The sequence below is a fragment of the Pseudomonas sp. 43(2021) genome (genome assembly GCF_017490805.1).
Classification (GTDB): Bacteria; Pseudomonadota; Gammaproteobacteria; order Pseudomonadales; family Pseudomonadaceae; genus Aquipseudomonas.
Map to the genome: position 1 here is coordinate 174343 of NZ_JAFGYJ010000008.1, position 48745 is coordinate 223087.

Here is a 48745-nt window from a genome sequence, read left to right on the forward strand (position 1 = left end):
GCGGGCACAGGCTCCACCATCACCGTGGACGCATGCACCGGCACCAGCGGATCCCGCAGCCAACGCTCCACCAACGGCCACACCTGCACCTGCGCGGCCTTGCTCACCAGCATGTCGACATGCCCGAAAGCCTCGAACCCTTCCTCGCGCCCCAGCCGCAGAAATTGCTTGCGCTCGCCGCCCAACTGCTCGAACAGCTTGCGGCAGGCCCACACCGGGTCCTGGAAATCCCCCGCGCCAGCCACGGCCAGCAGCGGCACATCCACCTCGGCCAGCCCCGCCCACCAGTCGCTCTGCTTGTCGCCAAAACGTCCGAACAGGCCATGCCAGCGCATGCTCTCCAGCGCCAGGCCAATCGGCTCGTCCTCCGGCCCACGCTTGAAGCGCGGCCCGGAAATCTGCCCCCAGCGCTTGAGCAGCAGCTTCGCCCCCCACGTCAGTGGCGGTACCTTCAACGGCCAGTACACGCGGCTGATCTGGGTACCGAACAGCGCCACGCTGGCCACCTGCTCGGCAGCCAGAAAGCCACCGCCCAGCGCTGCCACCAAGGTCGTACCCCCCAAGGAGTGGCCGACCCAGTGCGGCGCCTGCCCCGACTGCTCGCGCACGAAAGCCGCAATCAGCGGCAGGTCATCACGGGCATAGGCAGCAACGCTGTTGTGCTTCCAGTCATGGTTGCGCGGCGACAGGCCATGGCCGCGCATTTCCGGGATCCACACATCGAAGCCGGCGCGGGCGAGATAGGCCCCCAGGCCAACCCCTTTGGGCGAATACCAGAAGCGGCGGTTGGAGAAGCTGCCGTGCAGGAGAACGACCGGCACGCCCTGGACCTGGTCCTGATCGGCCAGCCCCAGACGGGTGACAGCCAGCTCGACGCTGGGGTCAGGGCTGTTGCCGGCCTTGATCCGGTACACGTCTTCGCTGAGGTCGCCGCGGCGTTCGGCACTGAGCAGGGCCACGGGGAATAGAGTGCTGCTGCTTTGCATAAGGTTGCTTGGTGCACAAAAAAGGGCGGGATCCATTGCTGGAGCTCGCCCTGGAAAAAACCAGGCGGGGGTGCGCCAGACGCACCCCCGCGTTTTACTGCATCAGACCGCGCCTTGGCCTTCAGCCAGGTAGAACCAGGTTTCAAGTACCGAGTCCGGGTTCAGCGACACGCTGTCGATGCCCTGCTCCATCAGCCACTTGGCCAGGTCCGGGTGGTCCGACGGGCCCTGGCCGCAGATACCGATGTACTTGCCAGCCTTGTTGCACGCGGCAATGGCGTTGGCCAGCAGCTTCTTCACCGCCGGGTTACGCTCGTCGAACAGGTGGGCGATGATGCCCGAGTCACGGTCCAGGCCCAGGGTCAGCTGGGTCAGGTCGTTGGAGCCGATCGAGAAGCCGTCGAAGTATTCCAGGAACTCTTCGGCGAGGATGGCGTTGGACGGCAGCTCGCACATCATGATCACGCGCAGGCCGTTGTCGCCACGAGCCAGGCCGTTTTCGGCGAGCAGGTCTACGACCTGGCTGGCTTCGCCCAGGGTACGCACGAACGGCACCATGATCTCGACGTTGGTCAGGCCCATCTCGTTGCGCACGCGCTTCAGGGCACGGCACTCGAGCTCGAAGCAGTCACGGAACGATTCGCTGATGTAACGCGAAGCGCCACGGAAGCCCAGCATCGGGTTTTCTTCTTCCGGCTCGTACAGCTTGCCGCCGATCAGGTTGGCGTACTCGTTGGACTTGAAGTCCGACAGGCGCACGATGACCTTTTTCGGGTAGAAGGCCGCTGCCAGGGTGCTGATGCCCTCGACCAGCTTCTCGACATAGAAGCCGACCGGGTCGTTGTAGCCGGCAATACGCTTGTCGACGCTGTCTTTCAGGTCGGCTGGCAGGCCGGCGTAGTTCAACAGTGCCTTGGGGTGCACGCCGATCATGCGGTTGATGATGAACTCCAGGCGCGCCAGGCCGACACCGGCGTTGGGCAGCTGGGCGAAATCGAAGGCGCGGTCCGGGTTGCCGACGTTCATCATGATCTTGAACGGCAGGTCGGGCATGGCATCGACCGAGTTCTGCTTGACGTCGAAGCCCAGCTCGCCCTCGAAGATGAAGCCGGTGTCGCCTTCGGCACAGGACACGGTCACACCCTGGCCATCTTTCAGCACCTGGGTGGCGTTGCCGCAGCCGACCACGGCCGGAATACCCAGCTCACGGGCGATGATCGCCGCGTGGCAGGTACGCCCGCCACGGTTGGTGACGATGGCGCTGGCGCGCTTCATCACCGGTTCCCAGTCCGGGTCGGTCATGTCGGAGACCAGCACGTCGCCAGGCTGGACCTTGTCCATTTCCGATACGTCGTTGATCACGCGGACCTTGCCGGCACCGATGCGCTGGCCAATGGCACGGCCTTCGACCAGTACGGTGCCCTTCTCTTTCAGCAGATAGCGTTCCATGACGTTGGCGCTGGAGCGGCTCTTCACCGTCTCAGGGCGCGCCTGGACGATGTACAGCTTGCCGTCATCACCGTCCTTGGCCCATTCGATGTCCATCGGGCGTTGGTAGTGCTGCTCGATGATCATGGCCTGCTTGGCCAGCTCGCTGACCTCGGCATCGGTCAGGCAGAAGCGCGCGCGCTCGGCGCGGTCCACTTCGACGGTCTTGACCGAACGGCCGGCCTTGGCTTCTTCGCCGTAGACCATCTTGATCGCCTTGCTGCCCAGGTTGCGGCGCAGGATGGCCGGGCGGCCGGCCTGCAGGGTGTTCTTGTGCACGTAGAATTCGTCAGGGTTGACCGCACCCTGCACCACGGTTTCGCCCAGGCCGTAGGCGCCGGTGATGAACACCACGTCGCGGAAGCCCGACTCGGTGTCGAGGGTGAACATGACACCGGCAGTGCCGGTTTCGGAACGGACCATGCGCTGCACGCCGGCGGACAGGGCCACCAGCTTGTGGTCGAAGCCCTGGTGCACGCGGTAGGCGATGGCACGGTCGTTGAACAGCGAGGCAAACACTTCCTTGGCCGCGCGGATCACGTTGTCGACGCCACGGATGTTGAGGAAGGTTTCCTGCTGGCCGGCGAACGAGGCGTCCGGCAGGTCTTCGGCGGTGGCCGAGGAACGCACGGCAACCGCCATGTTGTCGTTGCCGGCAGCCATTTCGGCGAAGGCCGTACGGATTTCCGAATCCAGACGTGCCGGGAAGTCGGCTTCCATGACCCACTGGCGAATCTGCGCGCCGGTCTTGGTCAGGGCGTTGATATCATCCACGTCGAGTGCGTCGAGTGCGGCATGGATACGGTCGTTGAGACCACTCTGTTCGAGAAAATCGCGGTACGCCTGCGCCGTAGTGGCAAAGCCGCCCGGCACCGATACACCAGCACCTGCGAGGTTGCTGATCATCTCGCCCAGGGATGCGTTCTTGCCCCCCACATGCTCCACATCATGGACGCCGAGCTTTTCGAGGGAAACTACGTACTCTACCAAGGTGATCTCTCCACTGACTGTATTGGAAAAGCTCAAGGGCGCCCGCCTGCCTTCGTTGACTTGGCCGGACGCTTGTGGCCTGTACCTGGAAAATAAGTGAGAATGCCGACAGCCGCATTCGGCAAACCGAACTTATCATATCCAAGAAACGTCATCAGCTTAAGGCCCAGATCGCAAATGAAACGAACCGCGTTCTTCATCTCCGACGGCACCGGCATCACCGCCGAAACCCTGGGCCAGAGTCTGCTCGCTCAATTCGAGAGCATTCCATTCAGTAAATTCACCCGTCCCTACATCGATTCGCCGGAAAAGGCGCGGACCATGGTCCAGCAAATCAACGCTGCGGCCGAGCGTGATGGTGTACGCCCGATCATCTTCGACACCATCGTCAATCAGGACATCCGTGAGATCCTGGCTACTTCGAATGGCTTCATGATCGACATCTTTTCTTCGTTTTTGTCCCCGCTGGAACAGGAATTGACCGCCCATTCGTCGTATTCGGTCGGCAAGTCGCACTCCATTGGCGGCAATTCCAACTACATGGAACGCATCGAGGCGGTGAATTTCGCCCTCGACAACGACGATGGCGCGCGCACCCACTATTACGACAAGGCCGACCTGATCCTGGTCGGTGTATCGCGCTGCGGCAAGACCCCCACCTGCCTGTACATGGCCATGCAATTCGGCATCCGCGCCGCCAACTACCCGCTGACCGAAGACGACATGGAGCGCCTGCAGCTGCCGGCGGTGCTGAAAAAGCACCACAACAAGCTGTTCGGCCTGACCATCGACCCTGACCGCCTCACCGCCATCCGCCACGAACGCAAGCCCAACAGCCGCTATTCCAGCTTTGCCCAGTGCGAGTTCGAAGTGCGCGAGGTGGAAAGCCTGTTCCGCCGGGAGAACATTCCCAACATCAATTCCACGCATTTTTCGGTGGAAGAGATTTCGGCGAAGATCCTGGTGGAGAAAGGGGTGGAGCGCAGGTTCAAGTAAGCCTGTACCGGCCTCTTCGCGGGCACGCCCGCTCCCACAGGGACCTCACTACACTCAAGCCTTGTGATACCCCTGTGGGAGCGGGTTTACCCGCGAAAGGGCCAGCACAGGAATACAAAAAAAGCCCCGGCATCGCTGCCGGGGCTTTGTTTTACTCACCTTGGGCTCAGGACGGCACCACCGTTGCCTGCCCGCTCATGGCCAGGTCGACCAGCTCGCGGTTGGCCACCGCGTACATCGCATAGTCGGTGCCGGTGGCATTGCGCAGGTCGTCCAGCATGGCGCGCCAGCGCTCCACCATCACCCGGTGCTGCTCGGCCCACAGCGCCACACGGGCGTCCATGTCTTCCGGTGCATCGGCCATCTGCAGTACCGAGATGGTGATCGCCCGCTGCTGCAGGTCGATGTCGTCGCGGAACGCCTCGCGGGCCAGTGCCTGCCAGTTGTTTTCCACCGGCAGGTTGCTGATTTCCTGCAGGTACCAGGTCAGGTCCAGCGCGCTGCCCACGGCGAAGAACGCCTTGGCCACCTGTGCCGGGTCATGGCCGGTAACGTCCGAAGCCTCGATGATCGGCAACAGGGTGTACAGGTGGGTAGTGCCGGCCACCATGCGCGCCAGCAACTCCGGTACACCAGCCTCGACGAAGCCCTGGTAGCGCACCATCCAGCGCTCGCGGGTCGGGCCTTCGAGCAACTCGTCGAGCTTGAGCCCCAGTTGCGCGATCTTCGGCCCGAAGTGCGCGGTGTCACGCCCGGCGTCCTGCTCGTTGCGGCGGCTGCGCAGGAACCAGCGGGTGGCACGGCGGCCCAGGCGCATCAGCTCGTCCATCAGGGTCAGCTGGATCTCCGCCGGTACCTGGTAGTCCAGTGCCTCGATCTGGCGGAACCAGTGCGGCAGGTGGAAGATGTCGCGCACGATCACATAGGCCCCGGCCACGTTGGCCGGGCTCATGCCGGTCGACTCTTTCAGGCGCTGGACGAAGGTGATGCCCATGTTGTTGACCAGGTCGTTGGCGATCTGGGTGCTGACGATTTCGCGTTTCAGGCGGTGGCGGCGCATGGACTCGGCGAACTTGCTGACCAGCGACGGCGGGAAGGCGGTTTCCATGTCGCGGGTCAGGTAGTCGTCGTCCGGCACCAGCGACTTGAGCAGCTGTTCCTTGAGGTCGATCTTGCTGTACGAGATCAGCACCGACAGCTCGGCGCGGGTCAGGCCCTGGCCGGCGGCCAGGCGTTCGGCCAGCTGCTCTTCGGATGGCAGGAACTCGATGGCGCGGTCCAGCTTGCCACGGGCTTCCAGGTCGGCCATCAGGCGCTTGTACTCGGCAATCCGCTCGCGGGCGCGGCGGGCAGCCAGCGACAGCGCCTGGGTCTGCTTGTAGTTGTTGCCCAGCACCAGGCCGGCCACTTCGTCGGTCATGCTGCCCAGCAGCTGGTTGCGCTGCTTCTCGGTCATGTCGCCACCCTGCACCACTTCGTTGAGCAGGATCTTGATGTTGACCTCGTGGTCGGAGCAGTCCACGCCGCCGGCGTTGTCGATGAAGTCGGTGTTGGTGGCGCCGCCGTGCAGGCCGAACTCGACCCGGCCGAGCTGGGTCATGCCCAGGTTGCCGCCCTCGCCCACCACCTTGCAGCGCAGTTCGTTGCCATTGACACGCAGCGCGTCGTTGGCCTTGTCGCCAACATCGGCGTGGCTCTCGGTGCTGGCCTTGACGTAGGTACCGATGCCACCGTTCCACAGCAGGTCTACCGGTGCCTTGAGCAGCGCGTTGAGCAGCTCGGTCGGGGTCAGGCGATCGGCATCAATGGCGAAGCGCTCTTTCATCTGCGGGCTGATGGCGATGCTCTTGGCACTGCGCGGGAAGATACCGCCGCCTTCGGACATGATGCTGGTGTCGTAGTCGCTCCAGGCCGAACGCGGCAGGTCGAACAGGCGCTTGCGCTCGGCAAAGCTGGAGGCAGGCTCCGGGTTCGGGTCGATGAAGATGTGCAGGTGGTTGAACGCGGCCACCAGTTGCAGCTTGTCGGACATCAGCAGGCCGTTGCCGAACACGTCGCCGGCCATGTCGCCGACGCCAATGACGGTGATCGGGTCTTCCTGCACGTTGATGCCGCGCTCGCGGAAGTGGCGCTGCACGCCCACCCAGGCGCCGCGTGCGGTAATGCCCATCTTCTTGTGGTCGTAACCGGCCGAGCCACCCGAGGCGAAGGCGTCGCCCAGCCAGAAGCCGTAGTCGATGGCGATGCCGTTGGCGATGTCGGAGAACGTCGCGGTGCCTTTGTCGGCCGCCACCACCAGGTACGGGTCGTCATCGTCATGCCGCACCACGTTGGCCGGCGGCACCACGCCACCGTCCTTGAGGTTGTCGGTGATGTCCAGCAGGCCGGAAATGAAGATGCGGTAGCACGCCACGCCTTCGGCGGCGATCTCGTCACGGCTGCCGCCCAGCGGCAGGCGGCGCGGCAGGAAGCCGCCCTTGGCGCCGACCGGCACGATTACCGAGTTCTTCACCTGCTGGGCTTTTACCAGGCCCAGCACCTCGGTGCGGAAGTCTTCCTCACGGTCGGACCAGCGCAGGCCACCACGGGCGACGTTGCCAAAGCGCAGGTGCACGCCCTCGACCCGTGGCGAGTAGACGAATATCTCGAACTTGGGCACTGGTTTAGGCAGTTCGGGGATCAGCTTGGGGTTGAACTTGAAGCTGAAGTACGACTTGTTGTGGCCGTTGGCGTCCGGCTGGTAGAAGTTGGTGCGCAGGGTGGCCTTGATCAGGTCCAGGTAGCGGCGCAGGATGCGGTCTTCGTTCAGCACCTGCACGTCATCCAGCGCGGTCAGGATGGCTTGCTCCAGACGCAGTTGCTTGTCATCCAGGTCGTCCTGGGTGAGCTTGCGCGCCAGGTAGAAGCGGGTCTTGAACAACCGGGTCAGCTCGCGGGCGATGTCGGTGTGGTTGTTCAGGGTGCTGGCGATGTAGCCCAGGTCGAAGCCCAGGCGGATCTGCTTCAGGTACCGGGCGTAGGCACGCAGCAGTGCCACGTCGCGCCATGGCAGGCCGGCGGTCAGCACCAGGCGGTTGAAGGCGTCGTTCTCGGCATCGCCACGGACGATGTGGATGAAGGCGTCCTGCAGGATGTCATTGAGCTGCTGGATGTCCAGGCTCAGGCCTTCGCTGTAGGTGAAGGCGAAGTCGTGGATCCAGTAGCCGCGGCCACTGGCATGACGCAGGCGGTACGGGAACTCGCCGAGCACGCGCAGGCCAAGGTTTTCCAGGATCGGCAGCACGTCGGACAGCGCCAGCGGAGTGTCGGCGTGGTACAGCTTGCAGTGCAGGATGCGCTCGCCGGCCTGGGTCAGCGGCTGGTAGAAGCTCATCGCCAGCGGCTTGCTTTCCGACAGGTTCAGCACGTGCTGCAGGTCGACCACCGCCGAGTGCGCGGCGAAGCGCTCGCGGTAACCGGCCGGGAAACCTTTGGGGAAGTCGGCGAGGATGTTGGTGCCCTGGGCTTCGCCGAAGTTCTCGATCACCAGCGCCGAGTAGTCGTCATTCCACGAGCGGCAGGCCTGGATCACTTCGCGTTCCAGTTGCTGCGGGTCGATGTCGATGCGGTTTTTCGGGTCTACCCGCAGAATCAGCTGCACACGGGCCAGCACCGATTCGGAGAAGAAGGTCCAGAACTCGCAGTCGCTGGCCTTCAGGCGCTCCATCAGCACCTGCTGGATCTTCTGCCGCACTTCGGTGGAGTAGATTTCCCGCGGTACATAGGCCAGGCAGTAGCAGAAGCGGCCGTACGGGTCCTTGCGCAGGAACACGCGGATCTTGTTGCGCTCCTGGATCTGCACGATCGACATGACCGTGCTGAACAGCTCGTCGACCGGGGTCTGGAACAGGTCGTCGCGCGGCAGCACTTCCAGCACCTGGGCCAGTTCCTTGCCCAGGTGGGCCTTGGGATCGAAGCCTGAGCGGCGCTCGACTTCGGTGACCTTCTCACGGATATAAGGGATGGCATGCACGCTTTCGCCGTACACCGACGAGGTGTACAGGCCCATGAAGCGATGCTCCTTGATCACCTTGCCGTCGGCATCCAGCTGGCGGATCGACACGTAGTCCGGGTACGCCGGGCGGTGTACGCGGCTGGGCAGCGCGGCCTTGGCGAACGACAGCAGCAGCGGCTCGTTGAGGTAGGCCACGGCGTAGTCTTCGATGCGCAGCTCGTCGCTGGTCAGGCCCACGCGCAGGCGGCGCGGCAGGCCGAGGAACGACTGCTCGTCGTAGACCATCTGGCCGCCGTCGGCGTCGCCCTTGACGGTGAATTCTTCATAGCCCAGGAAGGTGAAGTGGTTGTCCAGCAGCCACTCGAGAAACGCCTTGACCTCGCCCTTTTCGTGTTGCGCCGGGCCAAAGGCGGTCTGCTCCACCTCCGCCACCACTTCACGCAGCTTGGCCTTCATCGGTTCGAAGTCGGCAACCACCACCCGCACCTCGGCCAGCACCTGCTCGATCTCGCGGGCCAGTACCGTCAGCTCGGCGGCGTTGGCGCAACGATCGATCTCCAGGTACATCAGCGACTCATGGCGTACGCCCTCGCCCTGGGTGCCCTTGGGCAGCAGTTCCAGCAGCTCGCCCTTGGTGCCGCGGCGTACGCTGAGCACGGTGGTCTGCAGGGTGTGGATGCTGTAGCCGCGGCGGTTGAGCTCGGTACGCACCGAGTCGACCAGGAACGGCAGGTCGTGGTGCAGCACTTCGACCACGGTGTGGGTCGATTGCCAGCCATTGCGTTCGTAATCGGGGTTGTACACCCGCACTTGCGGGTATTCGGGGTCGAAACGCTCGATGATGCGCCAGGCTGACAGGGTGCAGCCGGCCAGGTCGGAAAGCCTGCGTTGGGTGAGTTCGTCCAGAGAGATGATGCCGAAGAACTGCTCGGCGAACAGCGCGACTTGTGGCAGGGACTGTTCGCTGATGTGCTGCGCCAGGGCCGCTTGCAGTTGGTGCTGGAAGTCGGCTTTGCTGGCTGCGGTGAAGAACGCCATCTGTGGTACTCCGCTTGGGCTTTGTAATAGTTGAAGCGTCGCTGCGTGCGCCGTGTACGGATCAACGATAGCCAACCCGTGGCAAGGCGGACGGTAAAACCAGGCGTTGAACGTGCGCAGGCACGCCCAGGGCTCGCCGAAGCTTAACGACTGATCGGTCACAAGGCTTGCAGCGCTGCGACAATTTCGGTCAAGGGGCGGTAACTTTACGTTTATGCCTGCCGGCAAGACTGTCAGAATTCCCTTCCGTTTCCGTTGATCCGAGCCTTGTCCATGCAAATCAATACTGCCCTGCTGTTCGCCACCCCTTGCGATGACGAGGAAGACAACATGGCGACCCTGTGCTGCCACAGCGACAAGGGTCAGATGTTCCTGCTGACCCGCTACCCGGACGAAGACACCGTCGACCTGACCCTGGATGACGAGCCGTCGACACTGGACGGGTTGAAAGTGACCCTGAGCGCCAAGCGCCTGCTGATCGAAGTGGCGGCCGGCGACCGCGATGCACTGAAGGGCGATGAGGTGCTGGAGATCAACCTGACCAGCGAGTTGAGTGACATGGATGAAGTGAAGGAAACCCTGGAGAACATCCTGGCCGGGACTGGTACCTTCGTCTGCGAGCTGTAACGAACTGAATACCGGCGCTGCCCGCTCCCACAGTGATCGCGCCAGCTTTCAGGTTTTGTGCAAGGCAGTTCCCCCCCACAACGATCATGCCAGCGCTTGCTGCATCTCCCGGGCCTGCACCCGCAACGCCTGGCAAAACGGCTCCACCGCTGCCGAAGCCGGCCGATGGTCCGGCCTTATCAGCATCACCTGGTACGGCACCGACACCCGCAACCGCCGAATCGGCAACCCGCCCTGCGCCGCCTCCAGCCCACTCAGCGGGTTGATGATCGCCACCCCCAGGCCCTGCCGGACCATGGCGCACACCGAGGCAGCACTGGTGGTCTCGATGACCGTGCGGCGGTTCACCCCCGCCGCACGGAAGTGCTGGTCCAGGCGCTGCCGGTAGGTGTCGAGGCTGGCCAGGTTGATGAAGTCGACCTCGTGAAAATCGCTCAACTCCAGCTCGGCCCGGGCCTGCAGCGGATGCCCCTCGGGCAGCACGCACACCATGTTGGCGCTGAACAGCAATTCGCCGTAGGCGCCACGCGGTATCTGCTCGACCTCGGTCAGGCCCAGGTCATGCTGCTGGGCCACCAGTGATTCCTCCAGCAAAGGCGACTCCTGCGCCAGGATACTCACGCTCACGCCCCGGTGCTGCTGGTGAAAGCGCTGGCAAGCCTTGGGTAGCAAGGTCTGGGAAAACAGCGGCAGGCAGGTTATGGCCAGCCGACCCTGTTCGAAATTGCGGATGGCCTGGGCAAAGCGGTCGATGCGCTCCAGCCCTACGTAGGCCCGCTCAACCTCCTCGATCAGCAGCAACGCCTGGGCGGTCGCCACCAGGCGCCCACCCTCGCGCTCGAACAGGTTCAGCCCGGTTACCTGCTCCAGCCGCGCCAGTTCGCGGCTGACAGTGGGCTGCGAGGTGAACAGCAGGCGCGCCGCACCAGTGACACTGCCAGCGGCCATGATGGCGCGGAACACTTCAATATGGCGGACGGACAGTTTCATGGCAAAACCCGGTAAGTCGGCAATGGTCATATCAGATATGAATGACCGACAGAAAAATAGCTATTTTTCTGAATTCCTGCTTTGGCTCATCCTCGTGGCCTTCCTTATATGAGTAACGCCACCATGACTGCACCCTTCACTCTTCTGGCCGACGCAGTTCGCCAGCACGGCTCGCCGCTGTGGGCCTACGACGCCGGCACCATCGCCGAACGGGTCGAACAGCTGAAGGTGTTCGACACCGTGCGCTTCGCCCAGAAGGCCAACCCCAACCTGCATGTGCTGCGCCTGATGCGCGCCCACGGTCTGGTGCTGGATGCGGTGTCGCTGGGCGAAATGGAACGGGCTTTTGCCGCGGGTGCAAGCGTGGATGGCGACCCTGCCGGCGTGGTACTGACCTGCGATGCGCTCGACCGGCCGACCCTGGAGCGGGTGGTGGCCTCGAAGATCGAAGTCAACGCCGGTTCCATCGACATGCTGCGCCAACTGGGTGAACGCTCTCCCGGCCACCGCGTGTGGATCCGCATCAACCCCGGCTTCGGCCACGGCCACAGCCGCAAGACCAACACCGGCGGCGAGAACAGCAAGCACGGCATCTGGCACGAAGAGCTGGGCGAAGCGCTGGCCTGCGTTAAAAACCATGGCCTGCACCTGGTGGGCGTGCACATGCACATTGGCTCCGGGGTGGATTACCAGCACCTGGAGCAAGTGGCCCGCTCGATGATCGAGCTGATCGGCCGCCTGGGCGTGGACATCGAGGCGTTCTCCATTGGTGGCGGGCTTTCCACCCCGTACCGCAGCAGCGACAAGCCGGTCGACCTGCAACGCTACGCCCGGACCTGGGCCGTGGCACGCAAGGAAATCGAAGCGATGCTGGGCCACCCCGTGCGCATGGAGATCGAGCCAGGGCGCTTCCTGGTGGCGGAATCGGGTTACCTGGTGGCCGAGGTGCGCGCCGTGAAGCAGGTGGGCCGCAATACCTTCGTCATGATCGATGCCGGCTTCAACGACCTGATGCGCCCGGCGATGTACGGGGCCTACCACCGCATGACCCTGCTCGACGCCAACGGCCAGCCGGTGGAGCGCCCACGGCAGCCGACCGTGGTGGCCGGGCCGCTGTGCGAGTCGGGCGATGTATTTACCCAGGATGACCAGGAACTGACCCCGCATGACCTGCCCCTGGCGCAGGTGGGTGACCTGCTGGTGATCCACGACGCCGGGGCCTATGGCGCGTCGATGTCGTCGAACTACAACAGCCGGCCTTTGCTGCCGGAGTTCCTGATCGAGGATGGGGCGCTGCGGATGATTCGCCGCAGGCAGACGGTGCAGGACCTGCTGGGTCTGGAGGCGGGCTTCTGAGATCGCGGGTAAACCCGCTCCCACAGGTACGGCGCCGGGCTCGAGGGCAGTGCCGTGCTTGTGGGAGCGGGTTTACCCGCGAAAGGGCCGGCCCGGCCGACACATCAACTGATGTCCTGCCCCACCGTCCATTGCCCCGCCCCACACAATCCGGGTACCCTTTTCCTTCATCCCGCACTCCCCAGGCCATACACCGCCCAGGCATGACTCCATGATCATTCGCCAAAGCATCGCTGCAGACCACCCGCAGCTGCTCGACATCTGGCTGCGCGCCGTGCGCGCCACCCATCACTTTCTGCAAGCGTCCGACATCGAGGCGCTGCTGCCGCAATTGCGCGACGTCTACCTCCCGGCCGTCGAACTCTGGGTTGCGGTAGACACCGATGACCGCCCGCTGGGGTTCATCGGCTTCAATGAAAACCACGTGGAGATGCTCTTCGTCGACCCCGAACGCCACGGCCAGGGCATAGGCCGCGCGCTGCTGGATTTCGGCCGTCAGTCGCGCAGCACGATGAGCGTCGATGTCAACGAGCAAAACCCGCAGGCAGTGGGGTTCTATCGGCACTACGGTTTCATCCAGACCGGCCGCTCAGCGCTGGACGGCGAAGGCCGGCCGTTCCCGTTGTTGCATATGAGCCTGCCCGCCCAGGCCTGATTTCCGGTGCCGCTTTGCGCCCCTGGCGCTGCTACAAATTCGCGAGACAGACCAACGGCATGAACCCGACGCGCTATACCACCGTGGCAAAGGACTTGATGGAGGGCATCGCCAGCGGCCGCTACCCGGTGGGCAGCCTGCTGCCGACCGAGTTCGAGCTGTGCGACCTTTACGATGTAAGCCGGCACACGGTGCGCACGGCGATCAACCAGTTGCTCAACCAAGGGCTGGTATCGCGGCGCAAGCGCGTGGGCACCCGGGTGGAGGCCAGCAGCCCGCGCGGTGGCTACTCGCAGTCACTGGCCAGCGTGGCGGACCTGGCACACCTGGCGGAAACCCAGCAACGGGAAATCCAGGACGTGCGCCACTTCGTCGCCGACCTGAGCGAGGCGGCGCGGCTGGGGCTGGTACCGGGCGAGCATTACTTCTGCGTGTCGAGCGTCCGCGTCGACCGTGTCCACAACGCGGCGCCGCTGTGCTGGACCGATGTGTACGCGCAGCGCGACTATGCCGCGGTCATAGATTTGGCCCGCGAGCACCCCGACCAGCTGATTGCAGGGCTGATCGAGCAGCACTATGGCCGGGCGATCGCAGTGGTCGACCAGCAGGTGCGGGCAGTGTTGCTGACCGCGGAAATGGCCCGGGTGCTGAAGGCCGAGGCAGGCTCACCGGGGCTGAAGATCATTCGCCATTACCGCGAGGAAAACGGCGACCTGATGGCGGTTTCCGAGACGGTGCACCCGGATGACCGCTTTACCCTGGTTACCCAGATACGCCGCGATCGGTCGCCGCCCTGATCGGGCAATCGGGGCCGCTATGCGGCCCATCGCCGGCAAGCCAGCTCCCGCAGCGTTCGCGCATGGTTTGAGGTCAATGCGGTCGCGGTGGGAGCGCCGGGCGTGCTCCGGGGGAAAGCGGTTGCGAAGAAGATCGGGCGGGACTATAAGAGCTCAACTTAACTTGAGGTCAGCAGGCATGACAGCGGACAACACACGGATGCTAACGGTAGGTGAAGTGGCCAAACGCAGCGGCGTGGCGGTGTCTGCACTGCACTTCTACGAGACCAAGGGGCTTATCGCCAGCATCCGTACGGCGGGTAACCAGCGCCGTTATCCTTCGCTGGTGTTGCGTACGCTGGCCATCATCAAGGTGGCGCAACGCACGGGTATTCCGCTTGAGGAAATCAGGCAGGCCTTCAGCCGCTACGCGCCCAACAGCAAACTCACGGCAGCGCAATGGGGCGAGATGTCGACCGCCTGGCGCGAAGACCTGAACGCCCGCATTCGCACCCTGGAAGCGTTGCGCGACAGCCTGGACAACTGCATTGGTTGCGGCTGCCTGTCGCTGGAAGAATGCCCGCTGCGCAACCCCGAGGATGTGCTGGGCAAGGAAGGTACCGGGGCGCGGATTCTGGAAAAGAAGGCCCGATAAGGCTGCGCTGGCGGGTAGAAGACTGAATTCGCAAGCGGTCGGCTCCCACAGGGTCCCTGCTAATTCAATGAGCCTTGTGCAGTTCCATGAGATCGCGCCCCCATGGTTCAGTCGCTTTTGCCCAGCACATACCGGTCAAAATGCTCGATGTGCTCGTCCAGGTTGTCCTCGAGCATCATCCGGTATTGCTCGCAGAAATACTTCAACAGCTCCTCCCGCGCGGCAGCCAGTTCGGCACTGGTCTTGAAACTGCGGGCACTCATCCAGGCATTGAAGCGCGAGGCGCCGAAGGTCAGTGAGGCACTGACCTTGCCCAGGTCTTCCATTTTCTCGATCTGCTGGTTCGCCAGTTCGATATGCGCATCCGCGCGGTCGTAAAAAGCCTGATCGGTAGCTTGTGTCATTGCGGTTTACCTTGTTGCAGCATTCAAGTTGAGTACCCGCGAAAAATTGTACCGCGTACACGTGAACCTGTATTGAGCCGCACAGTCTTAGCCGAGCCCTCAAATCGGCCTTGCCGTCGTTATCCAACAGAGCCATTCACCCCATGCGCCAAGCAGTCCGTCGCTCCCCCTTTGTCTCGCTCTGCTTCATCCCTTTTTTCCACCTGTTCGCCAACCCCGCCCATGCCAGCGGGGAAAGGCAACTGGTGGCAGCCATCAACGACTATCGCACCCAGCCACAACGCTGCGAGCGGCGCATTGTCCGGGGCTCGACGCCGCTGGTGCTGAAACCGAAACTGGCATTGCCGGTCGGCTACGACGGGGGTTTGCGAGAAGGATTGAAGGCTGCGGGTTATCAGGCGGTGAAGGTGCGGGCCATCCGCCTGGTCGGCGCGCAAGATGCCGAGGAGGCCTTTGACATGCTCCGCAGCGACTACTGCGCAGCCCTGCTCGATAGCCAATATGCCGATATCGGTGTGAGTCGCTCACGCAACGAATGGCGGGTGCTGCTGGCTCGGCCCCTGCTCGATGCCCAGCTTGGCGATAGGCGATCGGCAAGCAACGCGCTGCTGGCACAGGTGAACGCTGCACGGGCGAAGCCGCGCCTGTGTGGTCGCAAGCGCTTTGCCGCTGCACGCCCGTTGACCTGGAACACCGCCCTGGGAACGGCGGCGCAGCGCCACAGCCGGGCGATGGCCAACGACAATTTCTTCGCGCACCGCGACCTCGACGGTGATCTACCCGCGGATCGGGCATGGGATGCCGGCTACCGTGGGCGACAGATCGGCGAGAACATTGCCGCAGGCCAGGGGTCACCGAGCAAGGCGATGGCAGGCTGGCTGGCCAGCCCCGGGCATTGCGCCAACCTGATGAACCCGGTGTTTACCCAGGTAGGTGCGGCCTTTGCCGAGAACTCGCGTAGCGATAACGGCGTTTACTGGACGATGCTGTTCGGCGCGCCTTGAAGGGCACGTGCCAGCCCTCTGACCAGGGCTGGCCTGCCAATCGTTGCCCTGCACCACCTCTGACAACCCCGCCATACCTTCCCCCGCGCAGTCTCAGATGACTGGCGCTGATGATGACACATCGCTTGCATATGACACTTTGTGTCATTAATATCGCATTTGTGTCCTGACGGCGTTCCTCGCCGATCAGCAATCCATCGCCCCTCCCCATGCAGGTACCGCCCATGACGACCACCATGCAGACCCCCAAGGACCAACTGGTCAAACTCGCCCAGCAGCAGATGCTGACGGCGCTGGCCGACAACACCTACACCCCTCGACAAAAACTCGCCCTCACCTGCCGCATCCTGTTCGACGGTGGCCACGACTCCGGCCTGGCCGGGCAGATCACCGCCCGCGCCGAGCAGCCTGGCACCTACTACACGCAACAACTCGGTCTGGGCTTCGACGAGATCGCCGCTTCCAACCTGCTGGTGGTCGACGAAGACCTCAACGTGTTGCAAGGCCGCGGCATGGCCAACCCGGCCAACCGCTTCCACAGCTGGCTGTACCGCGCACGCCCCGACGTCAACTGCATCATCCACACCCACCCGCTGCACAGCGCCGCCCTGTCGATGCTGGAAGTGCCACTGGCCATCTCGCACATGGACCTGTGCCCGCTGTTCGACGACTGCGCATTCCTCAAGGAATGGCCCGGCGTTCCGGTGGGCAACGAAGAAGGTGAAATCATTTCCAGGGCGATCGGCGACAAGCGCGCGATCCTGCTTTCCCACCACGGCCTGCTGATCGCCGGCCGCTCGATCGAGGAAGCCTGCGTGCTCGCCCTGCTGTTCGAGCGCGCAGCGAAGATGCAGCTGCTGGCCATGGGCGCCGGTGACATCCGCCCCATCCCGGATGCCCTGGGCAAGGAAGCCCACGACTGGATCTCCACCCCCAAACGTCATGGCGCCGCGTTCAGCTACTACGCACGCCGTGCCTTGCGTGCCCATGGCGACTGCCTGGGCTGATCGAAGCTGTACCCTTTCCTTAACAACGGCAGAGGTGCCTGGTTATGTCTACACCTGTAATTCGCGGCGTTATCGGCTACACCATCACTCCCTTCACGCCAGGCGGCACGCTCGACCTGGATGCCTTGGGCGCGTCCATCGACCGCCTGATCGCCGACGGCGTACACGCCATCGCACCGCTGGGCAGCACAGGCGAAGGCGCCTACCTGTCCGACAGTGAATGGGAAACGGTGGTGCGCTTCAGCCAGGCGCGCATTGCCGGCCGCGTGCCCAGCGTGGTCAGCGTCTCCGACCTGACCACCGCACGTACCGTGCAGCGCGCCCGCCTGGCACAGGCATGCGGCGCCACCGCGGTGATGGTGCTGCCCATCTCCTACTGGAAGCTCACCGAAGCCGAAGTGGTCGCCCACTACAAGGCGGTGGGTGCGGCCATCGACATTCCGGTCATGCTCTACAACAACCCCGGCACCAGCGGCACCGACCTGTCGGTGGAGCTGATCCTGCGCATCCTCAACGAAGTGCCGAATGTGACCATGGTCAAGGAAAGCACTGGTGACATCCAGCGCATGCACCGCCTGTTCAAGGCCACCGATGGCCAGGTGGCCTTCTACAACGGTTGCAACCCGCTCACCCTGGAAGCCCTGGTGGCCGGCGCCACCGGCTGGTGCACCGCCGCACCCAACCTGATCCCGGCGCTGAACCTGGCGCTTTGGGACGCGGTGCAGCAAGGCGACCTGGCCGAAGCCCGCGCGCTGTTCTACCGCCAGTACGAACTGCTGGAGTACATCACCCGCCGTGGTCTGCCCACCACCATCAAGGCCGGTTTGAAAATGCTCGGCCAGGATGTCGGCGCGCCACGCCTGCCCCTGCAGCCGCTGGATGCGCAAGGCTGCGACTATCTGAAGAGCCTGCTGGTAGAGCTGGCCAACTGACCGCGACAACGGCCCCGGCGGCGTCCTGCTGCCGGGCCTCACCGCAACAGCTTTGCGCCCCCTTGGCTGGCCTCGACCTGGCGCAATACCTTCGCCAGTTTCGCCACGGCCATCGCCAGCTCGCCCGGGGTATGCGCCGCAAACCCCATCAACACTCCCGCCTCCCCCCTCGACGACGCATACAGGGCACTGAGCCCCAACAGGTCTATGCCTGCCGCCTGCGCCGCCTTGACCACGAGTTCTTCAGGCATCGGCCTGGTGAAAACACAGGGCATCTGCATGCCGCCCGCCGGCACGCGCGCGACAAGAAAATCGGACAGCTGCGCCTGCACCAGCGCCGCCAGTGCATCGCGGCGCTCGGCATAGATTGTCCGCATCAAGCGCACATGGGCACCGAAGTGCCCACCTTCGATGAACCTGGCCAGGGTCAGTTGTGCCAGCGAAGCCGTATGCCCGTCCTGCAACGTCCGCGCTGCGGTCATCGGCCCGACCAGTTGCGGCGGCAAGACCATGTAGGCAATGCGCAAGCCGGCGAACAGGGATTTGGTGAACGTGCCGATATAAACCGTCCGGTCGTGGGCATCCAGGCCTTGCACGCACGCGGTGGGTTTGCCGGCATAGTGAAACTCGCTGTCGTAGTCGTCCTCGATGATCCAGGCGCGTTGTTGCCGTGCCCACTCGATCACCGCCAGACGCCGGTCCAGGGACAGGGTCACGCCAGTAGGGAACTGGTGCGACGGGGTCAGGAAAACAGCCCTGGCATGGGGGGCCAACTGTGGGATCTGCTCGACCTGCATGCCGTCGGGGTCCACGGCCACGGCAATGCAATGCAGGCCAGCAGCAACCAGCGCCTTCCTGGCGCCATGGTACGCCGGGTCTTCGATAACCACCTGGTCACCCGCATCGGCCAGTACGTGGGCACACAGGCTGAACGCCTGCTGCGAACTGGTGAGGATCAGCACGCGATCGGCCGTGGCCTGTGCGCCACGCTCGAGATTGACGTAATCGGCAATCGCCCGCCGCAGTGGCTCGGTGCCTTGCGCGGCGCTGTGCAGCAGCGCCTGGGTGCCATGTTCCCTGAACACCTGCCGCTGCAGCTTTTCCCAGGTCTGCAAGGGGAAGTTGCGCGTTTCTGCCACCCCCGGCGCAAACGGCCGAGGGACGAAGAAATTGTGCACCCCGCCCTCCTGGCACAGCGCCTGGCCCCGGCGGCTGAGCGCTGGCGGCTCGACCGGGGCTTTCACCCTTCGGCCCCGGGCGCGCGCCGGCAGGTGCTGCGTACGGGGTGAGACGAAGCTACCACTACCCACCCGGCGCTCGATGAAGCCTTCGGCGTGCAACTGGCCATAAGCGGCCTCGACCGTGTCCCGCGACACAGCCAGCGAGGTCGCCAGTGCACGCGAGGCGGGCAAGGCCTTACCCACGGGCAATGCCCCTTCGAGAATCAGCTGGCGTATCGCCCGCTGGATCCGCACGTGCAAAGGCAGCGACGCGCGCGCCGGGTCGCCGATCCAGGCTTTCACCGACTCCAGTTGTGCATGCTTGAACATTGGTATGGCCATGTATCGAAAAGTGGCTGGGCTATACCTGCCATTCTAACGCTATAAAAACCAGGCTTTCCAACCCCTATGCGCCAGAACGCCCGAGGCCCCGATGAACACGCCCGCACACACCGCACCAACCCCGCTCCGGCTGACAGACATCCTTCACCCCGTGGTGGCGGGGATCGTTTCGGTCATCGTCAATTACGGCGGCACCTTCATCCTGGTGTTCCAGGCCGCCAAACTGGCCGGGCTGAGCCCGGAGCTGACTTCATCATGGGTCTGGGCCGTATCGATCGGCGTTGGCTTCAGTGGCCTGGCCCTGTCCTGGTACAGCCGCGAGCCGGTGATCACCGCCTGGTCCACGCCGGCCGCTGCGTTCCTGGTCACGGCGCTGGCCAGCGTGCCCTACAGCGAGGCCATCGGCGCCTACCTGCTGTCGGCCGCCGGCTTCGTGATCCTGGGGCTGACCGGTTACTTCGAACGCCTGGTGCGGGTCATTCCCGGCGGGATTGCCGCCGGGCTGCTGGCGGGTATCCTGTTGCAGTTCGGCATCGGTGCATTCGGAGGCCTGTCGGTCGACCCCGCGCTGGCCGGGCTACTGATCGCGGCCTATGTGACATTCAAACGCTTCACCGCCCGCTATGCCGTGGTAGGCATTCTGCTGCTGGGCCTGGGCTACCTGCTGCTCCAGGGCCAGGTGGACCTGACAGCGCTCAGGCTGGAGTTCGCCACGCCGTTGTTCACCGCGCCCACCTTTTCCCTCAACGCCGCCCTGAGCGTGGCCCTGCCGTTGTTCCTGATCACCCTTACCGGTCAGTACATGCCAGGCATGCTGGTGCTGCGCAACGATGGCTTCAAGACCAGCGCCAACCCGATCGTGGCAGTCACTGGCCTGGGCTCGTTGCTGATGGCACCGTTCGGGTCGCACGCTTTCAACATCGCGGCCATCACCGCCGCCATCTGTACTGGCAAGGAGGCCCACGAAGACCCGGACAAACGCTGGGTCGCGGGTATCGCTGCCGGTGTCTGCTACATCCTCGTGGGGGTGTTCGGCGTCACCCTGGCCAGTGTGTTCATGGCCCTGCCGGCCACCTTCATCACCACTTTGGCCGGCCTTGCCCTGCTGGGCACCATCGGCACCAGCCTGGCCAGCGCAATGGTCGATGCCCGTTCGCGCGAAGCGGCACTGATCACTTTCCTGGCGGCGGCGGCCAACATCAGCCTGTTTGGCATAGGCGGCGCGTTCTGGGGGCTGGTCATAGGCTTGCTGGCCTATGCCGTACTGAACGGCCGACTCCCCGGTTTCAGCCACTCTCCCCGGTAAGCGGGCTTTCCAACACCCTGCCGTGCGCCAGGTGCGCACGCCCTGCAACAGGTATCGACATGCCCAAAGCTGGCCCCAAGCTTCTAACCCAAATTGCTGCCGTGCATTTCGTCAGCCATGTGCACATCATGCTGATCCCGGCGCTGCTACCCGTGCTCCCCGGCTTGCTGGGGGTAGGGTTCGTCGAACTCGGCGTGGCCCTGGCCGTGTTCAACATCGTCTCCGCCCTGGTGCAGGCGCCGCTGGGCTATGCCGTCGACCATTACGGTGCGCGCAAGGTGCTCAAGGCAGGCTTGCTGCTGGGCAGCCTCAGCTTCCTGCTGGTTGCTGTCAGCCCCGGCTATACGCTGCTGTTGGTGGCGATGGCCATGGCCGGTCTGGCCAATGGCGTGTACCACCCGGCCGACTATGCGCTGCTGGCCAACGGCATCGAACAAGGCCGCCTGGGGCGGTCGTTCTCGATCCATACCTTTGCCGGCTTCCTCGGCTCGGCGGTAACGCCAGCAATGTTTCTTGGCATTGCTGCCGTGTCGGGCGCGCAGGCAGCCCTGGCGGCAGGCGCCGCAGCGGGGCTTGCCGCCTGGCTGTTGATATCGGTGCCAGGCAGTGGCGTCTATCAGGTCGCCAGGCCTGGAATCACAGGTAGCGCTAGCCCCCCAGCAGCTCGTGTGCGACTGTTCACGCCCATGCTCGGGGTGCTGACTGTGCTGTTCATGTTGCTCAACCTGAGCACCAGTGCCATCGAAAAGTTCTCCGTGGCCGCGCTCGTCCAGGGCCAAGGTCTGAACCTGGCCTGGGCCAACACGGCGCTCACGGCGTTTCTGCTCAGCAGTGCCGTGGGTGTGCTATGCGGTGGAGCCTTGGCTGACCGGACCCGTCGTCATGGCCTGGTGGCGGCATTGGCCTTTGCCCTGGCCGCGGCGTTGGCGGCGCTGGTGGCCCTGGGGCTGCTGCGGGGCTGGGGGTTGGTAGTGGTGCTGGGCGCCATTGGCTTGCTGACCGGGGTCATCGCCCCGTCGCGGGACATGCTGGTCAAGGCGGCGGCGCCACGCGGGGCCGAGGGCAAAGCCTTCGGGCTGGTCTCGACCGGCTTCAGCATCGGCGGCGCACTTGGGCCGGTGGCCTTTGGCTGGATGCTCGACCAGCAACTGCCCAACGGGGTGTTCGTGGCGTCGATCGTGTTCATGCTGCTGACGGTGCTGCTGACCCTGGCACAGGAAGCGTATTCGGCCAGGAAACGTCGACACCCTGCATGAACCCTGGGGCTGCGTTGCAGCCCTATCGCCGGCAAGCCGGCTGCCACCTCGATCGCACTGCCTTCAAGGCCTGGGACCGGCGCAAATCCCTGTGGGAGCGGGCGTGTCGAGGCGTCGAACCGCCGCGAACACCGGCAAAGCCGGTGCCATACACTGCGTCGTCTGCTTCGCGGGCACGCCCGCTCCCACAAGGGAAGGTGACACACTCTCGAACATTGTTCCCTGTGCGACAGCGCAGCCCAAAGGGCTGGGCAATCTCCCACAAGGATTGCGCACGCTTCGAGATTTTGAACAAGACCGTTGCTCCACCTCGACCGCAATGATCGCAACCCACACGCTATCCCTGTGGGAGCCGGCTTGCCGGCGATCAGGCCGGTACAGGCTGATCAAGCTGCCGGGTTCGCGTGCGCCACCCGCCCTCCTGCCGCCGGCCGATTGACGAACAGCACGTCCAGCACACTGTTGTGCAACCCCTTCAACGCATTCCAGTTCGCCGACGCATGCACGTACCTGTCGCGCAACAATTGCTGTTCATCCTCGGTCAACCCAGGCTGTTCGTATTCACCCAAGGCAAACCCATGCAACTTGCGGCTGATGCCCAGCAGCTCATCCGGCAGCCGATGCTCAGCCTGCCCGCCCAATGGCGCAAACGGCACCCCCGCCCGCACCGCCAGCTCGCGCATGATGCTCAGGTACACCCGGGAAAGCTGCCCCGCCACTTCCCGTTCGCGGTACACCGCCGCGTACACCTGCTTTTGCGCCTCACTCGACCGGCCACCGGCAATCGGAACCTCCCAGGCCAGCACCCGTGGCCTGGGCGCGCCCATTTCGCCAAATGACGACGCCAGCAACGCACTGACTGAGGCATGCACACGAGTGTGCTCGGCGCGCATATCCAGCGGCACCCGCTGAGACTGCGGTTTGCACAGCAGCACCTGCTCCTGCGTGGTATCCGGGTAACCACCACCAATGTTCGAGTGCACGCCCGGCAACACGATGTCATGGTCGCTGCGCACCAGCGGGAAGTTGTGCCGCTGTTCGTCCCCCGCCACCAACTGCACCACTTGCCGGGCAATGTCCGCGCCCAGGCCCAGACGCAAGCCACCATTGCGGTCATCGGCGGGGTCAAGGTCTCCCTGCAGTGGCGCGATGATCGCCGCCACCGTGTCGAACAGGCCGATGAAGTTGATCCCGATTTCGCAGGGCACAGCCAAGCGCTCGTCGCCGCCATCGTGCAGGAGGTTGGCCAGATGCCGCACCGCCGCCGCGCCGCGACTGAAACCGAACAGGTCGAACTCGACCCGCTCGACCCTTGCCTGCGGATGCGCCTGGCGCCAGTCCTGCAATTGCCCGGCAATCCCCGCCAAGGCCTCGGCGACCCTCGCCTCGGCCCCCAGACGCCCACTCCCGGTGGCCGAGGCATAGGCATTATCCGCCTCCCCCGCCAGGGTGCCCACGCCCTCGACATAGCGTTTCAGAAACACCATGGTCTCATCAGCCGTGCCCCCCTGCGCCGGATACAGCGCATGCAACAGGGCCACATTGCTCAAGGCGTTGCCATAACTGGCACCCTTGCCCCCCGGAGCATCCGCCGGCATCACATTGCTCAGGTTGTTGCCGGTCCCATCAAAGAACACGCCAAAACGCAGGGTGACCGGCGTAATACGTGCTGTGCTGCCGCTGTTCAAGTCCATCCTCGTGCCTCCTGCTTGCGCAAAAACACAAGCAGGCGCCAACACGCCGCAGCGGAACATCAGTCAATGGCCAGTCATATGCAGGACATTTCCGGACCTGCTGGCCCCGGGCAAGGATAAATTTCCCTACCGCCATTGGTCGCCACCCCCCCGGATGGATTAAAGTATCACCCCTTGCCAGGGCAGTTGCCTCCAGCCGCCTGCGGCCCCACACCAGGAACCGTCACCGATGGAACACCGTGAAGCGCTGATCGCGCTGCGCACCTTTCTTTCTTCCCAGATCCTAGGCCAGGAGAAACTGGTCGAGCGGCTGTTGATCGTGCTCCTGGCCGACGGCCACATGCTGGTCGAAGGTGCGCCGGGCCTGGCCAAGACCAAGGCCATCAAAGAGCTCGCCGAAGGTATCGAGGCGCAGTTCCATCGCATCCAGTTCACCCCCGACCTGCTCCCGGCCGACATTACCGGCACCGAAATCTACCGCCCGGAGACCGGCAGCTTCGTGTTCCAGCAGGGGCCGATCTTCCACAACCTGGTGCTGGCCGACGAAATCAACCGCGCCCCGGCCAAGGTGCAGTCCGCGCTACTCGAAGCCATGGCCGAACGCCAGGTCAGCGTGGGTCGCAGCACTTACGACCTGTCGCCGCTGTTCCTGGTCATGGCCACACAGAACCCGATCGAGCAGGAAGGCACCTACCCGCTGCCCGAAGCCCAGCTCGACCGCTTCCTGATGCACGTGAAAATCGGCTTCCCCGACGCTGCGGTAGAGCGGCGCATCCTGTTGCAGGCCCGTGGTGAAGCCCTGGGCGGCGAGACCAAGCCCGAGCGCCGGGTCAGCCAGCAGGCCATCTTCGCCGCCCGCAAGGAAATCCTCGGCCTGTACATGGCCGACGCGGTGGAGGAATACCTGGTGCAACTGGTGATGGCCACCCGCACCCCGGCCAAGTTCGACGCCGAACTGGCCGACTGGATCGCCTACGGCGCCAGCCCGCGTGGCTCCATTTCGCTGGACCGCTGCGCGCGCGCCCACGCTTGGCTGGCCGGGCGTGATTTCGTCAGCCCCGAAGACATCCAGGCGGTGCTGTTCGACGTACTGCGCCACCGCATCATCCTCTCGTTCGAGGCCGAAGCGGCGGGGATCGACCAGGACCGCGTGGTCCAGCGCATCCTCGACGTCGTCGCCGTTGCCTGAGCCCATGCCCACCGCCTCGCTGGCCCAACCCGGCATCCGCATCGGCCTTGCCGAGCTGATCGACATGCGCCACCGCGTGCGCGAAATCCAGCTGTTTTCCCGGCCCGGCCAGCGCAGCCCGCTGGTGGGCCTGCACCACTCCAAACTGCGCGGGCGCGGCGTGGACTTCGACCAGGTACGCGTGTACCAGGCCGGCGACGATGTGCGCAACATCGACTGGCGGGTCACCGCGCGCACCCAGGAACCGCACACCAAGCTCTTCCACGAAGAGCGCGAACGGCCCATCTTCATCCTCGTCGAGCAGAGCCAACGGCTGTTCTTCGGCTCGGGGCTGATGTTCAAGTCGGTGCTGGCCGCCCAGGCTGCGGCGCTGTTCGGCTGGGCCGCGCTGGGCCACAACGACCGCATCGGCGGGTTGGTGTTCGGCGACAACGAACACCACGAAATCAAGCCCCGGCGCAGCAAGCAGAGCCTGCTGCAACTGCTCAACCGCCTGGCCAAGGTCAACCAGGCGCTGCACACCGAGGCCACGCCCGGGGCCGACAGCCTCGGCCTGGCCCTGCGCCGCGCCCGCGAAGTGCTGCGCCCCGGCAGCCTGGCCATCGTGATCTGCGATGAGCGCTCGCTCACCGCCCAGGTGGAACAGCACCTGGCCATGCTCTCGCGCCATTGCGACCTGCTGCTGATGCCGGTGTCCGACCCGCTCGACCACGCCCTGCCCGCCGCCGGCCTGCTGCGCTTCGCCCAGCGCAGCGCGCAGCTGGAGCTCGACACCCTGGACGCCAACCTGCGCCAGGCCTACCGCCAGCAGGCCGAAGCACGCATCGAGCGCTGGGAGCTGATGGCGCAAAAGCTGCGCGTGCTGCTGATGCCACTGAGCACCCAAAGCGAAATGATCGAGCAATTGCGCGAATACCTGAACGCCCAGCGGCCACGGAGCGCGTCATGAAGAGCAGCGGCCAATGAACCCGCTTGATCAACTGCAACCGCTGATTGCCCCAGCACCAATCGGCCTGTGGCCACCGGCACCCGGCTGGTGGCTGCTGCTGGCCGTGCTGCCGCTGTTGGCCTGGGGCCTGTGGCGGGTGCGCCGCTGGCGCCCGGGCAAACGCCGCATCGTGCGTGCCGAGCAGCCCTTGGACCCGGTACGCGTGGAAGCGCTGGCCGAACTGGCCCGCCTGCCACGCCCCTACGACGGTGCCCCGGCCGGGGCCTGGCTGCAACAGATCAACGCCCTGCTCAAGCGCCTGTGCCGCAGCCACTACCCGGGCGCCAACAGCCATACCCTCAATGGCCGCCAGTGGCTGGCGTTTCTCGACAACCGCTGCCCGGCCGCCGGCCTGACCCGCTGGATGGTGCTGGTCGAGGGCGCCTACAAACCCGAGTGCAAGCTCGATGACAAGGCCATCGCCGGGCTCAGCCAGGCCGTCGAAACCTGGATCCGCAAGCATGTTTGAACTGGCCTGGCCGTGGGTCTTCGCCCTGTTGCCATTGCCGTGGCTGGCACGCCTGGTACTGCCGGCCGCCGACAGCGGCGAACCGGTGCTCAAGGTGGGCTTCCTCAACGAGCTGGAAGGCCTGGCCGGGCGCCGCGCGCGCCTCAACCTGCCGACCTGGCGCCAGCAGGCGCCCTTTGTCGTCATCTGGCTGTTGCTGCTGTGCGCCGCCGCCCGCCCGCAATGGCTGGGCGACCCGGTGCCAGTGGCCGCCAGCGGCCGCGACCTGCTGGTGGCGGTGGATGTGTCCGGGTCGATGGACTTCCCCGACATGCAGTGGCAGAACGAAGACATCAGCCGCCTCGACCTGGTCAAGGCGCTGCTCGGCGACTTCCTGCAGGACCGCGAAGGCGACCGCGTGGGCCTGATCCTGTTCGGCAGCCAGGCCTACCTGCAGGCCCCGCTCACCTTCGACCGGCGCACCGTGCGCACCTTCCTCGACGAAGCGCAGATCGGCATCGCCGGCAAGAACACCGCTATCGGCGACGCCATTGGCCTGGCGGTCAAGCGCCTGCGCCAACGCCCGGCACAAAGCCGGGTGCTGGTGCTGATCACCGACGGTGCCAACAACGGCGGGCAGATCCACCCGCTGACCGCCGCCCGCCTGGCCGCTCAGGAAGGCGTGCGCATCTACACCATAGGTATCGGCGCCAACCCCGAGGCCAGTGGCACTCCTGGCCTGCTCGGCCTGAACCCGAGCCTGGACCTGGACGAAGCCTCGCTCAAGGAAATTGCCGACATCACCCACGGCACCTACTTCCGCGCCCATGACGGCGCCGAACTGGACGCCATCGGCGACACCCTCGACCAGCTCGAACCTGTGGCCCAGCAACCGACCCAGGCACGCACGGCCAAGGCCCTGTATGCCTGGCCCCTGGCCCTGGCGCTGCTGCTGAGCGTGCTGCTGGTGGTGGCCGTGCAATGGCCCGACAACCTGCTGCAGCGCCTGCTGCGCAAGCCGCGCTTCCTGCAACCGCATCCGGAATGGCGCCAGCGCCTGAAGCGCCTGCGCCTGAGGAGGCGGCGATGATCGAACTGTGGCCCCAATGGTTGCGCCCGCTATGGCTGCTGGCCGTGCCCCTGCTCGGCTGGCTGCTGTACAAACTGTGGCACCGGCGCAAGCGCGCCGGGCGCTGGCAGATGATTCTGCCGCCGGCGTTCCATGGCGTACTGCTAGGCGGTGGCAGCGGCAGCACCAGCAAACTGCCGTGGGTGGCGCTGGGCCTGGCCTGGATGCTGGTGATCCTGGCCCTGCTCGGGCCCAGTTGGCAGCGCGTGGAAGAAAACCGCCAGCGCCCGGCCGACCCGCTGGTGATCCTCCTCGAACTGACCCCACAGATGCTCGCCGAGGACAGCCCGCCCAACCGCCTGGAGCAGGCGCGGCGCAAAATCCTCGACCTGCTGGAACACCGTCGTGACAGTCAGACCGCGCTGGTGGTCTATGCCGGCTCCGCGCACACCCTGGTGCCGCTGTCCGACGACCTGGCTACCAGCCGCAACCTGCTCGAGGCGATCGACCCGTCGATCATGCCCAAACCCGGCCAGCGGGCCGACCTGGCCGTGCAAAAAGGCCTGGCCCTGCTGGCCCAGAGCGGCCTGGGCCAGGGCCGCCTGCTGCTGATCGGCTCGTCGCTCAGCGCCCCGGAGCGCCAAGGCATCGCCCAGGCCCTCGGCCGCCAGGGCCCGAGCCTGCTGATGCTGGGCATCGGCAGCCGCGAAGGCGCACCGGTGCGCCAGGCCAACGGCGAGTACCTCAAGGACGACCAGGGCGGCATCCTGTTGCCGCGCCTGGACAGCGCCAGCCTCAAGGGCTTCATCAGCGGCACGGGCGGGCGCTACCGGCATGCCCGTATCGACGACCTCGACCTTCGTGGCCTGGGCCTGTTCGACAACCCGCGCACCGGGCGCAACGACGGCCGGACCCTGCAACTGGACAGCTGGGCTGACCAGGGTTACTGGCTGCTGCTGCCGCTGTTGCTGCTGGCCGCCTGTGCCGGCCGACGCGGCTGGCTGTTCTGCCTGCCGCTGCTGCTGGCCCTGCCCCAGCCCAGCCAGGCCTTCGAATTCAATGACCTGTGGCTGCGCCCCGACCAGCAAGGTCAGCGCCTGCTGGAGCAAAACCGCCCAGCCAGCGCCGCGCGCCAGTTCCAGGACCCGCAATGGCGCGGCATGGCCCTGTACCAGGCGGGCGACTATAGCGGTGCCGCCGAAGCCTTTTCCCAAGGCGACACGGCCGCCGCCCACTACAATCGAGGCAATGCCCTGGCCCGCAGCGGTGAACTGGAAGCCGCCCTGGACGCCTACGAACAAGCCCTGGAACGCCAACCCGACCTGCAGGCGGCGCTGGACAACCAGGCACTGGTGCAGCAACTGCTGCAACAGCGCGAGGCCAAGGCCGAGGAGCAACCGGCCAGCAGCGATGCCCAAGGCACGCCCGGCAGCGAAACCGAAGGCAACAGCAGCTCGGCCAACAGCCCGGCCCAGGGCACGCCCGGCAACGACGAACAACCCAGCGCCGAGCAGCCCGGCGAAGGCAGCAGCAACAGCCAGGTAGCACCCGGCAACCAGGCCGGCGCGGATGACAGCGTCATCCAGCCGCCGCAGCGCCCGGTATCGACCAGCCTCGATGCCGAACAGCGCCAGGCCCTGGAACAATGGCTGCGGGAGATCCCCGACAACCCGGCGGAGCTGCTGCGGCGCAAATTCTGGTATGAACAGCAATTGCATCAGGAAACCCCACGATGAGTCGCTTCGGCGTCTTTCTCCTCAGCCTGCTCTGGGCCGTGCTGGCCCAGGCCGAACCAGTGCTGCAGGCCAGCGTTGACCGTACCCGCCTGGAAGCTGGCGAAAGCCTGGAGCTGACCCTGGAAAGCCAGGACGTCACCCAGTTCGGCAAGCCCGACCTGCGCGCGCTGGAGGGTGACTTCGAAGTGCGCGGCACGCGCCAGCTGAACAGCCTGCACAGCCTCGACGGCGAAACCCGCGCCAGCACCCGCTGGATCATCACCCTGCTGCCACGGCGCAGTGGCAGCCTGCGTATCCCCGAGTTGCAACTGGGCCAGTCGCACAGCCAGGCCATCGAACTGCAAGTGCTGCAGGCCGACGCCAGCCGCCAGGACAGCGCCTCGCAGGTGTTCATCGAAGCCACGCTCGACAGCAACGAGGTCTACGTCCAGGCCCAGGCCGTACTCACCCTGCGCATCTACCATTCGGTGGCACTGTACGACGACAGCAGCCTCAGCCCGCTGCAACTGGAGAACGCCAAAGTCGAACCGCTGGGTGAATCGCGCACCTATGAAAAGGAAATCAACGGCGTCCGTCACGGCGTGATCGAAACCCGCTATGCCGTGTATCCCCAGCAAAGCGGCACCCTCGACATCCCGCCGCTGACCTTCACCGCTACCGCCGCCGCCAGCCCGGACGAAGCCCCACAAACCAACGGCACGGCCCGGGCCGGCCACCAGGTGCAGGTCAGCTCGCTGCCGTTACGCCTGGCCGTACGGCCGATTCCGGCGGCCTGGCCGGCTGGCGTGCCGTGGCTACCGGCCCGCAGCCTGACCCTGGAAGAGCACTGGAACCCCGACCCTGGCAACCAGCAGGTGCAGATTGGCGACTCGCTGACCCGCAACATCACCTTGCGTGCCGAAGGCTTGTCCAGCACCCAGCTGCCACCGCTGCCAGCCACCGAAATCACCGGCCTGCGCCGGTACCCCGACCAGCCATTGCTGCGCAACGAAATCAGCGACCGCGGCATGACCGCCAACCGCGAAGAGCGCGAAGCCCTGGTGCCGACCCACAGCGGTACGCTGGCCCTGCCGGCGCTGGAAGTGGCCTGGTGGAACACCCGCGAAGACCACCTGGAGCACAGCAGCCTGCCGGCGCGCACGCTGAATGTGCAGGACAACCCGGCGCTGAGCGCCGACACCCCGGTTGGCGACAACAGCAGTGCCAGCAGCTTGCTGTGGCCCTGGCAGCTGGCCACCCTGGTGTTCGCCCTCACCACCGTGCTGGGCTTTGCCCTGTGGTGGCGCGCCCGCTCGCAGCCAGCGGTGCTGCGCGCCGCGCAGGCCGGGCCGAGCCCGCGTACCTTGCTGGATGATCTCAAGCGCGCGTGCCAGGCCAACGACCCACAGGCAACTCGCCAGGCGCTGGACGCCTGGGCCCGCCAGCAGCCGGAAACCCTGGCCGAGATGGCCGCGCGGTTCGTGCCGTTGTCGGATGCACTGGATGGGTTGAACGGGGCGCTGTATAGCGAGAGCGGGCAGTATTGGCAGGGTGAGGACTTGTGGCGGGCGATCGGTACGATTCCGCCGGCTGAGCAGGTGTTGTTGCCAGCGGGCGAGAACGGCAGCCTGCCGCCGCTCTATCCCAAGTAAGTGGTTGCCTGTGCGGGCCTCTTCGCGGGCATGCCCGCTCCCACAGAAACACCACTGCTTTCAAGGGCGGTGAGATACCTGAAGGAGATTCTATGGTTTTTGGCAAGCCTGTTCTTGTCATGACATCTCACTGGCGTAGAAAGAATCAAGGCATGCACTATGCACCACCTCAACCCCCAGTCATGAACTGGGCGGCTATGTGCCGCACAGCGGCCCCATGCTTGGGTTACCATACCGCCCTTGCGCAACACCCATCACCCAAGCCAAGCCCCCGCTTGCTCGACTCGACACCCACAGGTCATCCATGCGTCTGTTTCATACCTCCGACTGGCACCTGGGCCAAAGCCTGCACGGCCAGGAACGCGACTTCGAACACGCCTGCTTCCTCGACTGGTTGCTCGGCCAGCTGCGCCTGCGCCAGCCGGATGCGCTGCTGATCGCCGGCGATATCTTCGACACGGTCAACCCGCCGGTCAAAGCCCAGGAACGTCTCTACGACTTCATCGTCCAGGCCCACGAGCAACAGCCGAAGCTGGACATCGTGATGATCGCCGGCAACCACGACTCCGGCTCGCGCATCGAGCTGCCCGCGGCGCTCATGCGCCGCCTGCGCACCCATGCCCTGGGCCGTGTGCACTGGCTGGACGAGGGCCAGCTGGACGCCGAGCGCCTGCTGATTCCGCTGACCAACGGCCGCGGCAAGGTCGCCGCCTGGTGCCTGGCCCTGCCCTTCCTGCGCCCGGCCGAGGTGACCGGCCCGCAACTGGGTGACGACTACCTGCAAGGCATCACCCAGGTGCACCAGCAACTGATCGCCGCCGCGCAAAAGAAGCGCAAGAAGGACCAGGCGCTGATCGCCATCAGCCACGCGCACATGGCCGGTGGCGCGGTGTCGGAGGACTCCGAGCGCAGCCTGATCATCGGCAACGCCGAGGCGCTGCCGGCCAAGCTGTTCGACAAGGCCATCAGCTACGTCGCCCTGGGCCACCTGCACAAGCCGCAGAAGGTCAACCGCGAAGAACGCATCCGCTACAGCGGCTCGCCGATCCCGCTGTCGTTCGCCGAAATCAACTACCCGCACCAGGTGCTGGAAGTGGAGCTGGACAGCACCGGCCTGGTCAGCGTCGAACCGCGCCCGGTACCGCGCGCCGTAGCCCTGCAACGGGTCGGCCCGGCACCACTGGGCGAACTGCTGGAACAGCTGGCCGATCTGCCAGTGGTCGACCTGCTCGAAGACCCCAATCGCCAGCCCTGGCTGGAGGTGCGGGTGATACTGGACGAGCCGCAACCCGACCTGCGCCAGCAGATCGAAACCGCACTGCAAGGCAAGGCCGTGCGCCTGATCCGCATCAGCGCCGAATACGCCGGCCGCAACAACGCCGAAGACGATGACCTGGCCTTTGTCGAACTGGCCCAGATGACCCCGCAAGACCTGTTCAGCCGCGCCTGGGAGCAGGCCTATGGCAACCCCGCCGACGAACAGGCGCTGGCCGACTTCGCCCTGCTGTTGCAGGACGTGCAGCAGGAAGAGGAACAGCCATGAAGATTCTCGCCATCCGCCTGAAGAACCTGGCATCCCTGGCCGGCCCGGTCGACATCGACTTCACCGCCGAGCCGCTGGCCAGCGCCGGCCTGTTCGCCATCACCGGGCCCACCGGTGCCGGCAAGAGTACCCTGCTCGATGCCCTGTGCCTGGCGCTGTTCGGCACCGTGCCACGCCTGAACGACATTGGCCGCGAAGCCAAGGTGCCGGACGCCGACGGTGAAATCCCCACCTCCGACCCGCGCAACCTGCTGCGCCGCGGCACCGGCAGCGGCTTTGCCGAAGTCGATTTCGTCGGCATCGATGGCCGCCGCTACCGTGCCCGCTGGGAAGCCAACCGCGCCCGCGACAAGGCCAACGGCAAGCTGCAGCACAGCCGCCAGAGCCTCTACGACCTGGACAGCGAGCAGGTGCTGGGCAGCGGCAAGAACGAATACAAGCAGCTGGTCGAAGCTCGCCTGGGCCTGAATTTCGAACAGTTCACCCGCGCGGTGATGCTGGCACAGAGCGAGTTTGGCGCCTTCCTCAAGGCCGATGACAAAGAGCGCAGCGAGCTGCTGGAAAAGCTCACCAATACTGCCATCTATACCCGCCTGGGCCAGCGCGCCTTCAGTAAGGCCCGCGAAGCCGGCGAGGCCCACAATGCCCTGAAGGACCGTGCCAGCCACCTGCTACCGATGGCCACCGAAGCCCGCGCCGAGCTCGACCAGCGTCTGGAGCAGGCGCAACAGCAGTTCAAGGCCGACCAGGCCGGCGAGCGTCAGCTGGAACAGCAACGCAACTGGCTGAACGAGCAGCGCCAGTTGCAGGCCCAGCACGCCGAAGCCGGCACCGCGCTGCAGGCCGCCGAACAGGACTGGCAACAACTGGCTGACCAGCGACTGGACCTCGTGCGCCTGGAGCGCCTGGCCCCGCAGCGTCACCAGTTCCACCGCCAACAGACACTGACCGCGCAACTGGCACCGGTGGCAGCGAAGATCGCCGAGCAACAGCAGCAGCAAGCCGAACTGCAGGTGCGCACCAGCGAACTCGAACAGGCGCTGGACGCCGCGCGTCAGGCGCTTGCCGATAGCCAGGCCCGCCACAGCGATAACGCCCCTCGTCTGCGCCAGGCCTTTGCCGCCCAGGACAACCTGGCCCGCCTGGACCAGGAGCTGGCAGCGCAGCGCAGCACCAGCCAACAGGCCGAGCAACAGGTCGCAGAAGGCCAGCAGCACCTGCAGCAGCTGGAAGACAACCAGCAGCGCAGCCTGCAGCAACTGGCGCAGATCGACACCGCGCTCGCCGACAGCCAGCACCTGGCGGGCCTGGCCAATGCCTGGCACGCCTACCTGCCACAACTGAAGCAGGTGATGCTGATCGGTGGCCGCCTGGCCAAGGGTCGTGAAGAACTGCCCGGCCTGCAGGCCCAGGCCAGCCAGGCCAATGCGCACTTGCAGGCCGAGCGCGATGCCTTCGAGTTGCTGTTCCGCGAGGCCAAGGCCGAACCCCAGGCCCTGGCAGAACAGATCGACTTGCTGGGTGGCATGCTGCAGGACAACCGCAAGCAGCAGCGCGCCGTGGAAGAACTGTCACGCCTGCATGGCCGTGAACTGGAACTGCGCCAGCAGCTGGAGGCCGTGCGCGAGCGGCAGCAGCAGGCCATGCAGCAACGCCAGCAGCTGATTACCGAAGGCACCGCCGCCAAGGCCGAGCTGGAAGCCGCCGAGCAAGCGCTCAACCTCACCCGCCAGTTGCTGGAGCGCCAGCGCCTGGCTCGTAACACCAGCGTCGAAGAGTTGCGCGGCCAATTGCGCGACGGCGAACCCTGCCCGGTGTGCGGCAGCGCCGAGCACCCGTTCCACCAGCCTGAAGCGCTGCTGCAAAGCCTGGGTCGCCATGACCAGGCCGAGGAAGACGCCGCGCAGAAACAGGTCGAAACCCTCAACGGCAAGCTGGTGGAGCTGCGCACCCAGCTGGGTGTGGTCAACGCCCAGCTCAAGGACTACCAGCAGCAACAGCAGCAACTGAGCGAACAGCTGCAACCGCTGGTGGCCCAGGTGCAGGCACACAGCCTGTGGCCTGCCCTCGCCCCGCAGGACGACAGGGCCCGCAGTGCCTGGCTCGACAGCCAGCTGCGGCGCCTGGACGAGGAAATCGGCCAGGACGAGAAACGCCAGAGCGCCCTGCTCGCCCTGCAAAAAGATGCAGCCCGTCTCAACCAGCAACTGCAGGCCGCCCAGCAGGCGCAACAGCAGGCCCAGCGCCACCTGGAGCAACAGCATCAGGCCCTGGCCAGCGACGAGCAGCAATTGCAGCAAAGCCTTGACGACCTGGCAGGCGTGTTGCCCGAAGAGGCCCTCAAGGCCTTGAACGACGACCCGGCCAATGCCTTCCTCGCCCTGGACCAGCAGATCGCGCAGCGCCTGCAGCAACTGGAGCAGCGCAAGGACGAACAGGAAGAACAGCAAGCCCGCCAGGCCCAGCTGGACAAGCTGCGCGACCAGCAACAGGCGCGCGTGCAGACCCTGCAGCAGTTGCAGCAGAAGCTTGCCGCCCTCGACGAGCAGCGCCAACAGGCCCAGGCTTCGCTCAGCGAACTGCTGGGCGAGCAGGCCAGCGCCGAAGCCTGGCAACAGCACATGGACGCCGCGCTGGAGCAGGCCCGCGCCCTCGATGCCGACACTGCCCAGCGCCTGCAGGACCTGCGCACTCAAGGCGTGCAACTGGCCAGCGAACTCAGGGCCAACACCCAGCAGCAACAGGCGCTGGACGCCGAATGCCAGCAGTTGCAGGGCCAGATCGCCCAGTGGCGCGGTGAACACCCGGAACTGGACGACGCTGGCCTGGATCGCCTGCTGGGCATGGATGACACGCAGGTCAATGAACTGCGCCAACGCCTGCAAGGCGCCGAAAAAGCCATCGAACAGGGCCGCGTACTGCTGCAGGAACGTGAACAACGCCTGCAGCAACATGCCGCGCAAATGACCGTGGACACCTCGGCCGACGCCTTGGAACAGGCCCTGACCGAACTGCGCGAACGCCTGGCCGGCCACGAGCAGCAATGCGCCGAACTGCGTGCACAGCAGGCCGATGACCAGCGTCGCCAACAGGCGCACCAGGCGCTGGCGGCGGAAATCGAGCAGGCCCATCAGCAGTGGCAACGCTGGGCTCGCCTGAACGCCCTGATCGGCTCGGCCTCGGGCGATGTGTTCCGCAAGATCGCCCAGGGCTACAACCTCGACCTGCTGCTGCACCACGCCAACGCCCAACTGCGCCAGCTGGCCCGCCGCTACCGCCTCAAGCGCGGCGGCAGCGCCCTCGGCCTGCTGGTGCTGGACACCGAGATGGGCGACGAACTGCGTTCGGTGCACTCGCTGTCGGGTGGGGAAACTTTCCTGGTGTCGCTGGCCCTGGCCCTGGGCCTGGCCTCGATGGCCTCCAGCACGCTGCGCATCGAATCGCTGTTCATCGACGAAGGCTTCGGCAGCCTCGACCCCGAGTCGCTGCAACTGGCCATGGATGCCCTCGACGGCTTGCAGGCCCAAGGGCGCAAGGTAGCAGTCATTTCCCACGTGCAGGAAATGCACGAACGCATCCCGGTGCAGATCCAGGTGCGCCGCCAAGGCAACGGCCTGAGTGACGTGGAGGTGTGCGGGTGATCCTCTACTCGTTTCGCCGCTGCCCCTGGGCCATGCGCGCGCGCCTGGCCCTGCGCTATGCAGGGTGCGAGGTGGAAATCCGCGAGGTGGCGATGAAGAACAAGCCGGCAGAACTGCTGGCCTTGTCGCCCAAGGGCACGGTGCCGGTACTGGATACCGGTGCCGAGGTACTCGAAGAAAGCCTGGACATCATGCGCTGGGCGCTGGCGCAAAACGACCCGCAGGACTGGCGGCTGCAGGCTGACCCTGTGGCGGCGCAGCAGGCTGAAACACTGATTGCGCGCAACGACAGCACGTTCAAGACGCAGGTAAACCTTTACAAGTATGCCGAGCGCTACCCGGCGCATACCCGCGAGCATTACCGCCAGCAGGCCGAGGCCTGGCTGGCGGAGCTCGAAGGCCTGCTGGCAGGCAGGCCCTACTTGCTGGCCACGCACCCGAGCATTGCCGATGCCGCGTTGCTGCCCCTGATGCGCCAGTTTGCCGGGGTCGAACCGCAGTGGTTCGCCGAGGCGGCTTATCCGCGGGTGCGGAGCTGGCTGGAGGGCTGGTTGGCTTCGGACCTGTTCAAGGCAGTGATGGCCAAGTAAACAACTATCAGCACTACACGGCCCGCTCCCACAGGGCCCGTGCCAGGCTTGAGTCAGTGGTGGTGCTTGCCACTCAATGCCGCATGGAAGTTGGCACTCTGGCGCAGGTACTGCTCGGTGTAGCTATGGGTTGCGGACGCCTTGCCGCTGCTGTCGGCGTGGGCATGCGTCGGCAATACCACCGAAGCGGAAATGGCGGATGCGGCAATGACCGGGAAGAGATTGAAGTTCATCTGGGCTGACCTCGACGGCGGTGGTTTGACGTTGGCCCGTTTGGGCCTTGGGTCAAACTTACGCCGCCGAAGCCGCAGGCAAAAATTCATTGCGGCAGTATCGATTATCACGCCGATCGATATCACTCGATGAATTTGAGGTCCGACGGTGCATCCTGCTTCAGCGTCTGCACCGTCTCCAACAGCTTGCCGCTGCGTGGATCGCGGCGTATCACCACGATCTGGTTGCTCTTCTGGTTGGCCACCAGCAGGAAGTTGTCACTTGGGTCGAGGGCGAACTCGCGGGGATGATCCCCCTCCACCGAACGGCGCTGCAGGAACGTCAGCTGGCCGTCCTGCTTGCCCACGCTGAACACCACGACCTCGTTGGCCGTGCCGCGGTTGCTTACATACAGGAAGCGCCCGTCTGCCGACAGGTGCAAGCCACCTGCCGCTTTCGCCGCGGCGTCCTGGCGCTCGGTCAGGGGCAGGCGCTGGCGTTCGACCAGGTTGCCGTCCTGCACATCGAACATCACCACTTCGGCGTTCATCTCCAGGGTCAGATAGGCGTACCGGCCCTTGGCGTCGAACAGCAGGTGGCGCGGCCCGCTGCCCGGCGGCAAATCCACCGACGCGGGGATCGCCGGCGTCAGCGGGTGGTCGGCGCTGGCGCCATCATAGCGGTAGATGAACACCTTGTCGGCACCCAGGTCGCTGGCATAAAGGTGCCGACCGTCCGGTGACAGCACCAGCGAATGCACGTGGGCGCTGGCCTGGCGCTCGGGGTTGACCCCGCTCGCCTTGTGCCGTGCCTGTTGCACCACCGGCTTGAGCTTGCCGTCCCTGGCCACCGGGACCACCACCAGGCTGCCACCGGGGTCGGGCTTGACCGCGTAGTTGGCCACGAACAGATAACGCTGGTCACGGCTAAGGCTGGCATGGGTCGGCTCGTCACCTTGGCTGGGCACCTGGTTGAGGGGCTTGATCTCGCCTTTTGCACTGACGCCGAAACTGCTGACATGGCCGTTCAGGGTTTCATTGACCGCGAACAGCTGGCGTTGATCGGCCGACAACACCAGCCACGAAGGGCTGACACTCTTCACCACTTGCTGCGGCGCAGGGTCGATATGGCCGGTCTTTTCGTCGAACTGATAGCGGTAGATGCCCTGGCTGGCGCCATCGGTGTAACTGCCCACCAGCAAGGTCGCAGCGTGGGCGTTGATAGTCACGCTCATCAGGCTAGCGGTCAGCAGGCTCGTCCAGATCCGGTTCATCTTCGTCATCATCCGGGGCGCGAAAGGCACTCATACAGACTAGCCGATGCTCGCCGTTGGCATCGTCGAGTTGCCACTCGTCACCCACGGCAATGGCAGCTACGATCTGCTCGGGGGTGAAGGACCAACGGCGGAGCTGGCGGCCGTCCATGCATTCGATGGTGAGGCCGGATTCGTCGGAGGTGAAGTCGAAGGCGTGCAGACCGTCGATCAGGAGCATGTCGCAGGACTGCAGGGCGGTGGCGAGGGGGGACATGGGGGTACCAATCTGAAATGAGTGGGCATTATAGCCTTGTGTCGCGATGGGCCGCACAGCGGCCCCCTGCGATCAATGGGCGAAAATGGAGCCCCCTTCCTTGCCCGCCATCTTCTCCGGTTTGATCAGGAACCGCGCCAGCGCCGGCAGCAGCCACAGCGCACCGAACATGTTCCACAGCAGCATGAAGGTCAGCATCAGCCCCATGTCCGCCTGGAACTTGATCGCCGAGAAGATCCAGGTGCACACGCCAATGGCCAGGCACAACCCGGTGAACAGTACCGCCTTGCCGGTCGAGCGCAGGGTCTCGTAATAAGCCTCCTGCAACGGCAACCCGGCGCGCAGGAAGCTTTCCAGCCGGCTGTAGATGTAGATGCCATAGTCCACGCCAATGCCCACACCCAGCGCCACCACCGGCAAGGTCGCCACCTTGACCCCGATGCCCATGTAGGCCATCAGCGCGTTACCCAGCACCGAGGTCAGCACCAGCGGCAGGACGATGCACAGGGTGGCAGCGAACGAGCGGAAGGTAATCAGGCACATCACCGCCACGCAGATGTACACCAGGATCAGGATGGTCAGCTCGGCCGACTTGATCACCTCGTTGGTTGCCGCCTCGATCCCGGCGTTGCCCGCCGCCAGCAGGAACTGCAGGCCTTCCTTGTTGTGGCTGTCGGCAAACGCCTTGGCCACGGCGGTGACCCGCTCCAGGGTTTCGGCCTTGTGGTCGTTGAGGAACACCAGCACCGGCGCCAGCGAGCAGTCACCGTTGTACAGGCCATCGGCGCGGGCGATGGAGTTGTTGAGGATGTCCGGGTTGCGCGACAGGGTTTCCCATTTCAGGCTGCCCTCGTTCATGCCCTTGATCACCTGCTTGGACACGGTCACCAGGGAAATCGCCGACTGCACGCCCGGGGTGTTCTGCATGGTCCACATCAGCTCGTCGATCGGCGCCATAGTCGAGTGGATCGAACAGCTTTCCGGCGGGGTCTTGACCATGATCACCAGCACGTCGGAACTGGTCGAGTAGTTGCTGATGATGAAGTTGTTGTCCTGGTTGTAGCGCGAGTCGGGGCGCAGCTCCGGCGCGCCCTGGTCGAGGTCGCCGATCTTCAGGTTCTGGCTGTACCACAGGCCACCGGCGAAGGCGACCAGCGCCAGTGCCACCGACACCGGTGCCACCTTGGCACTGGCGAAGTTCGACAGCAGGCGCCAGAACGGGTGCTCGCGGGTGGCGTCCTGCTTGCTGCGCTCGACGGCCTTCTTGCTGATGCCGACGTAGGAGATGGCTACCGGCAGCAGGATAAGGTTGGTGAACACGATCACCGCCACACCGATGGAAGCGCCGATGGCCAGTTCACGGATCACCCCGATGTCGATGATCAGCAGGGTGATGAAGCCCACGGCGTCGGCGAGGATGGCGATCATCCCCGGCAGGAACAGCTGGCGGAACGTGCGCCGCGCGGCGGTCAGGGCGTTGTCGGCATCACTCGACTGCAGGGCGATACCGTTGATCTTCTGCACCCCGTGGGAAATGCCGATGGCGAAGATCAGGAACGGCACCAGCATCGAGTACGGATCCAGGCCAAAGCCCACGGCATGCATCAGGCCCAGCTGCCAGACCACTGCCACCAGGGTGGTGATGAGCACGGCGATGGTGCTGCGGATGCACCAGGTGAACCAGTACAACAGCACCCAGGTGATGGCCAGGGCGACGCCGAAGAACATCGCCACCATCACCAGCCCGTCGATCAGGTCACCGACCTTCTTGGCGAAGCCGACGATGTGAACCTTCACGTTGGGGTTCTGCGCCTGGAACTTGTCGCGGATCTTTTCTTCCAGCTGGTGCGAGAACTGCTGGTAGTCCAGCTTCACCTGCTTGCCCGGGTCCTGCGGGTCGGGGTAGCTCTCCAACAGAGGCACATCGACGATGCTGGACTTGAAGTTGTTGCCCACCAGGCGCCCCACCTGGCCTGACTTGAGCACGTTGTCGCGCAGGGTGTCGAGGCTGTCCTGCGAGCCGTTGTAGGTGTTGGGGATCACCTCGCCACCAGAGAAGCCTTCTTCGGTGACCTCGCTCCAGCGCACGCTGGGGCTCCACAGCGACTTCAGCCCGGCACGGTCGACGCCGGGGATGTAGAACACTTCGTCATGGACCTGCCGCAGGGTCTCCATGTAGTCCTTGTCGAAGATGTCGCCGTTGACCGCCTCCACCGAGATGCGCACGGTGTTGCCGAGGTTGGCCAGGTCGTTGCGGTGCTCCATCATCTGCTCGATGAACGGGTGCTGCAGCGGGATCATCTTCTCGAAGCTGGTGGACGGGCGGATCTGCGTGGCCTGCCAGAACAGGAAGATGCTGACCAGTACGCACAGGGCGATGACCACGGGGCGGTTGTTGAAGATCAGGCGTTCGAGCAGCGTGGCCTTGTCCTGGTGATGCGGGTGCATGGTGATGCTCTCCCTGCTGGTCATGGACGCACCTCCTGGTCAGCACCCTGCGGGTCAGCCAGGTGCACGCCACCCTGCCCTACCAGCAGCAGGCCGCCATTGGCCAGGCCGCTGACACCGGCCAGGGCAATACGGTCGGCGCGGTTGTAGACACTGAAAGTCTGGCCATCATCGGTACTGCGCAGCACGCTGCCGCCATTGCCGACCAGCACCAGGCTGCCATCCTCGACAAGCGTAGCGCCTGCCAGGCCGAATTCGAGGGTGCCGCGTGCAGCCTTGAGTTCGATCGGCTGCCAGCTGTCACCAAAGTCGGTGGAACGGAACAGGTTGCCGCGCAGGCCGTAGGCCAGCAGCGTGCGTGGCTGGGCAGTGCCGATCACGCCGAACAGCGAGCCCTCGTAGGGGCCCTCGACCTTGGCCCAGGTCTGGCCGTTGTCGGCGGAGCGGAACATGCCGCCCTGCTCGCCGACAATGAACAGGCCGGCATCGCGCACCTGGGCGATACCGTTCAGGTGTAGCTGGTCAGGGTTGTCCAGGCGCTCGGCCACATCCTGCCAGTGCTGGCCACCGTCGGTGGTTTCCAGCAAGGCGCCGTAGGCACCCACGGCAAAGCCGTGCCGGGCGTCGAGGAAGGTGATATCGAGCAAGGGCGCTTCACGGGCAAGGTCTTCGAACTGCTTGCTCCAGGTGGCACCGCCGTCACTGCTGGTGAGGATCTGCGCGTCATGGCCGACGGCCCAGCCGCGCTTGTCGTCGAGGAAGAACACCGCGGTGAGCAGTTGCCGGGTAGGCACCCGGGCCTGGGTCCAGGTGCTGCCTTGATCATCGGAGAACAGGATATGACCGCGATCGCCTACCACCACCAGGCGCTTGCCGGCATGAGCGGTATCGATCAGCAGGCTTTGGCTGGCCTTGGTCGATTCGGTGGAGTATTCGTCGGCGGCAGCGGCTTGCACGCTGTCAGCCCACACGCCAAGCCCCAGCGCCAGCACCGCGCCGGCTGCCAGTGGCCAGGCGAAGCGCCTGTTCCGTTCCCTCATGACTGTCCCCCTGTTGTGTTCTTATTTGGTGGGTCAATGCATTGCAGATACTGCGAAAAGCCTGATCTAGAGGCCTGCAATAGCCTGAGGGGATCGTAGCGGGGATGTTTGCGGGAATACAACGGGCGGGGTGTTATGTTTTGTTATCGGCTGTAAAAGCTTCGCGGGTAAACCCGCTCCCACAGGTCCTGCACAGCCCATGAAAGCGGTGCAGTACCTGTGGGAGCGGGTTTACCCGCGAAGAGGTCGGCTCAGGCTACGGAAGGCTTAAGCCAGGCTCTTGCTCACAACCTCATACACATCACTGGACAGCTCACCAGAAGCCAGAATCCGCTCCAGCTCGCCCTTCATCAGGGCCTGACGCGCATCGTCATACTTGCGCCAGCGGGTCAGCGGTGCCAGTTGCCGCGAGGCGATCTGCGGGTTCAGCGCATTCAGCTCGATCACCAGGTCCGCCAGGAAGCGGTAGCCCGAGCCATCCGCCGCATGGAAGTTGACCAGGTTCTGCCCGGCAAAGGCGCCGATCAGCGCACGGACCTTGTTCGGGTTCTTCAGGGTGAACGCCGGGTGCTGCATCAGCGCCTTGACCCGCGCCAGCCCGCCCGGCAGCGTGCTGGCCGCCTGCACGCTGAACCACTGGTCCATGACCAGCGGGTTGTCCTTGAAGTGCTCGGCAAAGGCCTCCAGCGCCTTGGCCCGCTCGGCCTCGAACGGCGAGTTGACCAGCACGGCCAGCGCAGTGAGGCGCTCGGTCATGTTGTCGCAGTGCTCGAACTGCTCCAGGGTCGCCTGCAGTACCTGCGGCTTGCCGCTCTGCATCAGGTACGACAGCGCGATGTTCTGCAGGCTGCGGCGGGCGAAGTGCTCGGCCGAGGCCACGTAGGCGGTGCTGCGCGACACTTCGCGGTTGGCCTGGTAGCGCGCCCACAGGGCGGCGAACAACTGCTCGGCGATCTGCTGACGAGCGAACTCGCGGGCGGCGTGGATGGCATCCACGTCGGCCACCTGGCTGATCTCGGTGAGGTAGGCCTCACCCGGCAGCGAGAGCATTTCGGCAACCATGGCCGGGTCCAGCGACTCGTTACCGAGCACAGTGCCCAGGGCAGTGATCAGGCGCTGGTCGAGCTTGAGCGCTTCGCCACGCTGATGCTGGCCAATCAGCTCCTGCAGCACCTGCACCGACAGCTGCTGCCCCGCCTCCCAGCGGTTGAAGCCGTCGCTGTCGTGCTGCATCAGGAACATCAGCTGGTCGCGGTCATAGGGGAAGCTCAGCTTGACCGGTGCGCTGAAGCCACGCAGCAGCGACGGCAGCGGCTTGGCCTGGATGCCCTGGAAGGTGAAAGTCTGCTCGGCTTCGGTCACCGACAGCACGCGGCTGGTGCCCTGCGCCGTCGCTTCACCGGCCAGTTGCAGCGGCAGGTCGTTGCCTGCGGCGTCCAGCAGGCCCAGCTCCACCGGGATCACGAACGGCAGTTTTTCAGCCTTGTCCGGGGTCTGCGGGCAGCTCTGGCGGAAGGTCAGGCTGTAGGTTTTCGCAGCCGCGTCATAGGCCTCGCTGACTTCCAGGCGCGGGGTGCCGGCCTGGTTGTACCAGCGCTTGAACTGGGTGAAGTCGACGCCGTTGGCGTCTTCCATGGCCTTGATGAAATCGTCGGTAGTCACCGCCTGGCCATCGTGGCGTTCGAAGTACAGGTCACTGCCCTTGCGGAAGCCATCGGCACCCAGCAGGGTACGAACCATGCGCACCACTTCGGCGCCCTTCTCGTACACGGTCAGGGTGTAGAAGTTGGAGATCTCGATGAAGCTGTCCGGGCGTACCGGGTGGGCCATGGGGCCAGCGTCTTCGGCGAACTGGTGAGTACGCAGGTAGGCCACGTCTTCGATGCGCTTGACCGTACGCGAGTTCATGTCGGCGCTGAACTCGGCGTCGCGGAACACCGTGAAGCCTTCTTTCAGCGACAGCTGGAACCAGTCACGGCAGGTGACACGGTTGCCCGACCAGTTGTGGAAGTACTCGTGGGCGACCACGCCTTCGACGCGCTGGTGGGCGGCATCGGTAGCCGTTTCGGCACGGGCCAGCACACAGCTGGAGTTGAAGATGTTCAGGCCCTTGTTTTCCATGGCGCCCATGTTGAAGTCGTTGACCGCGACGATCATGAAGATGTCCAGGTCGTACTCGCGGCCATAGACTTCTTCGTCCCAGCGCATGGACTTCTTCAGGCTGACCATGGCGTGGTCGCACTTGTCGATGTTCTCGGGCTCGACGTAGATGCGCAGGGTTACATCACGGCCGGACTGGCGGGTGAAGCTGTCTTCGACGCACCACAGGTCACCGGCCACCAGGGCGAACAGGTAGGCCGGCTTCATGAACGGGTCTTCCCAGGTCGCCCAGTGGCGGCCGTCTTCGGCCGGCCCGCTGCCGATCGGGTTGCCGTTCGACAGCAATACCGGGTAGCGATGCTGCTCGGCGATGACCGTGGTGGTGAAGGTGCTCATCACGTCCGGGCGATCGAGGTAGTAGGTGATCTTGCGGAAGCCTTCGGCCTCGCACTGGGTGCAGAACATCTTGCCCGACTTGTACAGGCCTTCCAGTGCGGTGTTGCTCTCGGGGTGGATCTTCACGCTGGTGTCGAGGGTGAAGCGCTCGGCCTTGGGCTGCACGGTCAGGCTGTCGGCGTCGAGCTGGTACTCACCCGGCTGCAGTTCCTGGTCATCCAGCGAGGCACGCAGCAGTTCCAGCTGCTGGCCATCGAGTTCCAGTGGCGGCAGGCCGGCACCGCGTGCCGGGTTGCGGCGCATGACCAGTTGTGCGTGAACCAGGGTGTGGTCCTCGAACAGCTCGAAGGTCAGGTGCGTCTCGTCGATCAGGTACTCGGGCGCCTGGTAATCCTTGAGGTAGATCACTTGCGGTTGTTCGGTACGCATGTAGAGGTCCTTTTACTGGAGCACGGCCAGCTGGTAGGCCGTGTACTTGCGAATATTGATCACACCGGTGTCGAAGATCAGGTACTGGCCCTTGATGCCCAGCAGCGTGCCTTCCACTACCGGGTCCTTGTCGAGGTTGAAGCTGACGATCTTTTTCGGGTAGGCCTCGACCGGGTATTTCATCTGTACCACTTCCGCGTCGCGCAGTGGCTGGATCGCCTGCAGGCCAAAGCGGCCCTGCAGTTCGCGCAGGCCATCGGCGCAGGCGTCGAAGACCTGTTCACGAATTGCAACCAGATCGAGTTCCTCGGCGTCGCCTTTGAGCAGGGTGCGCCAGTTGGTGCGGTCCGGCACCTGGCTGCGCAGCAAGTCTTCGACCAGGCCGGACTGCTGGCGGGTGGCCACGCGCACGATCGGCAGGGCCTGGCTGGCGCCCTGGTCAAGCCAGCGGGTGGGCAACTGGGTGGCGCGGGTGATACCGACCTTGATCCCCGACGAGTTGGCCAGGTAGACCACGTGATCGGTCATGCAGAACTGTTCGCCCCACGACGGTTCGCGGCAGGTGCCGGCGTCGTAGTGGCACTTTTCCGGGGCCATGATGCACACGTCGCACTGGGCCAGCCGGGTCATGCACGGGTAGCAGTAACCCTGGCTGAAGCTGGTCTTGGTGCGCTTGCCGCAATGGCTGCAGTGAATGGCGCCGAGGTATTCCAGGCGCAGGCGTTGGCCGATCAGCGGGTTGACCGGCACCTGTGTGTCATCCAGGCGGAAGCTGTACTGCACCACTGGCGCCTGCAGGCTTACCGCCATCTTGCTCAACGAGCCACGCGCGAGTTCGATCAATGTACCGAGTCCGACTTGAACAGAATGTTGGCAATCGGTGCAGACTTCGACGCGCATTCCTGTGGGCCCATGTAGCCGGTGCGCTGGTCTTCGGGCAGGTTTTTCATTTCCCAGGCGATTACCGCCTGCAGCGACAGCTCTTTCTGCTCGGCGGTGAGCTTGCGGCCATCCGACCATTTGCCGATTTCCACGGCCAGTTTCAGGCTCTCGTAAATTTCCGGGGTGATGTTTTCGATCATTTGCGCGAAAGTGGACATAGTGTCTCCTGATTCAAGCCGACAGTTTACGCCGGGCCAGCGCCCCACCCAAGAGCCCGGTCAGGCATCCGATGAGCAGCCCGCCGACATGGGCGGCGTTGGCGATCTGGCCAAGGCCCAGGGTGTCGATCACGCCGCTAAGGCACACCACCAGCCAGATCAGCATCATCACCAGCACGCCCTTGGGCAGGTCGAAGTAACGGTTGGGCGCCCGCCACTGGTACAGCCAGATATGCCCGAGCAGGCCGTACAGCACGCCGGACAGGCCACCGAACAGGCTCGGACCGCTGCTGTAGTGCTGGGCCAGGTTGGACACCAGGCTGAACAGCAGGGTCAGGCCAAGCAGCGCCCACGGGCCCTGGCGCAGTTCGATGCGTTTGCCCAGTTCCCAGTACCACAGGCTGTTCATGGCCAGGTGCAGCACGCCGAAGTGCAGCAGCATGGGCGATACCAGGCGCCACCACTGGCCTTCGTCCAGGCTTTGCGCCAGCGGGCTGAAGTACAGGTAGTCGCCCTGGACGCGGAAGTCGAGGAAGGTGAACCAGCTGATGGTAGTGAAGTTTTCGCCCAGGCCCGTAAGGCCGGCGACGATGAAACACAACAGCAGGATTATGGTGGTGACTTTGCAAGCGCGGGCCTGTTCCGCCAGGGAGGGCCCTTTCGCGGGCACGCCCGCGCCCACAGGATCGGCGGTGGCTGGCAGGTCGGCATTGCCGTCGGGGTAGCGCTGGTAGAGCTCGCGGACGTCTGCAGCCAGGGTGTCGGGGGCCCAGAGCACCTGCACCTCGCCCTCCTCGCTGACCCGGTGCGGCACCTGCAGGCGCTGCAACAGTTGGACGAAGCCGCTGAGGTCGACCGACAGCGGCAGGCGCATCACTTCGATAACGTTCATTGGTTGGCCTGTGGGCGGTCAACGTCGACCCAGACGAACTTGTGCGGGTCGATGCGGGTTTCATCATCCAGGCGGTAGGCGGCCAGCTTGCCGTAGAGCACGGCGCTGTAGTCCAGGCAGGCCAGGTTGGCGCGGATCGGCGCCGGACGGCCGCTGCGCCAGTAGTGGCCGACGAACAGCATGGGCTCATCTTCGGCATAGCGCAGCAAGGCGTTCTTCTGGCTGTGGCTGAGTGGGGTGCTGGCGACTTCCGCGGGCAGGGCGTCGGGCTGGAACACGATGTCGCCATAGGTTTGCGGGTCTTCTTCCCAGAACTTGGTGCGGAAGAAGGCGCGGGTCAGGCCGTCGCCGCCAGTCAGGGTCAGGCCGTCCGGCAGGCGCATGTCGGTGCCGCGCAGCAGGCGGTTGCACACGGTGGCTGCAAAGCTGCTGCTCACCGCCGAGGCCTGGATGAAGTGCTCGTCGATGCACCCGTCGGGGTACTGCTGGCGCAGCGGCTCGATCAGCCGCGGGTCCCAGCAGGCATGCACCAGGCGGAAGCGCCCGGCGTCGACGAACAGTGGCAATTCGTAGAACCAGTTGACGAAGTCGTGCCAGTCAGCGGGGTGGTTGGCGAACTGGGTCAGGGTTTCGTCGATCAGCCGGGCGTGGCGCGGCGTATGTTCGCGCACAAAGGCCTTGCCGCTGCCGGGCAGTGCCGGGGTGACCCAACCCAGGGCGTTGTATTCGTGGTTGCCCATGATGCAGAACGCCTGGCCGGCCTCGACCATGTCGTGGACGATGTGCAGCGCCTCGCGGATGCGTGGCCCGCGGTCGACGATGTCGCCAAGGAACAGCGCCTGGCGCCGCGGGTGGCGCCACACGCCGGCCACACGCTTGTAACCGAGGGCGTCGAGCAGGCGTTCAAGGGTCAGCGCACAACCGTGCACGTCACCGATGATGTCGAAACTTCGCGCCGGATCGAGCATCAGTCGTCCCTGCTTCCCAAACGGCTGCCCCAACCGAGCTTGGTGCGGCAGACCTCGTAGTAATTGTGGTCGAGCGGGTGGATCAGACGTAGCTTCTGCGGCTTCTTGCTCACCGTGATGGTGTCGCCGGGGGCGCAGGTGAAGTGGTTCTGGCCGTCACAGGATACTTGCGGGTAGATCTGCAGGTCCTTGGACACCACGATCTTCAGCTCGCTGTTGCCGTCGACCACGATTGGCCGGCCCGACAGGGTGTGTGGGTACATCGGCACGATGACGATGGCGTCGAGCTTGGGGTGCATGATCGGGCCGCCGGCCGACAGCGCGTAGGCGGTGGAGCCGGTGGGGGTGGCGACGATCAGGCCGTCGGCCTTCTGGCTGCAGACGAACTGGCCATCGATGTAGATCTCGAACTCGATCATGCGCGTGGACTTGCCCGGGTGCAGTACCACGTCGTTCAGCGCATCACCCTGGCCAATGGCTTCGTTATGGCGGCGTACCTCGGCCTGCAGCAGGAAGCGGTTTTCCACCAGGTAATGGCCGTCGAGCACTTCGGCGACCTTCTCTTCCAGCTCGTCGGGGCGGATGTCGGTAAGGAAGCCCAGGTTGCCACGGTTGATGCCCAGCACCGGAATGTTGTGCCGGGCCAGGGCACGGGCGGCACCCAGCAGGCTGCCGTCGCCGCCGACCACGATGACCAGGTCACAGACCTCGCCCAGCAGCTTGCGGGTGGAGGTTTGCAGGCCATGGCCGGGCAATACTTCGGCGATGGTGTCCTCGAGGATCACGTGCAGGTGGCGCTCGAGGAGGAATTTTTTCAGTCGGCGAATGGTGTCGAGCACCTGCGAGCTGCCAAGGCGGCCGATGATACCAATATTGCGAAATTGCTCCATGGGGCTCCTGCGAGGCTCTGCGGCGGGTGACTATGCCGCGATTATGGGCGAAACCACCGGGTAGCGGCAAACCGGCTATGCTCGCAGGATGATGCCATTCGCCCTGCTCCACCACCTGCCCCGGCAGCTACGCCGCCCCCACGTGCGCGACCTGGCCTGGGCCCTGCTGTCGCCCCCGTTGCTCAGCAC

At 64.9% G+C, this 48745-nt stretch carries 38 protein-coding genes and 1 pseudogene; 21 read left to right on the forward strand and 18 right to left on the reverse strand.

The annotated features are described in order from the left end of the window. The coding region (locus tag J5M71_RS09680) for an alpha/beta fold hydrolase (RefSeq protein ID WP_243434145.1) at nucleotides 1-986 on the reverse strand (986 nt) is incomplete at its 3' end. Nucleotides 987-1088: 102 nt separating this feature from the next. After that, nucleotides 1089-3464 carry a phosphoenolpyruvate synthase gene (gene ppsA, locus J5M71_RS09685; protein ID WP_207831821.1) on the reverse strand — a complete coding sequence of 792 codons (2376 nt, stop codon included), beginning with the start codon at nucleotides 3462-3464 and terminating at the stop codon, nucleotides 1089-1091. A 177-nt stretch (nucleotides 3465-3641) separates the two neighbouring features. On the opposite strand from ppsA, the gene J5M71_RS09690 reads away from it, so the two are divergent. Beyond that, on the forward strand, nucleotides 3642-4460 hold the full coding sequence (locus tag J5M71_RS09690) for a pyruvate, water dikinase regulatory protein (protein ID WP_063913850.1): 819 nt from the start codon (nucleotides 3642-3644) through the stop codon (nucleotides 4458-4460). A 166-nt stretch (nucleotides 4461-4626) separates the two neighbouring features. Here J5M71_RS09690 and J5M71_RS09695 read toward each other — a convergent pair whose 3' ends face one another. Further along, the gene (locus tag J5M71_RS09695; protein WP_207831763.1) at nucleotides 4627-9492 is read right to left on the reverse strand and encodes an NAD-glutamate dehydrogenase; all 4866 of its coding nucleotides are present in this window, start codon (nucleotides 9490-9492) and stop codon (nucleotides 4627-4629) included. Between the two features lie 273 nt (nucleotides 9493-9765). Between J5M71_RS09695 and J5M71_RS09700 the strand changes: the two genes are divergently transcribed. After that, nucleotides 9766-10119, forward strand: coding sequence for a hypothetical protein (locus J5M71_RS09700; RefSeq protein WP_013971664.1), 354 nt, complete (start codon nucleotides 9766-9768; stop codon nucleotides 10117-10119). 84 nt (nucleotides 10120-10203) lie between these two features. Here J5M71_RS09700 and J5M71_RS09705 read toward each other — a convergent pair whose 3' ends face one another. Beyond that, nucleotides 10204-11109 carry a LysR family transcriptional regulator gene (locus J5M71_RS09705; RefSeq protein WP_207831764.1) on the reverse strand — a complete coding sequence of 302 codons (906 nt, stop codon included), beginning with the start codon at nucleotides 11107-11109 and terminating at the stop codon, nucleotides 10204-10206. A 123-nt stretch (nucleotides 11110-11232) separates the two neighbouring features. Here J5M71_RS09705 and lysA point away from each other — a divergent pair, with 123 nt between their 5' ends. From lysA to soxR, 4 genes are all read left to right on the forward strand, one after another. Beyond that, nucleotides 11233-12465 carry a diaminopimelate decarboxylase gene (lysA, locus tag J5M71_RS09710; protein ID WP_207831766.1) on the forward strand — a complete coding sequence of 411 codons (1233 nt, stop codon included), beginning with the start codon at nucleotides 11233-11235 and terminating at the stop codon, nucleotides 12463-12465. Between the two features lie 211 nt (nucleotides 12466-12676). Continuing rightward, a complete protein-coding gene (locus J5M71_RS09715; RefSeq protein ID WP_063913847.1) occupies nucleotides 12677-13120 on the forward strand; it encodes an acetyltransferase in 444 nt (147 codons plus the stop codon). A 59-nt stretch (nucleotides 13121-13179) separates the two neighbouring features. Further along, nucleotides 13180-13917: a GntR family transcriptional regulator gene (locus J5M71_RS09720; protein WP_207831768.1), complete on the forward strand. Its 738-nt coding sequence runs from the start codon at nucleotides 13180-13182 to the stop codon at nucleotides 13915-13917. Nucleotides 13918-14095: 178 nt separating this feature from the next. Then, complete coding sequence (gene soxR, locus J5M71_RS09725) at nucleotides 14096-14551, forward strand: redox-sensitive transcriptional activator SoxR (protein ID WP_207831770.1); 456 nt, start codon at nucleotides 14096-14098, stop codon at nucleotides 14549-14551. 107 nt (nucleotides 14552-14658) lie between these two features. On the opposite strand, the gene J5M71_RS09730 is transcribed toward soxR, so the two are convergent. After that, a complete protein-coding gene (locus J5M71_RS09730) occupies nucleotides 14659-14955 on the reverse strand; it encodes a DUF3144 domain-containing protein (RefSeq protein WP_207831772.1) in 297 nt (98 codons plus the stop codon). Between the two features lie 143 nt (nucleotides 14956-15098). Here J5M71_RS09730 and J5M71_RS09735 point away from each other — a divergent pair, with 143 nt between their 5' ends. The 3 genes from J5M71_RS09735 (at nucleotide 15099) to J5M71_RS09745 (ending at nucleotide 17898) form a co-directional block, all read left to right on the forward strand. Further along, nucleotides 15099-15959: a CAP domain-containing protein gene (locus tag J5M71_RS09735; protein ID WP_207831774.1), complete on the forward strand. Its 861-nt coding sequence runs from the start codon at nucleotides 15099-15101 to the stop codon at nucleotides 15957-15959. Nucleotides 15960-16183: 224 nt separating this feature from the next. Beyond that, complete coding sequence (locus tag J5M71_RS09740; protein ID WP_207831776.1) at nucleotides 16184-16966, forward strand: aldolase; 783 nt, start codon at nucleotides 16184-16186, stop codon at nucleotides 16964-16966. 44 nt (nucleotides 16967-17010) lie between these two features. Continuing rightward, nucleotides 17011-17898: a dihydrodipicolinate synthase family protein gene (locus tag J5M71_RS09745; protein WP_207831778.1), complete on the forward strand. Its 888-nt coding sequence runs from the start codon at nucleotides 17011-17013 to the stop codon at nucleotides 17896-17898. A gap of 38 nt (nucleotides 17899-17936) precedes the next feature. On the opposite strand, the gene J5M71_RS09750 is transcribed toward J5M71_RS09745, so the two are convergent. Further along, nucleotides 17937-19448, reverse strand: a complete 1512-nt coding sequence (locus J5M71_RS09750; protein ID WP_207831780.1) for a PLP-dependent aminotransferase family protein — start codon at nucleotides 19446-19448, stop codon at nucleotides 17937-17939. Between the two features lie 103 nt (nucleotides 19449-19551). Here J5M71_RS09750 and J5M71_RS09755 point away from each other — a divergent pair, with 103 nt between their 5' ends. Continuing rightward, entirely contained in the window at nucleotides 19552-20766 is a 1215-nt protein-coding gene (locus J5M71_RS09755; protein WP_207831782.1) for a benzoate/H(+) symporter BenE family transporter, read from the forward strand. A 59-nt stretch (nucleotides 20767-20825) separates the two neighbouring features. Beyond that, complete coding sequence (locus J5M71_RS09760) at nucleotides 20826-22022, forward strand: MFS transporter (protein ID WP_207831784.1); 1197 nt, start codon at nucleotides 20826-20828, stop codon at nucleotides 22020-22022. Between the two features lie 386 nt (nucleotides 22023-22408). Here J5M71_RS09760 and J5M71_RS09765 read toward each other — a convergent pair whose 3' ends face one another. Further along, complete coding sequence (locus tag J5M71_RS09765; protein WP_207831786.1) at nucleotides 22409-23716, reverse strand: DUF2235 domain-containing protein; 1308 nt, start codon at nucleotides 23714-23716, stop codon at nucleotides 22409-22411. Nucleotides 23717-23945: 229 nt separating this feature from the next. On the opposite strand from J5M71_RS09765, the gene J5M71_RS09770 reads away from it, so the two are divergent. The 9 genes from J5M71_RS09770 to J5M71_RS09810 all read left to right on the forward strand — a co-directional run bounded on the left by J5M71_RS09770 (nucleotide 23946) and on the right by J5M71_RS09810 (nucleotide 36551). Continuing rightward, nucleotides 23946-24905, forward strand: coding sequence for a MoxR family ATPase (locus J5M71_RS09770; RefSeq protein WP_013971644.1), 960 nt, complete (start codon nucleotides 23946-23948; stop codon nucleotides 24903-24905). 4 nt (nucleotides 24906-24909) lie between these two features. Continuing rightward, complete coding sequence (locus J5M71_RS09775) at nucleotides 24910-25854, forward strand: DUF58 domain-containing protein (protein WP_207831788.1); 945 nt, start codon at nucleotides 24910-24912, stop codon at nucleotides 25852-25854. Between the two features lie 13 nt (nucleotides 25855-25867). Then, nucleotides 25868-26362 (forward strand): DUF4381 domain-containing protein, encoded by a 495-nt coding sequence (locus J5M71_RS09780; protein WP_085625249.1) that lies wholly within the window; start codon nucleotides 25868-25870, stop codon nucleotides 26360-26362. Further along, nucleotides 26355-27431 carry a VWA domain-containing protein gene (locus tag J5M71_RS09785; RefSeq protein WP_207831791.1) on the forward strand — a complete coding sequence of 359 codons (1077 nt, stop codon included), beginning with the start codon at nucleotides 26355-26357 and terminating at the stop codon, nucleotides 27429-27431. The genes J5M71_RS09780 and J5M71_RS09785 overlap by 8 nt, the downstream gene beginning before the upstream one ends. Then, complete coding sequence (locus tag J5M71_RS09790; protein WP_087502393.1) at nucleotides 27428-29146, forward strand: tetratricopeptide repeat protein; 1719 nt, start codon at nucleotides 27428-27430, stop codon at nucleotides 29144-29146. The genes J5M71_RS09785 and J5M71_RS09790 overlap by 4 nt, the downstream gene beginning before the upstream one ends. Further along, nucleotides 29143-30777: a BatD family protein gene (locus J5M71_RS09795; RefSeq protein ID WP_087502394.1), complete on the forward strand. Its 1635-nt coding sequence runs from the start codon at nucleotides 29143-29145 to the stop codon at nucleotides 30775-30777. The genes J5M71_RS09790 and J5M71_RS09795 overlap by 4 nt, the downstream gene beginning before the upstream one ends. A gap of 304 nt (nucleotides 30778-31081) precedes the next feature. After that, the gene (locus tag J5M71_RS09800; protein WP_207831794.1) at nucleotides 31082-32320 is read left to right on the forward strand and encodes an exonuclease SbcCD subunit D C-terminal domain-containing protein; all 1239 of its coding nucleotides are present in this window, start codon (nucleotides 31082-31084) and stop codon (nucleotides 32318-32320) included. Continuing rightward, a complete protein-coding gene (locus J5M71_RS09805) occupies nucleotides 32317-35961 on the forward strand; it encodes an AAA family ATPase (protein WP_207831796.1) in 3645 nt (1214 codons plus the stop codon). The genes J5M71_RS09800 and J5M71_RS09805 overlap by 4 nt, the downstream gene beginning before the upstream one ends. Beyond that, on the forward strand, nucleotides 35958-36551 hold the full coding sequence (locus J5M71_RS09810; protein ID WP_207831798.1) for a glutathione S-transferase: 594 nt from the start codon (nucleotides 35958-35960) through the stop codon (nucleotides 36549-36551). The genes J5M71_RS09805 and J5M71_RS09810 overlap by 4 nt, the downstream gene beginning before the upstream one ends. Nucleotides 36552-36604: 53 nt before the next feature. On the opposite strand, the gene J5M71_RS09815 is transcribed toward J5M71_RS09810, so the two are convergent. The 11 genes from J5M71_RS09815 to J5M71_RS09865 form a co-directional block, all read right to left on the reverse strand. Next, nucleotides 36605-36784 (reverse strand): hypothetical protein, encoded by a 180-nt coding sequence (locus J5M71_RS09815; protein ID WP_063913828.1) that lies wholly within the window; start codon nucleotides 36782-36784, stop codon nucleotides 36605-36607. 122 nt (nucleotides 36785-36906) lie between these two features. Continuing rightward, nucleotides 36907-38037 carry a lactonase family protein gene (locus tag J5M71_RS09820; protein WP_243434146.1) on the reverse strand — a complete coding sequence of 377 codons (1131 nt, stop codon included), beginning with the start codon at nucleotides 38035-38037 and terminating at the stop codon, nucleotides 36907-36909. Further along, nucleotides 38003-38293: a DUF5629 family protein gene (locus J5M71_RS09825; RefSeq protein WP_063913826.1), complete on the reverse strand. Its 291-nt coding sequence runs from the start codon at nucleotides 38291-38293 to the stop codon at nucleotides 38003-38005. The genes J5M71_RS09820 and J5M71_RS09825 overlap by 35 nt, the downstream gene beginning before the upstream one ends. Nucleotides 38294-38365: 72 nt before the next feature. Continuing rightward, nucleotides 38366-40741, reverse strand: a complete 2376-nt coding sequence (locus J5M71_RS09830; protein ID WP_207831823.1) for an RND family transporter — start codon at nucleotides 40739-40741, stop codon at nucleotides 38366-38368. A gap of 20 nt (nucleotides 40742-40761) precedes the next feature. After that, nucleotides 40762-41781, reverse strand: a complete 1020-nt coding sequence (locus tag J5M71_RS09835; protein ID WP_063913825.1) for a YCF48-related protein — start codon at nucleotides 41779-41781, stop codon at nucleotides 40762-40764. Between the two features lie 267 nt (nucleotides 41782-42048). Further along, entirely contained in the window at nucleotides 42049-44706 is a 2658-nt protein-coding gene (gene pepN, locus J5M71_RS09840; protein ID WP_207831803.1) for an aminopeptidase N, read from the reverse strand. A gap of 12 nt (nucleotides 44707-44718) precedes the next feature. After that, the gene (locus J5M71_RS09845) at nucleotides 44719-45549 is read right to left on the reverse strand and encodes a DUF2797 domain-containing protein (protein WP_063913823.1); all 831 of its coding nucleotides are present in this window, start codon (nucleotides 45547-45549) and stop codon (nucleotides 44719-44721) included. Further along, nucleotides 45546-45806 (reverse strand): DUF1315 family protein, encoded by a 261-nt coding sequence (locus tag J5M71_RS09850; protein WP_003260154.1) that lies wholly within the window; start codon nucleotides 45804-45806, stop codon nucleotides 45546-45548. The genes J5M71_RS09845 and J5M71_RS09850 overlap by 4 nt, the downstream gene beginning before the upstream one ends. Nucleotides 45807-45819: 13 nt before the next feature. After that, nucleotides 45820-46698 carry a rhomboid family intramembrane serine protease gene (locus J5M71_RS09855; RefSeq protein WP_207831805.1) on the reverse strand — a complete coding sequence of 293 codons (879 nt, stop codon included), beginning with the start codon at nucleotides 46696-46698 and terminating at the stop codon, nucleotides 45820-45822. Next, entirely contained in the window at nucleotides 46695-47666 is a 972-nt protein-coding gene (locus tag J5M71_RS09860) for a metallophosphoesterase (protein ID WP_207831807.1), read from the reverse strand. The genes J5M71_RS09855 and J5M71_RS09860 overlap by 4 nt, the downstream gene beginning before the upstream one ends. Continuing rightward, complete coding sequence (locus J5M71_RS09865) at nucleotides 47666-48556, reverse strand: NAD(+) kinase (protein WP_025338255.1); 891 nt, start codon at nucleotides 48554-48556, stop codon at nucleotides 47666-47668. Before J5M71_RS09865 ends, J5M71_RS09860 begins: the two co-directional genes overlap by 1 nt. Here J5M71_RS09865 and J5M71_RS29245 point away from each other — a divergent pair. After that, nucleotides 48555-48745, forward strand: a pseudogene (locus J5M71_RS29245) (DUF1853 domain-containing protein); the annotation flags it as partial. The gene J5M71_RS09865 and the pseudogene J5M71_RS29245 sit on opposite strands and share 2 nt — an antisense overlap.

Bases quoted from the DNA above. Each gene is read 5' to 3' on its own strand.
- J5M71_RS09765 (WP_207831786.1), bottom strand. From the start codon at position 23,716: ATGGACTTGAACAGCGGCAGCACAGCACGTATTACGCCGGTCACCCTG.
- J5M71_RS09695 (WP_207831763.1), bottom strand. From the start codon at position 9,492: ATGGCGTTCTTCACCGCAGCCAGCAAAGCCGACTTCCAGCACCAACTG.
- J5M71_RS09825 (WP_063913826.1), bottom strand. From the start codon at position 38,293: ATGTCCCCCCTCGCCACCGCCCTGCAGTCCTGCGACATGCTCCTGATC.
- J5M71_RS09805 (WP_207831796.1), top strand. From the start codon at position 32,317: ATGAAGATTCTCGCCATCCGCCTGAAGAACCTGGCATCCCTGGCCGGC.
- J5M71_RS09720 (WP_207831768.1), top strand. From the start codon at position 13,180: ATGAACCCGACGCGCTATACCACCGTGGCAAAGGACTTGATGGAGGGC.
- J5M71_RS09735 (WP_207831774.1), top strand. From the start codon at position 15,099: ATGCGCCAAGCAGTCCGTCGCTCCCCCTTTGTCTCGCTCTGCTTCATC.
- J5M71_RS09705 (WP_207831764.1), bottom strand. From the start codon at position 11,109: ATGAAACTGTCCGTCCGCCATATTGAAGTGTTCCGCGCCATCATGGCC.
- J5M71_RS09700 (WP_013971664.1), top strand. From the start codon at position 9,766: ATGCAAATCAATACTGCCCTGCTGTTCGCCACCCCTTGCGATGACGAG.
- pepN (WP_207831803.1), bottom strand. From the start codon at position 44,706: ATGCGTACCGAACAACCGCAAGTGATCTACCTCAAGGATTACCAGGCG.
- J5M71_RS09835 (WP_063913825.1), bottom strand. From the start codon at position 41,781: ATGAGGGAACGGAACAGGCGCTTCGCCTGGCCACTGGCAGCCGGCGCG.
- J5M71_RS09740 (WP_207831776.1), top strand. From the start codon at position 16,184: ATGACGACCACCATGCAGACCCCCAAGGACCAACTGGTCAAACTCGCC.
- J5M71_RS09715 (WP_063913847.1), top strand. From the start codon at position 12,677: ATGATCATTCGCCAAAGCATCGCTGCAGACCACCCGCAGCTGCTCGAC.
- J5M71_RS09785 (WP_207831791.1), top strand. From the start codon at position 26,355: ATGTTTGAACTGGCCTGGCCGTGGGTCTTCGCCCTGTTGCCATTGCCG.
- J5M71_RS09775 (WP_207831788.1), top strand. From the start codon at position 24,910: ATGCCCACCGCCTCGCTGGCCCAACCCGGCATCCGCATCGGCCTTGCC.
- lysA (WP_207831766.1), top strand. From the start codon at position 11,233: ATGACTGCACCCTTCACTCTTCTGGCCGACGCAGTTCGCCAGCACGGC.
- soxR (WP_207831770.1), top strand. From the start codon at position 14,096: ATGACAGCGGACAACACACGGATGCTAACGGTAGGTGAAGTGGCCAAA.
- J5M71_RS09770 (WP_013971644.1), top strand. From the start codon at position 23,946: ATGGAACACCGTGAAGCGCTGATCGCGCTGCGCACCTTTCTTTCTTCC.
- J5M71_RS09800 (WP_207831794.1), top strand. From the start codon at position 31,082: ATGCGTCTGTTTCATACCTCCGACTGGCACCTGGGCCAAAGCCTGCAC.
- J5M71_RS09855 (WP_207831805.1), bottom strand. From the start codon at position 46,698: ATGAACGTTATCGAAGTGATGCGCCTGCCGCTGTCGGTCGACCTCAGC.
- J5M71_RS09690 (WP_063913850.1), top strand. From the start codon at position 3,642: ATGAAACGAACCGCGTTCTTCATCTCCGACGGCACCGGCATCACCGCC.
- J5M71_RS09860 (WP_207831807.1), bottom strand. From the start codon at position 47,666: ATGCTCGATCCGGCGCGAAGTTTCGACATCATCGGTGACGTGCACGGT.
- J5M71_RS09820 (WP_243434146.1), bottom strand. From the start codon at position 38,037: ATGAACCGGATCTGGACGAGCCTGCTGACCGCTAGCCTGATGAGCGTG.
- J5M71_RS09780 (WP_085625249.1), top strand. From the start codon at position 25,868: ATGAACCCGCTTGATCAACTGCAACCGCTGATTGCCCCAGCACCAATC.
- J5M71_RS09795 (WP_087502394.1), top strand. From the start codon at position 29,143: ATGAGTCGCTTCGGCGTCTTTCTCCTCAGCCTGCTCTGGGCCGTGCTG.
- J5M71_RS09755 (WP_207831782.1), top strand. From the start codon at position 19,552: ATGAACACGCCCGCACACACCGCACCAACCCCGCTCCGGCTGACAGAC.
- J5M71_RS09790 (WP_087502393.1), top strand. From the start codon at position 27,428: ATGATCGAACTGTGGCCCCAATGGTTGCGCCCGCTATGGCTGCTGGCC.
- J5M71_RS09730 (WP_207831772.1), bottom strand. From the start codon at position 14,955: ATGACACAAGCTACCGATCAGGCTTTTTACGACCGCGCGGATGCGCAT.
- J5M71_RS09850 (WP_003260154.1), bottom strand. From the start codon at position 45,806: ATGTCCACTTTCGCGCAAATGATCGAAAACATCACCCCGGAAATTTAC.
- J5M71_RS09830 (WP_207831823.1), bottom strand. From the start codon at position 40,741: ATGCACCCGCATCACCAGGACAAGGCCACGCTGCTCGAACGCCTGATC.
- J5M71_RS09760 (WP_207831784.1), top strand. From the start codon at position 20,826: ATGCCCAAAGCTGGCCCCAAGCTTCTAACCCAAATTGCTGCCGTGCAT.
- J5M71_RS09865 (WP_025338255.1), bottom strand. From the start codon at position 48,556: ATGGAGCAATTTCGCAATATTGGTATCATCGGCCGCCTTGGCAGCTCG.
- J5M71_RS09745 (WP_207831778.1), top strand. From the start codon at position 17,011: ATGTCTACACCTGTAATTCGCGGCGTTATCGGCTACACCATCACTCCC.
- J5M71_RS09815 (WP_063913828.1), bottom strand. From the start codon at position 36,784: ATGAACTTCAATCTCTTCCCGGTCATTGCCGCATCCGCCATTTCCGCT.
- J5M71_RS09750 (WP_207831780.1), bottom strand. From the start codon at position 19,448: ATGTTCAAGCATGCACAACTGGAGTCGGTGAAAGCCTGGATCGGCGAC.